The organism is Halodesulfovibrio marinisediminis DSM 17456 (assembly GCF_900129975.1).
Lineage (GTDB): Bacteria > Desulfobacterota > Desulfovibrionia > Desulfovibrionales > Desulfovibrionaceae > Halodesulfovibrio > Halodesulfovibrio marinisediminis.
Genome location: NZ_FSRG01000003.1, coordinates 825,981 through 883,651 on the forward strand (window position 1 = coordinate 825,981; position 57,671 = coordinate 883,651).

50 protein-coding genes (2 of these 50 cut by a window edge) are annotated in these 57,671 nt (G+C 42.6%); 16 read left to right on the forward strand and 34 right to left on the reverse strand.

Translation table 11 applies throughout. The features are described 5' to 3' along the window. The 5 genes from BUR09_RS03980 to BUR09_RS04000 all read left to right on the forward strand — a co-directional run. On the forward strand, positions 1–571 hold the end of the coding sequence (locus BUR09_RS03980) for a PP2C family protein-serine/threonine phosphatase (RefSeq protein WP_074215637.1). The gene continues 1,472 nt to the left of window position 1, outside the view; only the last 571 of its 2,043 coding nucleotides appear in the window; its start codon lies beyond the left edge, outside the window; its stop codon occupies positions 569–571. A 272-nt stretch (positions 572–843) separates the two neighbouring features. Then, positions 844–2,250: a DASS family sodium-coupled anion symporter gene (locus BUR09_RS03985; protein ID WP_074215638.1), complete on the forward strand. Its 1,407-nt coding sequence runs from the start codon at positions 844–846 to the stop codon at positions 2,248–2,250. A gap of 296 nt (positions 2,251–2,546) precedes the next feature. Continuing rightward, positions 2,547–5,930: a response regulator gene (locus BUR09_RS03990; protein ID WP_175565982.1), complete on the forward strand. Its 3,384-nt coding sequence runs from the start codon at positions 2,547–2,549 to the stop codon at positions 5,928–5,930. Beyond that, entirely contained in the window at positions 5,923–6,822 is a 900-nt protein-coding gene (locus BUR09_RS03995; protein ID WP_074215640.1) for a diguanylate cyclase, read from the forward strand. The genes BUR09_RS03990 and BUR09_RS03995 overlap by 8 nt, the downstream gene beginning before the upstream one ends. Positions 6,823–6,871: 49 nt before the next feature. Next, positions 6,872–7,657 carry a PhzF family phenazine biosynthesis protein gene (locus BUR09_RS04000; RefSeq protein WP_074215641.1) on the forward strand — a complete coding sequence of 262 codons (786 nt, stop codon included), beginning with the start codon at positions 6,872–6,874 and terminating at the stop codon, positions 7,655–7,657. A 131-nt stretch (positions 7,658–7,788) separates the two neighbouring features. Here BUR09_RS04000 and BUR09_RS04005 read toward each other — a convergent pair whose 3' ends face one another. Together BUR09_RS04005 and BUR09_RS04010 are read right to left on the reverse strand one after the other, a co-directional pair. Then, positions 7,789–10,866, reverse strand: coding sequence for an efflux RND transporter permease subunit (locus BUR09_RS04005; RefSeq protein ID WP_074215642.1), 3,078 nt, complete (start codon positions 10,864–10,866; stop codon positions 7,789–7,791). Between the two features lie 12 nt (positions 10,867–10,878). Beyond that, positions 10,879–11,967 (reverse strand): efflux RND transporter periplasmic adaptor subunit, encoded by a 1,089-nt coding sequence (locus BUR09_RS04010; RefSeq protein WP_074215643.1) that lies wholly within the window; start codon positions 11,965–11,967, stop codon positions 10,879–10,881. A gap of 243 nt (positions 11,968–12,210) precedes the next feature. Here BUR09_RS04010 and BUR09_RS04015 point away from each other — a divergent pair, with 243 nt between their 5' ends. Continuing rightward, the gene (locus BUR09_RS04015; RefSeq protein ID WP_074215644.1) at positions 12,211–13,866 is read left to right on the forward strand and encodes a cation:proton antiporter family protein; all 1,656 of its coding nucleotides are present in this window, start codon (positions 12,211–12,213) and stop codon (positions 13,864–13,866) included. 125 nt (positions 13,867–13,991) lie between these two features. On the opposite strand, the gene BUR09_RS04020 is transcribed toward BUR09_RS04015, so the two are convergent. Both BUR09_RS04020 and BUR09_RS04025 read right to left on the reverse strand, forming a co-directional pair. Continuing rightward, positions 13,992–15,809, reverse strand: coding sequence for a methyl-accepting chemotaxis protein (locus tag BUR09_RS04020; protein ID WP_175565983.1), 1,818 nt, complete (start codon positions 15,807–15,809; stop codon positions 13,992–13,994). A gap of 593 nt (positions 15,810–16,402) precedes the next feature. Beyond that, on the reverse strand, positions 16,403–16,852 hold the full coding sequence (locus BUR09_RS04025; protein ID WP_074215646.1) for a methylglyoxal synthase: 450 nt from the start codon (positions 16,850–16,852) through the stop codon (positions 16,403–16,405). A 452-nt stretch (positions 16,853–17,304) separates the two neighbouring features. Here BUR09_RS04025 and BUR09_RS04030 point away from each other — a divergent pair, with 452 nt between their 5' ends. Genes BUR09_RS04030 through BUR09_RS04040 form a run of 3 tightly spaced genes read left to right on the forward strand, consistent with a single transcriptional unit; the run spans position 17,305 to position 19,201 of the window. Next, positions 17,305–18,351, forward strand: coding sequence for an AI-2E family transporter (locus tag BUR09_RS04030; RefSeq protein ID WP_074215647.1), 1,047 nt, complete (start codon positions 17,305–17,307; stop codon positions 18,349–18,351). Between the two features lie 35 nt (positions 18,352–18,386). Further along, positions 18,387–18,692, forward strand: coding sequence for a hypothetical protein (locus BUR09_RS04035; RefSeq protein WP_074215648.1), 306 nt, complete (start codon positions 18,387–18,389; stop codon positions 18,690–18,692). Between the two features lie 8 nt (positions 18,693–18,700). After that, the gene (locus tag BUR09_RS04040) at positions 18,701–19,201 is read left to right on the forward strand and encodes a phage holin family protein (RefSeq protein WP_074215649.1); all 501 of its coding nucleotides are present in this window, start codon (positions 18,701–18,703) and stop codon (positions 19,199–19,201) included. 131 nt (positions 19,202–19,332) lie between these two features. Here the strand turns inward: BUR09_RS04040 and BUR09_RS04045 are convergent, their stop codons facing one another. The 8 genes from BUR09_RS04045 to BUR09_RS04080 form a co-directional block, all read right to left on the reverse strand. After that, positions 19,333–19,596 carry a hypothetical protein gene (locus BUR09_RS04045; protein ID WP_074215650.1) on the reverse strand — a complete coding sequence of 88 codons (264 nt, stop codon included), beginning with the start codon at positions 19,594–19,596 and terminating at the stop codon, positions 19,333–19,335. Between the two features lie 245 nt (positions 19,597–19,841). After that, positions 19,842–20,363 (reverse strand): YgjV family protein, encoded by a 522-nt coding sequence (locus tag BUR09_RS04050; RefSeq protein WP_074215651.1) that lies wholly within the window; start codon positions 20,361–20,363, stop codon positions 19,842–19,844. 413 nt (positions 20,364–20,776) lie between these two features. After that, positions 20,777–21,790 carry an FAD:protein FMN transferase gene (locus BUR09_RS04055; RefSeq protein ID WP_074215652.1) on the reverse strand — a complete coding sequence of 338 codons (1,014 nt, stop codon included), beginning with the start codon at positions 21,788–21,790 and terminating at the stop codon, positions 20,777–20,779. Further along, a complete protein-coding gene (locus BUR09_RS04060; protein ID WP_074215653.1) occupies positions 21,783–21,995 on the reverse strand; it encodes a hypothetical protein in 213 nt (70 codons plus the stop codon). The genes BUR09_RS04055 and BUR09_RS04060 overlap by 8 nt, the downstream gene beginning before the upstream one ends. 2 nt (positions 21,996–21,997) lie before the next feature. Then, a complete protein-coding gene (locus tag BUR09_RS04065; protein ID WP_074215654.1) occupies positions 21,998–23,140 on the reverse strand; it encodes a 4Fe-4S binding protein in 1,143 nt (380 codons plus the stop codon). A gap of 62 nt (positions 23,141–23,202) precedes the next feature. Further along, positions 23,203–23,523 (reverse strand): hypothetical protein, encoded by a 321-nt coding sequence (locus tag BUR09_RS04070; protein ID WP_074215655.1) that lies wholly within the window; start codon positions 23,521–23,523, stop codon positions 23,203–23,205. A gap of 48 nt (positions 23,524–23,571) precedes the next feature. Beyond that, positions 23,572–25,248, reverse strand: a complete 1,677-nt coding sequence (locus tag BUR09_RS04075) for a 4Fe-4S dicluster domain-containing protein (protein WP_217694165.1) — start codon at positions 25,246–25,248, stop codon at positions 23,572–23,574. Between the two features lie 31 nt (positions 25,249–25,279). Further along, positions 25,280–26,188 (reverse strand): tetratricopeptide repeat protein, encoded by a 909-nt coding sequence (locus BUR09_RS04080; protein ID WP_074215656.1) that lies wholly within the window; start codon positions 26,186–26,188, stop codon positions 25,280–25,282. 178 nt (positions 26,189–26,366) lie between these two features. Here BUR09_RS04080 and BUR09_RS04085 point away from each other — a divergent pair, with 178 nt between their 5' ends. Continuing rightward, positions 26,367–28,055, forward strand: a complete 1,689-nt coding sequence (locus BUR09_RS04085) for a sigma-54 interaction domain-containing protein (protein ID WP_084539319.1) — start codon at positions 26,367–26,369, stop codon at positions 28,053–28,055. A 293-nt stretch (positions 28,056–28,348) separates the two neighbouring features. Next, positions 28,349–28,720, forward strand: coding sequence for a hypothetical protein (locus BUR09_RS04090; protein ID WP_074215658.1), 372 nt, complete (start codon positions 28,349–28,351; stop codon positions 28,718–28,720). Positions 28,721–28,910: 190 nt separating this feature from the next. On the opposite strand, the gene BUR09_RS04095 is transcribed toward BUR09_RS04090, so the two are convergent. The 19 genes from BUR09_RS04095 to BUR09_RS04185 all read right to left on the reverse strand — a co-directional run bounded on the left by BUR09_RS04095 (position 28,911) and on the right by BUR09_RS04185 (position 45,485). Next, positions 28,911–29,567 carry a nitroreductase family protein gene (locus BUR09_RS04095; protein ID WP_074215659.1) on the reverse strand — a complete coding sequence of 219 codons (657 nt, stop codon included), beginning with the start codon at positions 29,565–29,567 and terminating at the stop codon, positions 28,911–28,913. Between the two features lie 91 nt (positions 29,568–29,658). Then, positions 29,659–30,234, reverse strand: a complete 576-nt coding sequence (locus BUR09_RS04100) for a TetR/AcrR family transcriptional regulator (RefSeq protein WP_074215660.1) — start codon at positions 30,232–30,234, stop codon at positions 29,659–29,661. 115 nt (positions 30,235–30,349) lie between these two features. After that, positions 30,350–31,450 carry an NADH:flavin oxidoreductase gene (locus tag BUR09_RS04105; protein ID WP_074215661.1) on the reverse strand — a complete coding sequence of 367 codons (1,101 nt, stop codon included), beginning with the start codon at positions 31,448–31,450 and terminating at the stop codon, positions 30,350–30,352. Between the two features lie 143 nt (positions 31,451–31,593). Next, complete coding sequence (locus tag BUR09_RS04110) at positions 31,594–32,097, reverse strand: nuclear transport factor 2 family protein (RefSeq protein WP_217694171.1); 504 nt, start codon at positions 32,095–32,097, stop codon at positions 31,594–31,596. A gap of 447 nt (positions 32,098–32,544) precedes the next feature. Beyond that, on the reverse strand, positions 32,545–33,540 hold the full coding sequence (locus BUR09_RS04115; RefSeq protein WP_074215662.1) for a tetratricopeptide repeat protein: 996 nt from the start codon (positions 33,538–33,540) through the stop codon (positions 32,545–32,547). Between the two features lie 21 nt (positions 33,541–33,561). Next, positions 33,562–34,452 (reverse strand): type II secretion system F family protein, encoded by an 891-nt coding sequence (locus BUR09_RS04120; protein ID WP_074215663.1) that lies wholly within the window; start codon positions 34,450–34,452, stop codon positions 33,562–33,564. Between the two features lie 3 nt (positions 34,453–34,455). Next, entirely contained in the window at positions 34,456–35,427 is a 972-nt protein-coding gene (locus BUR09_RS04125) for a type II secretion system F family protein (RefSeq protein WP_074215664.1), read from the reverse strand. Next, positions 35,424–36,818 (reverse strand): CpaF family protein, encoded by a 1,395-nt coding sequence (locus BUR09_RS04130; protein WP_074215665.1) that lies wholly within the window; start codon positions 36,816–36,818, stop codon positions 35,424–35,426. Before BUR09_RS04130 ends, BUR09_RS04125 begins: the two co-directional genes overlap by 4 nt. A gap of 18 nt (positions 36,819–36,836) precedes the next feature. After that, positions 36,837–37,982: an AAA family ATPase gene (locus BUR09_RS04135; protein WP_074215666.1), complete on the reverse strand. Its 1,146-nt coding sequence runs from the start codon at positions 37,980–37,982 to the stop codon at positions 36,837–36,839. 13 nt (positions 37,983–37,995) lie between these two features. Then, the gene (locus BUR09_RS04140; RefSeq protein ID WP_074215667.1) at positions 37,996–39,147 is read right to left on the reverse strand and encodes a TadE/TadG family type IV pilus assembly protein; all 1,152 of its coding nucleotides are present in this window, start codon (positions 39,145–39,147) and stop codon (positions 37,996–37,998) included. Positions 39,148–39,154: 7 nt separating this feature from the next. After that, a complete protein-coding gene (locus BUR09_RS04145) occupies positions 39,155–39,514 on the reverse strand; it encodes a TadE/TadG family type IV pilus assembly protein (protein WP_074215668.1) in 360 nt (119 codons plus the stop codon). A 31-nt stretch (positions 39,515–39,545) separates the two neighbouring features. Continuing rightward, a complete protein-coding gene (locus tag BUR09_RS04150; protein WP_074215669.1) occupies positions 39,546–39,953 on the reverse strand; it encodes a TadE/TadG family type IV pilus assembly protein in 408 nt (135 codons plus the stop codon). A 12-nt stretch (positions 39,954–39,965) separates the two neighbouring features. Further along, the gene (locus tag BUR09_RS04155) at positions 39,966–40,253 is read right to left on the reverse strand and encodes a hypothetical protein (protein WP_074215670.1); all 288 of its coding nucleotides are present in this window, start codon (positions 40,251–40,253) and stop codon (positions 39,966–39,968) included. 12 nt (positions 40,254–40,265) lie between these two features. Then, positions 40,266–41,693 carry a type II and III secretion system protein family protein gene (locus tag BUR09_RS04160; RefSeq protein WP_074215671.1) on the reverse strand — a complete coding sequence of 476 codons (1,428 nt, stop codon included), beginning with the start codon at positions 41,691–41,693 and terminating at the stop codon, positions 40,266–40,268. Positions 41,694–41,715: 22 nt separating this feature from the next. After that, positions 41,716–42,543, reverse strand: coding sequence for a Flp pilus assembly protein CpaB (cpaB, locus tag BUR09_RS04165; protein ID WP_074215672.1), 828 nt, complete (start codon positions 42,541–42,543; stop codon positions 41,716–41,718). Beyond that, entirely contained in the window at positions 42,540–43,088 is a 549-nt protein-coding gene (locus BUR09_RS04170; RefSeq protein WP_074215673.1) for an A24 family peptidase, read from the reverse strand. Before BUR09_RS04170 ends, cpaB begins: the two co-directional genes overlap by 4 nt. An 82-nt stretch (positions 43,089–43,170) precedes the next feature. Next, entirely contained in the window at positions 43,171–43,341 is a 171-nt protein-coding gene (locus tag BUR09_RS04175) for a Flp family type IVb pilin (protein ID WP_074215674.1), read from the reverse strand. Positions 43,342–43,910: 569 nt separating this feature from the next. Further along, positions 43,911–44,081: a Flp family type IVb pilin gene (locus BUR09_RS04180; RefSeq protein WP_074215675.1), complete on the reverse strand. Its 171-nt coding sequence runs from the start codon at positions 44,079–44,081 to the stop codon at positions 43,911–43,913. A 459-nt stretch (positions 44,082–44,540) separates the two neighbouring features. Next, positions 44,541–45,485, reverse strand: a complete 945-nt coding sequence (locus BUR09_RS04185; RefSeq protein ID WP_074215676.1) for a bifunctional helix-turn-helix transcriptional regulator/GNAT family N-acetyltransferase — start codon at positions 45,483–45,485, stop codon at positions 44,541–44,543. Positions 45,486–45,798: 313 nt separating this feature from the next. Here BUR09_RS04185 and BUR09_RS04190 point away from each other — a divergent pair, with 313 nt between their 5' ends. Together BUR09_RS04190 and BUR09_RS04195 are read left to right on the forward strand one after the other, a co-directional pair. Further along, a complete protein-coding gene (locus BUR09_RS04190) occupies positions 45,799–50,103 on the forward strand; it encodes an acyl-CoA dehydratase activase (protein ID WP_074215677.1) in 4,305 nt (1,434 codons plus the stop codon). Between the two features lie 75 nt (positions 50,104–50,178). Then, complete coding sequence (locus tag BUR09_RS04195) at positions 50,179–50,550, forward strand: hypothetical protein (RefSeq protein WP_074215678.1); 372 nt, start codon at positions 50,179–50,181, stop codon at positions 50,548–50,550. A gap of 258 nt (positions 50,551–50,808) precedes the next feature. On the opposite strand, the gene thpR is transcribed toward BUR09_RS04195, so the two are convergent. Further along, the gene (thpR, locus tag BUR09_RS04200; protein ID WP_074215679.1) at positions 50,809–51,387 is read right to left on the reverse strand and encodes an RNA 2',3'-cyclic phosphodiesterase; all 579 of its coding nucleotides are present in this window, start codon (positions 51,385–51,387) and stop codon (positions 50,809–50,811) included. Positions 51,388–51,783: 396 nt separating this feature from the next. Between thpR and BUR09_RS04205 the strand changes: the two genes are divergently transcribed. The 3 genes from BUR09_RS04205 to BUR09_RS04215 all read left to right on the forward strand — a co-directional run bounded on the left by BUR09_RS04205 (position 51,784) and on the right by BUR09_RS04215 (position 56,229). Beyond that, entirely contained in the window at positions 51,784–52,107 is a 324-nt protein-coding gene (locus tag BUR09_RS04205; RefSeq protein WP_074215680.1) for a hypothetical protein, read from the forward strand. Positions 52,108–52,460: 353 nt separating this feature from the next. After that, positions 52,461–54,335: a CHASE4 domain-containing protein gene (locus tag BUR09_RS04210; protein ID WP_074215681.1), complete on the forward strand. Its 1,875-nt coding sequence runs from the start codon at positions 52,461–52,463 to the stop codon at positions 54,333–54,335. Between the two features lie 37 nt (positions 54,336–54,372). Further along, positions 54,373–56,229: an EAL domain-containing protein gene (locus BUR09_RS04215; RefSeq protein ID WP_074215682.1), complete on the forward strand. Its 1,857-nt coding sequence runs from the start codon at positions 54,373–54,375 to the stop codon at positions 56,227–56,229. A gap of 184 nt (positions 56,230–56,413) precedes the next feature. On the opposite strand, the gene BUR09_RS04220 is transcribed toward BUR09_RS04215, so the two are convergent. Beyond that, on the reverse strand, positions 56,414–56,755 hold the full coding sequence (locus BUR09_RS04220; protein ID WP_074215683.1) for a hypothetical protein: 342 nt from the start codon (positions 56,753–56,755) through the stop codon (positions 56,414–56,416). 306 nt (positions 56,756–57,061) lie between these two features. Beyond that, positions 57,062–57,671, reverse strand: partial view of a catalase/peroxidase HPI gene (gene katG, locus BUR09_RS04225; RefSeq protein WP_074215684.1) — the 3' portion only. Its footprint extends 1,586 nt past the window's final position; 610 of the gene's 2,196 nt are visible here — the last part of the coding sequence; its start codon lies beyond the right edge, outside the window; the stop codon is at positions 57,062–57,064.

The window sequence follows — 57,671 nt, forward strand, 5'->3', positions numbered from 1 at the left end:
TGGCGATGTGGTCGGTCACGGCGTTCCGGCGGCATTGCTTATGGCTACTGCTCGCGCCTACTTGCGCTCCTGTACTAGAAATGATTTTGCCCTGTCTGAAATAACACGTAAAGCAAACGAACTGGTTGCTTATGACACATTTGGAACCGGTCAGTTTATGACATTATATCTCGCTTCATTAGATACTCTTACAAACACATTAACATGGACACGGGCAGGACATGATGCAGCGATGGTGTATCGTCGTTCAGAATCTCAATTTGTTGAATTTAAAGGAATGGGCGGGACGGCTCTTGGTGTTACAACAGATGTGACCTATCCTGAAAATTCAGAAAAGTTGCTGCCCGGTGATATCGTGGTCATGGCGACTGATGGTATATGGGAAGCCCGGTCACCAGAGGGTACTATGTTTGGAAAAGAGCTTATGAAGACAATCATTCGTGATAACAGCGAGCTTTCTTCTCAGGATCTTATCGATAAACTTTATTCCAGCGCGTTGGATTATGCCCAACAGCCCTCACTGGAAGATGATTTTACATGCATCGTCATTAAGTGCCTTAGTAAAAAATAAATATAATCCCCTCGCAGCGAGTGGCTCTTTGTCTTTCTTTCTTATTATCGGGCACCGTGCCAGAAAACCAAGCTCAACCCATCTAAGTTTTTAAAAAATTTTCAATAAATACTGGATGATTAGTAATGAAGGCTTACAATGAGTCAGTTTCCCCCACGGCTCTATGTATCAACATAGCTTTTATATAACAGCGTAATAGCTGACAGCACTGACTCTCGGAAATGGATGCAATTCAGAATTCTTCATCTGTTACGTAAACCACGGAGAGATCCATGCGTGAATATTTATTGAAATTTTCCCCTGTTATCATCACCGTTGGTATGGCTTTGTGCCCTATGCCTGAAGGGCTTACGCCAGAAGGTTGGTACTTTCTAAGTATATTTATTGGAGTGATAGTCGGGTTGATCATTGAGCCTGTGCCCGCTGCCCTTGTAGGGCTTGTGGGGGTATCTGTAGTTGCTGTTCTTGGTTTGGTTGACTCAAATCCAACAGCTAGTAGAAATTGGGCTCTTTCAGGTTTTTCCAATGGTGTTATCTGGCTCGTATTCTCAGCATTTATGTTTGCTCTTGGGTATAAGAAAACCGGACTTGGAAGACGAATCAGCTTGATCCTCATTAAATATTTAGGACGAAATACCCTTGGAGTTGGCTATGCCATTGCTTTTTCCGATGCATTGCTAGCTCCTTTTATGCCTTCAAATACAGCACGTAGTGCAGGTACAATCTATCCGATCGTTAGTAACATTCCTCTTATGTTCAACTCTACTCCGGATCACGAACCACGAAAGATAGGCTCGTATCTGACATGGGTCGGTATAGCCTCAACATGTGTGACCAGTTCTATGTTCCTGACCGCATTAGCACCAAATTTGCTAGCAGTAGATCTTATTGCACAAAGTAGCGGGGTTCAAATAAGCTGGGGACAATGGGGGAAAATCATGATTCCAGCCATGTTGCCTCTATTTCTCCTTACCCCATGGCTTGCATATGTAATCTATCCGCCTACTCAAAAAAACTCTCCTGAAGCTCCAGCGTGGGCTGCAAAGGAACTTGAAAAATTAGGTTCTGTAAGCCGAAAAGAACTTATGATGCTTGGATACGCTATCCTGGCTCTTTTTCTTTGGATATTTGGCAAAGATCTAGGGATAAACAGCACTATTGCTGCGGTGCTTGTTTTGTCTTTGATGGTCCTTAGTGGCGTAATTTCGTGGGACGACGTTATAAGTAATAAGAGCGCCTGGAACGTATTAGTTTGGTTCGCGACACTCGTTGCGATGGCTTCTGGACTCAATAAAACTGGTGTTCTTCCATGGATTGGCACTCTTTCCGCAGAATACCTTCAGAGCATGCCACCGGCTTCAGTTGCACTATTCCTTGTTCTTATGTTTTTTGTATTCCACTACTTCTTTGCAAGTACCACAGCGCATACGACTGCGCTTATGCCATTGTTTATGGTGACAGCAACCGGTCTGCTTCCAGCTGAAATGATCCCCAAAGTAGCTCTCATGCTGGCAGGCAGCCTTGGGTTGATGGGGATAATTACTCCATATGCGACCGGTCCATCCCCTATTTGGTACGGTTCCGGCTTTATCAGTCAGGCTCGATGGTGGTTCTTAGGTCTTGTCTTTGGCGGCATTTATTTAGGTTCGATGCTCATCCTCACGTTATTTTATGTCTAACCTCTATTTAAAGTAAAACGAAAGGCTTGCAATAAGTTGCAAGCCTTTTTTGTGATGCATTAAGTGTATGTTGCGCATAACCAACGTGTCTTTATTTAAAGCCAATTAAAAAGGTTGTCATAACATCAAGACGCTACTCGCCTTTATCCGTGCAATAAAAGTGATAACTTTTACATAGTTGTATACCTGAACTTCCTCCATAGAGTATAGTAAACAAACATGCGTTCAAATTTTGAAAGACTATATTCACGGGCATACGGAAGGAAGGCACGATGTATTTCATTAAGAGACTCTCCATGCGAAGCAAGATCTTCATAACCTTTCTGCTTCTGATGCTCATTATGCTGGGCGCGATTACCTTTGCATTGCCACACATCAAAGAAACATTTGAAAATTCGTTAAAAACTCAGCTCGTAGCCAACACCAAACTGGCAAGTATTATGGTTGAAAAGCTTCTTGATGAATCCACCGAACAATACCTTCGTGGAATAACTCAAACAAGCTCTACGATCGCACAGTATTACGAAAACAAGCACAAACTTGGTAAACTCACATTAGCTGAGGCTCAGGAACAAGCTCACAAGGCTCTGACTCCCCTTTTAATTGGTGACTCTGTGTATTCATTTGTCATTACGCCAAAGAACATTTCGAACCTTGATCAGATAGTACAGGACTGCCCTGCCCCGAATGATCTTTCTCCTGAATTTTTAAATAAAATGATGAAGCAAAAAGAGGGGCTCTTACGGATAAGGAAAGGAAAAGGTGTATATCCTGAAGATGATATTGCCTATATGACCTATTTTTCCCCATGGAAATGGATTATCGGTGCGGTAATATATGGTGAAGAAAAACACACTCCTATAGAACTTACATATTTTACGAGGACGTTGGCTAATTCTAATCTTAGCCCTGTAGCGGGTAGTTATGTAACCATCTTAAAGTTAGATGGTCTTATTTTATACCATCCGTTTCTCATAGGAAGTAATGCATTAAATTTTATCGACCCTAAGACTAAGAAGTACTTTTTTAAAGAAGTATTCGAAAGAGTAAAAAAAGAAGGGCTTGAGACTCCACGATCGGGTTGGATGAATTATCACTTCATTAAACGGGAAGAAAAATCGACCTTCGGTGATAAATTACTCTACTATATATACGAACCCAAAAACAAATTGGTTGTTGCCACGATAATTAACAAAGATGATTTATTAAGACCGTATCACCGTCTGGTTCAAGATATAGAGGTGATTGCCTCGTTGATGTTGATCATAGTAATTCTTCTTGCCTTTTTCTCATCCAAACATTTGATCGAACGTATCGAAGCACTCAAGGAGGCAGCAAGAAAGCTTTCAAGAAATGAATACGATCTCAATCTTAAAAAAGTTGCTAGTGATGAAATCGGCGAGCTTGAAGAGGCCTTTGATGACGCAGGTAAAAAAATATCTTCACTGACGAAGAGTCAAAAGGAGATGAACGAAAATCTTGAACGGCTTGTCAAAGAAAGAACAGACGCACTTCACGTTGCGTTGCATGATGCTGAATCTGCTACCGAAGCAAAATCGGAATTTCTTGCAAACATGAGTCATGAAATACGGACACCAATTAATGCTATTACTGGAATTGCATATCTTATGGAGCAACAGGAAACATTACCTCAACAAAAGAAATATATTAAAAAAATTGAAATAGCGGCCCAATCTCTTTTGCAAATTATTAATGATATTTTAGATTTTTCTAAGATTGAAGCTCGGAAACTAGAGTTAGAAAAAACGACGTTTTCGCTACATGATGTTATGGAAAAGGTCACTGCAGTTGTGGGTGTAAGTGCCGCTGATAAAAAATTAGAATTTATTATTAGCTATGACCCAGATGTCCCTATGAATTATGTGGGTGATCCATTGCGCCTTGCCCAAATTATTACCAACTTAATGAGCAACGCCATCAAATTTACTGATGAAGGTGAAGTAGGTATTTATGTTTCCAAGGTTAAAAAGGACGTTTTGCGATTTGAGGTTAGGGACACCGGTATTGGTCTAACTAAAGAAGAAATATCAAAACTTTTTAAGTCATTTACTCAAGCAGATACAAGCGTAACACGCAAGTATGGTGGAACTGGACTTGGTCTTGCTATTTCAAAACAGCTTGTTCAGATGATGGGTGGGCTTATATGGGTTCAAAGTGAGAAAGGAAAAGGCTCATCCTTCTTTTTCACAGTTAATCTTAAGGAGCTTTCATCACCAAAAGACGAACAAGTTCTATTTACAAAACAACGCATCCTTATTGTTGATGATAGTCCATCATGGCAGGCATCTCTTTTGAACACTCTTTCTGTATACAACTTTGATGTAGATGTTGTCAGCTCGGGTAAGGAAGCTCTTAAAAAAGTAAAGACAGGGCCTTCGTATGACCTTGTGTTAGTAGATTGGAACCTACCGGACACCAACGGTGCTAATCTTGTAGAAAAACTAGATTCTATCTTACCTTCATCATCCCATTCTATCATTATGGTTTCAGCGTATGATGAAAATTACTGTAGAGAAGAAGGTCAATGCATCACAACTTTTTTACAAAAGCCAATTAATCCTTCAGAGCTATACAACCTGATACTTTCCTACTTTGGTCAGGAAATAACAGAACATGTTGATTCCAATGTTAAAAAAGCCAACCTTAAAGAAGAACTTACGACAAGGAAAGGCAGTCGTGTATTGCTTGTTGAAGATAGTGACCTGAATCGTGACATAATAAAAGAGATGCTCGCCCATAGTGGAATTTTAATTGATGAGGCCCATAATGGATTAGAAGCCGTAGAAATAGTTAAGCTGCATCCGGACAAGTATGAGTTGATCTTGATGGATGTTCAAATGCCTGTAATGGATGGTTATACTGCCACCAAAGAAATTCGTACCTTCAACTCTAACGTGCATATAGTTGCCCTTACAGCCAACGCCATGGCAGCTGATATTGCCCGCTCAAAAGAAGCAGGCATGGATGGTCACCTTAACAAGCCCATAAACATTGAAGAATTTTTTGCTACACTCTTACGCTACCTAACGCCAAAAGTATCGTTACAACCAGAAGAGATGGAAAAAGAGAAACAGCCAGCTCAACAGCCTGTAACATTTAAATTTTCTACTATTGATGCAGAAGCAGGGCTAAAATACATGAATGGCGACCTCGCGCTTTATCACAAAATTTTACGTAACTTTAAGACAAATTACGAAGACGCCCATAACTCTTTGAAACATCTCCTTAAAGAAAATAAGAAAGAGGCAACGCGCTTATTACATACTTTAAAAGGGTTAAGTGCCAGCATCGGTGCAAAAGAACTGCATAGTATTACTAAAGAACTTGAGGTTAGCTTTGACAGTTCTTTACTGACTAGTTTTGATCAAGAGCTTGAAAAGGTACTTAAAGATATTTCAAGCTGCCAAGATATTAAGCAGGAAGAACAGCCCTCAACCACTCTACCACTTCTTGAAGGCAAAACCCGTAAGAATCTCTGGGGGGCATTATACAAAGCTATAAGAACTAAACGCCCCAAAAACATTAAAGGGGTTCTGGATAAATTTACTCCGTATTCTCTGCATGAAAAAGATGCAAAGAAACTAAAAGATATTCAGGTTCTTTTAGATAAATTCAAATACAGTGAGGCACTGAATCTTTTAGGAGATCAAGATGAGTAATGGTGTAAAACAATCTACAATTCTTGTCGTCGACGATTCAGAAACTAACATTGAGATGGTTCTGGCCATCTTGGACAACTATGATGTTATTCCTGCCACTTGTGGCAAAGATGCTTTAGACATTGCCGCTAATGAACATATTGATCTCATTCTGTTGGATATTCTTATGCCGGAAATGAGTGGCTTTGAAGTCTGTAAGAAATTAAAAGAAAATGAAAAAACCAAATTTATTCCAGTAATTTTCCTGACAGCACAAAAAGATGAAGACAGCATTGAAGCCGCTTACCTTATTGGCGGGGTTGATTATGTTACAAAGCCATTTAAGCCGGTAGAATTGTTAGCTCGAGTAAAAGTGCATCTGAAGCTACAAAATCTTATTCAACGTTTACAATTCCTTGCGACTCGAGACAGTTTAACTGGAATTTATAATCGTAGAAAATTCTTTGAATTAGCAGAGCAGATGTTCGCAACCTATGATGAAAATCTTTATGCCATCATGCTTGATATTGATTTCTTTAAAAGAGTTAATGATAACTACGGACATGATGCCGGCGACATTGTTTTGCAAAAAACGACTGAAATTATATCTGGTCTGCTTCCATTAACTTCTGTTTTTGGTCGATTAGGAGGAGAAGAATTTGGTGTTATCCTAACAGCTCCTTCCTATGAAAAAGTTATACACTTACTTGATAAGATTGTTTCCACTTATGCGAATACAGACATTAAAATTGGTCCAAAACAAAAGGTGCGCTGTACAATAAGCTGTGGAATGTCTCCTAAGTACAAATATACTTCCTCCATTGACGAGCTACTCAAAGAAGCAGACGCAGCTCTTTATGAAGCAAAGAAAACAGGTAGAAACAAACGGATTGTACGTGCTGAAAGAAGGTAATAACATTCTAGAATCTATCCTGCTTGCATCGTAACAAAGGACGTGTTCTATGCGATTACCAATTTTTCAAGTTGATGCTTTTACAGATTCCATATTTGGCGGCAATTCTGCTGTTGTGTGTGAACTCCCCCACTGGTTGCCTGATGACGTTATGCAAAAAATTGCAATAGAAAACGCCGTTGCTGAAACGGCATTTTTTCGTGCTGCAGATAACGGATTTGAAATTAGATGGTTCACACCGGAAATAGAAATAGACCTTTGCGGGCATGCAACACTTGCGACAGCACATGTTATTGCCCGTCATCTTCAGCCGTCACTAACTTCCCTGATTTTTTACTCCCAAAGCGGGCAATTGGCAGTTACCGTTGATGGAGAATTGCTGACATTAAACTTTCCCTCCCGTAAACCAATCCCAAGTTCAGCTCCTCAAATAATTCTCGATTCGATTCAGGTTGAACCGATAGAAGTATTAAAATCGAGAGATTATGTTCTTGTCTTTGAAAATGAAAGAACCATCAGAAATATGACTCCAGACCAAAATCTCCTCAACAGTATCAATCTTGGAACTGGCGGCATTGCAGTGACAGCAAAAGGCGATGAAGTGGATTTTGTTTCTCGATTTTTCACTCCTCAGGCCAGCATTTTTGAAGATCCAGTAACAGGGTCTGCACATTGCTCTCTCATTCCATATTGGAGCGAAAAGCTTTCAAAGGATTCAATGATTGCTGTACAGGCATCACCTAGAACAGGAATCCTTTACTGCAAGAACCTTAATGAGCGAGTTTTAATTTCTGGAAAAGCTGTCACTTATCTTGAAGGGCACATTATGATTTAACCCCTTTGGATGGAACCAAATTCCCCACCTCATTCTGCTGCAATCAACTATTAGTCTTTTGATGCAATAAAAAAATCCCGTTTGCTCTTACGGTGTTGGAGCAAACGGGATTTATACATGTTGTTCTTAGTCTAATCTTTCGCCTTTTCTAAAATTGTCTCGTCCCATGTGTAATCTCTGTAATTAATGCGGAATAGAGTAGAATAAAGAACCGGACACAAAATAAGTGTAAGTCCGCTCGCCACAGCTAGTCCTGAAACCATCAATACAGCCATCGGGCGCCACATACCACCACCGGACACGATCAATGGAACAAGCCCCACAATGGTCGTAATTGTGGTCATAATAATTGGTCTGGAACGCTGTAATCCCGATAGAATAAGGGCATTTTGAATATCTATATCCTTACGCGAAAGTACATCTACCCTATCAATAAGCATGATGGCATTGTTAACAATGATCCCCAGAAGGCTAATAAGACCAAGCAACGGCATGAAGCCAAACGGCTGGCCTGTAAGAATCATACCGGGGACAACGCCAATCATCATAGGAGGCAGTGTTAGCAGAATAATTAGCGGCTTACGCACAGAGTTAAACTGTGCAACCAATACCAAAATAAGAAGCCCCATAGCGAGCGGCATATTTGCCATTAATGCAGCCTGCGCTTTCCGGCTCTCTTCATCTTCACCGCCCACCTCAAGCGTGTAGTTTAACGGCCACTCTTCAGACGTCATCAACGTATCCAATTCCGGCTGAATTTCCTGAAGCACGTCCGAGGCATAGCGACCATAGACATCCGCCATAACAGTCATAGTTCGCACTTCATCACGCCGCCGAACGTTTGACGGCTGCCAAATAAAAAAGGCATTAGCGACCTGCGCCAGTGGAACACTTCTTTTTTCTGTATATGAGTACACGTTCATTCCCGGAATCTTATCCGCCTGATCACGGTAGTCATCATCTGAGCGTAAAACTATCGGGATTACCGTGTCTCCATCGCGGAAGTCGGATACGGGCAATTCCGACATCTGCATCTGCATGGATGATGCGATATCCTCACTGGTAAATCCTGCTCGCCGTGCCCTGTCCTGATTAACCTCAATGACAAGTTCTTTCGTCCACTCGCCCCAGTCATCCCAGACAACACTTACTCCCTCTTTGCTTTCTAGAATTTTACCAATCTTTTCACGCAAGTCATAGAGCTGTTCAACGCTGTCTCCGGCTAAACGCAATTCAATTGAGGCACCTGCAGGAGGTCCAAGCATCATTTTCTTTAATCTGAACCGTGTGTCTGGAAAGTTTTCTATTAATTCTTTCTCAGTCTTATCTAAAAAACTGTCCAAATGTTCAAACGAGTCAATATTAACTATCAATGTTGCTAAGTTTTCATTCTGCTGCTCAAGATCCAGCGGTAAGTACCAACGTGGGCCACCAGTACCGACAAATGTAAGAACAGACTCAAACTCGTCCTGTTTCATTAAAAATTGTTCTAATTTCTCATACCGGCGCTGTGTTGCACGAATATCCGTTCCATAAGGTTGCCAAAAATCAACCATAAACTGCCCACGCTCGTTAGGAGGGAAAAAGATATTCGGAACAGATTTAAAGCCCATTACCGCAATGGCGAACCCTCCAAAAACAATTGCTAGCGCGAGCACTCTGTTTTTCAAAGCAAACAGCAATACCTTACGGTACACAGTGTACACCATGCTGGAAAAGCTCTCTTCTGTAAGCTGTGGTTTCAGCAGGTAGTAGCACATCATTGGAACCATGGTCATTGAAAGCATCCATGACGCTGCAAGCGTCAATGAAATAACAACAAACAATGAAACACAGTATTCACCGGCGGCACTTGGAGCGAGTGGGATAGGAAGAAAAGCAAATATTGTTGTCAGACTAGCAGCCAGCAAAGGAAAAGAGAGTTCTTTGGATGTGCTGGCAACAGCCTGCTTTCGATCCATCCCCTGTCCGAGCTTTACTAGAATATTCTCGCTTACAACCACCCCATTATCTACCAGAATCCCTAATGCAATGATCATTGCGGCAATGGAAATTCGCTCAAGCATCACATCAAACATTGGCATGAAGATAAGTGCGGTCAGCATAGCCATAGGCACAAGGGTTCCGCAAATTAGCCCTACCCGAATTCCGGCAAATAGTAGCATGACAAGGATTACAAAACAGAACGCCTGAACAAGATTTATGAGAAAATCAAAGATAGAGGTTTTAACATATTCCGGAGTGTAAATTGCCATTTCTAAATCTAGACCAGCTGGCAATTCAGTATTTATTTCCTCAACAAGTCCGGTAAGATCCTTACCGAGTTTGATAATATTGTTCCCGACCTTCATGCTTACGGCGAGAAGAACTGCAGGCTTTCCATTATAGCGAACCATAATCGTAGGCGGGTCAACAAAACCACGTTTAATATCTGTTATGTCTGACAACGCTACGCTTTCTTTTCCCCCCGGCGCACGGAGAGAAAGGTTGCGGATATCATCAACAGATAAGAACTCTCCAGTTGAACGAATATTAATCCGTTCAGGGTCATCATACACCTGCCCGCTTGGTTTAATAATGTTCTGTGATTGGATGACGGAAGCAAGAGCAAAGGGACTTAACCCGAGTTCAGCAAAGCGTGCATTCGAAAATTCTATAAAAACACGTTCTTCCTGATTTCCCCAAAACTCCACCTTGGAAACGGCCGGAAACCGCAAAACCCTATTGCGGATAATGTCGGCTTCGTCCTTCATTTCACGATAGGTATAGTCATCACTGGTGAGGGCTATAAGAAATCCGAACACATCGCCAAATTCGTCGTTTACAACAGGAGTTGATGCTTCTTCAGGAAGAAGAGGAAGGGCATCATCAACTTTATTTCGAAGCTTTTGCCATATCGGTGCTACGTCTTTTATGCTTTCATAAATATTAACTTCAATGATGGATAAACCTGTAAGAGATTGAGACTCAAGATAATCTATCTCCCCCATCTCACGAATTTTTTCTTCCAGCTTATCTGTGACAAGCTCTTCTACTTTTTGTGGCGAAGCACCAGGAAACGAGGTGGTGACAACAGCAGTACGCACAATAAAGTCAGGATCTTCTTGTCGTGGGATAATGGCGAGCGTAATGACTCCGGCAACAGCTATAAGAACAAACATTACCAGCGACGTTACATTATTACGTAAGCTCCATTCTGTAATATTCATGCTCACCTGTCCCTACTGTTCCTGAATTCGTACTTTTTGGCCTTCCTGAAGACTATGCACGCCCCTGATTACCACTAGTTCTTCTGGATTGAGACCTGAGCTGACAATGATCCCTCCTTCAGCGGGGAGCAGGATTTCTACCTTACGCATATGCACTGTCTTTTCTTCAGGATTAACGACCCATACATACTTATTATCGTTCGGTAGACCAAAGATAGCGGCAGCAGGAACCACCACATGTCTGTATTTTTCAACTTGCTCAAAACTAAACGTTGTCTCTCCGACCATACCCGAACGAATACGCTTATCTTTTGTATCAATGGAGATTGTTACTGGAAATGTTGATGTTTCATTAGAACGAACTCCAACCTCTTTAACTCTTCCATCCAGTTTCATGTCGCGGAAGACATCAAATCGGATTGTAACGGGTTGTCCTAGTTTCACCATTGCAATCAACCTGTCCGGTACTCCTATATCCATTTCGAGAGATCCTCTTGAGTTAAGCGTTGCAACAGGCTCCCCGATTCCAACATTTGTGTGTACTTCGGCAGGGACAGAACTGATTGTTCCGGCTTCCGGTACATACAAGCGAGTGTATGAAAGATTTCGTTCGGCAATAGCAATTCGTTCACGCTGAGCGTCAGCCTTTGCTCGCATAGAATCTAGATACGATGCAGCCAGATCATATTCACTTAGGCTGATAACATCTTGCTTAACGAGCTTCTTTTTCCGGTCATGATCCAGCTTTGCATTTCTAAGTTCCGCAAGAATATCCTGAAGAGAAGCTTTAGCTTCGCGCAGTTCTAAGAGATAGTCCGTAGGATCAAGCTCTGCTACAAGATCTCCTGCCAATACCTTTTGTCCTACATCCACAGGAAGAGAGATAATCATACCACTTACTCGAAATGAAAGGATGGTCTCAAGAACATCCTTGGCGGTACCTGACGTAGACCAGGTTCTGAATTTAAGGATATTCGGAACTCGATACACAATGACCCTTTTTGAAGGGAGCTCTGCTTCTTCCTTAGAGCCACATCCCCAAAACCCTGCTGTGATCATAACCATCAAGAATAAAAAACTTATCTTCAAGCGTGCCTGCATACTTCACCTTCAAGGATTTAAATAATCACCCTTTTCATAGGACAGAAAAATTCGATTATCTAAAAATAACAAAGCACTATATCTGCAACAACTATATCTTCATGCTTACTCTTAGCGTTTTCTTTTAGTCCGGAACGAAATGAAAAAATTATGGTATGATGTCCGCAACATATTTTAAAATCACTGTAAACAGACTGTAGCGTTTCTCTAACCATAAAATCTGTAAAGTACGTTGGGGCGTGTATGGATCCAGTAATTCTATCCGTCACTTTTATTTTCGGTCTTCTTGCAAACCGTGCTGGCCTTCCAGCTCTTACGGGATTCCTTATTGCCGGTTTCATTCTCAACGCAATGGGGTTCACAGCTTCTGAGACTATTCAACAAGTAGGCGATCTAGGCGTCACACTTCTGCTTTTCACCATTGGGCTTAAGCTGAAAATACGTCAGCTACTGCGACCGGAAATATGGGCAGTTGGTTCAATTCATATGCTTGTTACTGTACTTTTTTTGGGCTTTGGAATTCACCTTGTTGCTGCAACCGTCTTAGGGTTTTTTACTGACTTTAGTCTCGAAGTCTCTCTTCTTGTCGCCTTTGCCTTAAGTTTTTCCAGTACTGTATTTGCAGTAAAAATTTTGGAAGAAAACGGTCTTACAGATTCTCTCAATGGTAGAATTGCTATTGGTATTCTAATTATTCAGGACATACTTGCCGTACTATTTATTACTTTTTCAACGGGTAAGATTCCAAGTTTGTGGGCTTTACTTGTAATTGCCCTGCTTCCGGTAGCAAGAATTGTTTTCAGATATATCCTCGACCATACAGGACACGGGGAGTTACAGGTGCTTTTCGGCATGGCTCTCGCCCTTGCAATCGGTGCAGGCTCATTTGAGTTGGTGGGATTAAAAGCAGACCTAGGTGCATTGATTATGGGCATGCTCCTCGCCACGCACCCAAAAGCAGAGGAACTTGCTGACTCTCTGCTGAGCATTAAAGATTTTATGCTGCTAGGATTTTTCCTAAGCATTGGACTTCGAGGATTCCCAGACATGGCAACACTTGGTATTGCTGCCCTGTTTGTGTTGTTTATTCCGCTTAAGAGTGCCTTATTCTTCTTTTTGTTTACACGTTTCAACCTCAGCGCCCGAACCTCTTTTATCACTGCAGTGAACCTTACCAACTATAGCGAATTCGGACTCATTGTTGGTGCCATAGGGGTTTCGAACGGCTGGCTCGACAGCAGTTGGCTTGTAGTGCTTGCGATTGCTTTATCTCTGTCTTTCATTGTTGCTTCACCATTGAATGTGCAGGTTGAAGAATTGTTTGAAAGATGGAGATACAGACTTACCCAATTTGAAACAGAGAAATCGCATCCTGACGAGGAACATATTACACTGACAGTCCCTTGGCAGGTAGTAATTGTCGGCATGGGACGTGTAGGCACGCAAACATATGATGCCCTCCGAAAACGATTCGGTAATGTCATACTCGGGGTAGATTCTGATCAGGATAAAGTGAAACAGCATAATCTTGATGGACGCGAAGTCATATATGCAGATGTCTCTGATGGTGACTTCTGGCGACGCCTTGTACCCATAAAAACTGTACAGATGGGGGTACTCACTATTCCAGATCTTGACGCAAAATTATACGCGATGACTATGGCGAAAGAAAAAGGCGTAAAGAGTAAAATCGTTGCAATTACAGAATATGACGACGAGATTGAACCTCTATTGAGAGGAGGAGCGGACTATGCTTTCAATATTTATGATGAAATCGGTATTGGACTTGCCTGTGAGATACGGCACTGTCTAAATGAATCCAATATTCTTATTGAAAAGCTGGATGAAATAACGGGAGTTGGGTCAATGAAACCTACTCCACCAAAGCACCCAAGCTAGGGAATGAATGACGTAAATTTATAACAAAGGAAAGGCTTACCCTGCTGACTCAGTAAATAAAAACCCGAGGTTCTACTACGAAAGAACCTCGGGTACTTTTAATTTAAGCCTATATGATCAAACAACTATGATGTGGTGTTTGCATGGAGACGCAACTCTTCAGTAACCGTTGTAATTTGGTTTGTTGTTTCTCCTAGATTTGTAATCACTTGTGTTGCGCCTTCTACCTCTTCTCCTGAAGCGGCTACTATTTTTTCCATCTGTGTTAACGCTATGGATACTTGTGTATATTCGTTCTCTTGCCTGTCTGCAACTTCAGAAATCTGCAATGAACGATCATATGTTGTTTCTGCGCCGATAGCTATTTGTTTAAAACGTTCACCGGATTCTTCTGCAAGTTTGGCTGTATCTGTAATGTCCTGCGCAATACTGTTCATAGACTGTGTATTCATCTGGGTCGCCTGTTGAATACCAGAGATTGTACCGCCTACTTTTCTAGTAGCTTCCATTGTCTTTTCAGCCAGCTTACGCACCTCATCTGCAACTACTGCAAAGCCTTTACCTGCTTCGCCAGCACGAGCAGCTTCAATTGCAGCGTTAAGAGCAAGCAGGTTTGTCTGGTCTGCTATATCAGAAATAACCACCATAACCTGGTTAATAGATTCTGCCTGACGGTCAAGCTGACTCATTTGCTCCTGAAGCAGGTTCGCTTTTTTATGTACATCTTTAATAGAAGAAAGAGACATTTCAATCATTTGAGAACCTTCACGGACAGTCTCAAGCTCATTTTTGCCCTGTGACATTGCCTGATTAGCAAGCTCTTTAATAAGGATAGCAGCTTGGTGCAGGTTCTCCATTGCGTGATCAACTTCACTCATCTGATTAACTTGGTCAAAGGACTTTTCACCAACTGTACTCATGTGACCAGCAAGGGTCTCCATCATTGATTTACTCTCTACAGCGGCCTGTTCAAGCATGTGGGCTGTACGCAGAATTTCATCATAGGATGTCTGAAGGTCATGTCTGTTTTTCTCTGCTTCTTTATGAGCACTTGCTGCGGCCTGAGCTTTTTCTTTTGCTTCAAGGCTGGCTTTGTGCAAATCATTGTGACCGGTTACAAGTTCTTTAGACATAACATTCATTGCTACTGCCAATTCTGAAAGCTCGTCTGTACCGTCTGTGGAGATTTGTAAATCGAGCTGGCCAGCTGCAATATCCTTTGCCCCTTGTGTAACAGAAGTTAGCGGCCTAAGGATACTACGGATAATAAATAGGCAGAGAAACAGTATACCTGCTAAGAAAACACCAAAAAGGCTTGCAACAAAAATAATTCTAGGACGAGCTATGCTCATGAGATTTGTTTTAAATTCTGCCTGATTCTTTCGAATATTAGACAAATAGACACCAGTACCAATCCAGATATCTGTTCCATCAATGAACTGAGCTGAACCAATCTTTGGCTGTAAGCCTTCTCCCGGTTTTTCCCAATCAAATTCAGTAATTCCGCCTCCAGAATTAGCCAGGGTAAATAATTCCTGAATAATATATGTATCGTCAGGCCCTTTAAGCTGGTTAAGGTTTTTACCAATAAGAGACTGGTTAGCACCATGTGCTACACATGTAGTACCTTTATAAGCGTAAAAGTATCCTGACTTATCTTTTTCAAAACGGATTTTGGTAAATGCGTTTTGAATAATTTTCTGCTGTTCTACCGGATCCGATACATTTTCGAGCGAGGCGGCAAGTGCACTTGCAAGAATATTAGTTGCAGCAGTAATTTTATCCTTTTCCTGAATGGTCATTCTTTTGTTAACTTCCAACGAGCTCGTTTCCATGAGCATATTGGATGCTTGCCAATACTCTACGAGCAGTCCACCAAGCGAAAGCAGAAGTAAGGCAAAAAGCAGCTGAATTCTCGTAGCGATTTTGATTTTTCGTAGCATGATAGTTTCACTTGTATATTCTGTTAAAGATTGACCAATTGGTTTGAGAAGCATGACTTTATAACGGCTTGCCGACACAAACATTCGACAATCGTTGTATTTACAGCACGATAAAAAACGTTTCACTTCACATATGTCGTATCAAAAAATTCGACATAAAAAATGACCTCATAATTAATATGAGGCCATTCCTACCTGCATTCATAATGAGTCATTGTAGTTAACAGAGTAAATTCTGAAAAAAACGACCCAAATGTTTGATTTATTTTAACTTTAAAAATAGAAAAATACGGATAAGTATGCTTTGTACATGTGCAGGAAGTAGAAAATGGACCGGTTCACTACGACCTACAGCAAATAAAAATATACTCACATCCCTAGTGCCAACTTACAGCAGCTTAAGAGAATTAGGCAATGATCATGACATTTATCGACAATAATTTTGTAATGTTTAGGCTATTCTTTCCATATTCAAACTTTTTTAGTTTTAGTTCCTACAATATGGACTGTCCTTAAAAAAGGCACAGCATCACCGCAAGAGGTGACGTTGTGCCAATAATAAGCTCTAAATCAATTAGTTGAGTAGCAAAAAGTTATTTTGTGTACCCGCAATCCAGTATTTCGTATTTACTGGAAAAAAATGGTGAAGAAATAAGAAAATCTGCTGACGACCGGTTACTTGCGGTTGGAATATTATAAAGAACAGCAAGACGAAGCAGCGCCTTAACATCTACATCGTGAGGCTGAGGCTCCATCGGGTCCCAAAAGAAGATGAGTACATCAATTTTACCATCTGCAATTAATCCACCTAATTGCTGGTCTCCACCAAGTGGTCCAGATTTCATTTTATGTACGCCCTTAAAATGTACTCCTTCTACATCAGTACATTTTTCTTGAAGCAACTTCTCAACTAGACTGCCGGTTGTTCCAGTAGCAAACAAATTATGGTGAAGTAACACTTCATGATGGGGTTCTACAAACTCAAGCATCGTTTTTTTGCAGTTATCGTGAGCGACAATGGCGATATTCTTGATGAGTTCCATAAGCCCTCAGTCCTCTTCTGTTATATGATAGTAAATTTATGTCACTGTAATTAACATGGTAGCACTGCTCTTTTTTGACAACAACACAATATGCATAGAATGTTACGTTATGGTTAACAAAATGCAGACAACGTGTGTCACAACAACATGAGTATAAAAATTATAGGGGGATCACCCTTTTTCTTTATGACTCTTTGTACCTTCCATGGAAAGCCATACTAATGTAGTGCAGGTAACTACTTTATTAAAAAAAGGATAATCATTATTCCTTAAATCTTATCAAGAAAACGCCTTTCACTCTAACACTGCGTTATGCTTTTATCTTTTTTGCGCTCCTCGCTGAAAGAGAAAATCCCTCTTCCATTATCCACTATCAAGCAATAGTTTTTGCCCCCTCTATCAGATAATCTTTACCGTATTGCGGACTGTAGCGGACAAGAGATGGAGGATGCATGAACCGAAAATCAAGATTACGTGATTCTGTTCTGACAATCGCTGGAATTCTCTTAATCCTGTTTGCTGCTCGCGTAGCTCAAGGCCTTGTAATACCCTTTCTTTTATCTATTTTCATCTCCATCATCATAACAGTGCCTGTCGGTTGGTTAAAGCGATGTGGTTTCTCCAATCTTTTTGCTGTTGGAATTGTAGTGCTGATCACACTTTTTTTTGAAGTTGGGATTGCCTTGTTTTTAGGAAAATCAGCATCGCAATTCAGCAGGTCAATTCCAGAGTATCAAGCACAGCTTGCAGGTCTTATGGGAAAAGTAGACCTCTGGCTTTTAAAGCATAATATTGAATTGCCTGAATCAAGCCTTTCTGAAGTAATAAATCCCAATGTGGTCCTCGGATTTGCAAACTCGTTCATCTCCGGACTTGGAAAGGTGTTGAGTAATGTCGCACTGATTATGTTCACAGTTTTCTTCATGCTGCTTGAAGGACACAGGCTCCCCCAAAAAATCCACGCCATTGATCACGCTCAGGAAGGCGAACTGCTCAAAAAATGTACATTTATTCTTGAAAGTACAAAGCAGTACATTTCCATAAAAGCACTCACAAGCTTAATAACAGGCGTTTTCATCACTATCGGCCTAACTCTGATCGGGCTCAATTTTGCCTCGTTATGGGGCTTCCTGGCTTTTATACTGAATTTTATTCCTACCATTGGCTCTATACTCGCTGCCGCTCCTGCAGTGCTTATGTCCTGTCTGCAACTTGGGTTAATGGAGACATTAAGCGTTTTAGCCCTCTACCTGGCAGTGAATATAGTTATCGGAAATATAGTTGAACCTGCGGTTATGGGGCACAAAGTGGGATTGTCTACATTAGCTGTCTTTTTGTCGTTGGTTTTCTGGGGGTGGTTGCTCGGTCCAGCCGGCATGCTGTTATCGGTTCCGCTGACTATGCTGATTAAATACGGTGCGGAAGCAAATCCTCAAACACGCTGGCTGGCGGTATTGCTAGGCCCTGCTCCTCCGCAGGAAGAGACAATAGAAGAATAACCTGATCGTTGATCAGCGAAAAAGGAATATCAACAATGACACATGAAGAATTACAACACGAAATAGAGTACCTGCGGACACAGTTGGCCATTTGTGAATCAAAAAAAAGTGCAACAGAAAAAGCAAGCCTTTCCCCGAAGGCTTCGGAAGCTTCTGAGTATGAGCAAAAGCAAAAAGCAATGGGTAAAGAGAAATCACAATTGCTGGAAGCAGAAGAAATTGTTCAGGCTGTTGCCGATGTTGCAGTGACAGCAGGCAGGGAAATTCGAAAGGCTAACCCAGTAACACTTGTCGCAACATTTGCCCTTGGATTTTTGATTGGACGTGTATTTTCAAAATAGGAACAGCTATGAATGATTCAATGAATAAAATACAAATTCTTCTAAGGTCAGAAGTTGCCTTGTTCCGCTTGCAAACACGTCGCATGGCTAGAGAAGCTGCTTTTAAAATTGCAGCGTTAATCCTTGCTCTACTGGCACTGGGGATGTTTACGTTTGCTGTATATCTAGGACTGTCCAAGTTGTACGGCTCAACAATCGCAGCACTGCTGGTTGCACTAATTGATGGGCTGCTTGCATTGCTGCTTCTGTTGATATCACAACAGATCAAAAGCAATACCGAGCAGGAAAAGGTAATTAAAGAGGTTCGGGATATTGCCTGCAAAGGCCTGAATGCCGATTTTGAAAAAGTTAAGGCTGAAGTAGGTGAAGTAACAAGTGATGTCAGGCGGATTCATGATAATGTGGCGGGTATCTTAGCTGGTTCTACCTCGTTGATTACCAGCATTACCCCTGTTCTTGGTCTCTTTGCTGCTGCAGTCAAAAAAAGTCGGGAAAAAGGAGCGTCATAACTCAACTCCATAGTTAGTAGATTTAGTGACCGGTTGTGCTTGATTGAAGCATAAGTTTCTATATAGCAGCAGAACAAAATTTTTATGCTCCCTCAAGTTGAGGGAGCATAATCTCGTAGAGATAAAAAAAATTACAGCATCTTACGTATTTTTTCATAGCCAGCTTTTAGTTCATCAGCAGCAACGCCAAGAGCTGCTCCTGTTTTTTCCGCTGTTATTCCTGCTTCTTTTACCATGGGCTTATATTTGGCAACAAAGAGATCCAATTCCTTTTCAAGTCTATCCGCCTCTTCCTTTACTTCTGCTTTTCCCAAATGAGCTTTAAGGGCAACTTCATCACGCAGTTGTTCAAGTTGAGCTTTTTTCTCTTCAAACAATTTTTTTAGATCTTCCATAATTCTCTCCTTACCATCCTCAAGTTGTATGCTGTTACCGACACATAGCCTTGTGGCACTGCAGCAAAAGGGAAAACGAAAAGGCTAATTATCACATAAGATCATAACATGTTGGCATTCGACAGTATTTGTTTATGCTGTGCGATAGGATACGGTATTTAAGGCTAAACAATCTTGTTTTTATTACCACCCATTGCTCATAAAGAAGGCCTTAACGATGAATCGCTAAGGCCTTTTAATTGTTCTTATCCGGAAAAATTCCATCTGAAGAGATTTCTTCCTTTTAGGTAGTGTCGATAGTACCCAACCAAGTTACTGCTCAAAAATAATAGTTCCATAGCAACCGCTACAGGAGACGAGGCAAGGTAATTATGCGGTATCCAGAACAATGTCCCGATGATCATTAAGATTCGAAGTCTTTTGTCATTTTTAGAAAATGCACCTGCTGTATGGAAAGTTGTGCCTACGCAGCTCAAAACACTTAACATTCCCTCAAACGTCAATGCTGTTGCCATGAGTGCCAGACCAATGAATAAAGCCATTGCCCTTGGTGATGTTGTAAACACACTTGTTAGATAACGAAGTGTTGCCACCAACATCAAAAAACCGGCAGTCTGGTGTCCAAGCAAGAAGAAGTGAGTTGAGATCAATGTACCGGAGACAAAGAGGCATTGAACAATTCGTTTTCGATCTTTGAATTGAAAGGACAGGATATCAAATAGGATGGCAATGCCGACAAGAACCTGCGATATGAGATAAAAAGACATGACGAATAGTTCTCCTAAAGAAAATGAATAGTAGAAGGCACGGTTCCTAAGTTGCAAAAGCTCAAAAATTTCTTATGCAGCATTTGGCTGCCTATCACCCTGTTAGACTCAGCGTCAATTCTAATTCCTTAACTTCCATCCACTCAGTATTCATATAAAAAGAACAATGTTCGTTTGTAACAAACTATAAAACACATATAATTTGGCTATGACAACACACTGTATATACAGATTAAAATTAAAAAGTTAAAGAATTGCTTTAACTTTTGCGAAGCTTGAAGTTCAGAGCCCCAATAAGAAAAGCCCCCTTAAAGGGAGCTTTTCTACAGCGTATTGAGGTAACCAACTTACCATTAGATAGCTGCGCTATGCGCGTTGATTTGTCTTTGTCCAAAATCTCCAGCGCAGATAATTTATCCTGTATAACTCCAATTTGTAGAAGTGATGCTACCATTTGAGGTTTGCCACAAACAGGCATAGGCAGGGTGACGATTAATAAATCTTGTACCTCGCTCTACTCCCATGGCGAATAGTGCGGTAGCTAGAGAATCTGCTTCTGTACAGGTTGGCGCCATTACAGATACAGCGGTGCACTCTGGCGTATTGGAAGATAATTTTTGTGAGGTCATCGGCACAATGTGGTTGTAGCCTTTAGAGGCCAGACTCTCATAGTTACCTGATGTCGCCATCGCTCTGTGACGCAACGGAATTGTATACAAGTTTTCAGCCGGAGAACTTGCATTCTGAATACCTATATTCCACTCTTGATTAACTGTCACTGAAGAACCAATGCGGATGTCTCCACCTGCATTCACAAGGAAATTATGAACGCCCTGCTGTTCAAGTTCTTCAGCTACAATATCAACGACATGCCCCTTGGCGATACCGTCCAGACTTATGGACGCTTCCGTACTGGCAAGTCGAACAGTTCGCCCTTTCATAACAACGTGTTCAGGATTAGAAAGTCGCTTCAAATCAGCCTGCAAGGACCTTGGCAGCTCTGTTAATGATCCCACATTGTTTTTTGCAAGAATATGTAAAACAGGCGCTACAGCTGGATTGAACCCTCTATTCGTCTTCTGCGTTAAGACAAGAGATCGCTTCAACAGGTTGGTCACATTAGAAGGAGTATCCTTCAACACACCTTGGGAATTAAGCACACCCAGTGGGCTTTGTGTTTCGTAACGTGTGAATAGACCTTCTGCTTTCGCTGCAGTATTAAACGCTGCTCCAATAGCCTCATCCAACACGGTTTTGCTTTCATGATAGGCTGTAATAGAAAGAAAGGTTCCCATTCGGAATTGCGTTTCCGCACGCTTGTGCAGTTGAGACAAGTCATCAGCTGCCATCACGCGGCTCAAAGGAGCCATGGGTCCAAGTGCCCCCATTGCTCCAAGAGCATAAAGAAACCGTCTTCTGCTAACCATTGACATCGGTCTCCTCCAATATTTTATCAAGATCAAAAGTTGGTTTCTTCACATCCTCTTTTTTGGGACTTTCGAGGCTGCGAACATAACGAACGGATGCGGTATCACGCTGAAAACTGTTTGTTACGTTATTAGCCAACTCGTACCCACACAGCCCCACAAACAACACAAACACTATAAGTGTAACTACAGATCGAAATTTCATGATTACTGCTCCGCCTTGCGCTTTTTGCTTGGCACTAACCAAGTTCGCATAAATGTGAGGTACTCAAATAGACTGCCAATAGGACACAACAAGGTGCACCACGGGCGCTTAATCACGAGTGATGTAACCACAATTAGGACAGTGAGTGCAAAAATAGCTGTAGAGCCAATAAACGAGAATGCCATGCCAAACGGCTCAAATTGAGCATCAGACGGATTCCTGAAATACACAGCTGCACTCATGGCAAACAATGTAAAACCACGTGCGGTCCACTTCATCCATTCCGTCTTTTTAGGAGCAGAACAGCCAGTAATTCGACCAAGTCCCTCTTGAACACCACCAAAAGGACAAAGCATTGCGCAGTATAAATTTTTACGTGTCGCAAGAAAGATAACCAGCGCCAGTACAAGACAGATCAATGCCGTGTACGATGCCATCCCTTTTGTCCAAAGACCGCTCAGGAATAACACAAGGGAAGCGAGAGAGAACTGGGCACCATACATAAAGCCTAAAACTATCGTGCACACACCCAGCAGCCCTAATCGGGCATACTTCTTATTCCACTTGAAAAAGTGGCTTGAAATGACGAACGCCAACAAAAAGAACAAGGTACTCAACGCAGCCTTACTCATCTCCTCATTGGAAAGCTGCACTGTACTTTCCTCAACGGCTGAACCTCGAATGTAGTCAACAGCCTTCTCCACGCCTTTACGCATAGCGTTGGAAGACAATGTTGCACCGGATACAGCATCTACATGAGGAAGGTTAGAGGACGACGCACCAAGAAAAGCATCAAGCACACCGTCTCCCAGCACCCGTGTAATGTATGTGGAAGTATCCGTTGATTGAACTAGCGCAACCCGTTCAATAATTTCGTCGCGGTTTACTACCACTGCAACCTGCAGTGGTCCGCCATAACTTGGGTGTTCAGCTAAGCCGATATAAAGTTTGTCATCAGGCTCACCTGTACGATGCCCTTCATACACTGAAGGACGAACCTGCTTCACCCCTTCAATATCAGCTGAGATATTCTTTATCCGTTCAAGTCCGGCTTCATCAGAGCGCACCCCGCCAGCTACCCACGCCGCTATCAGGATACACAGTGAAAGTACTGCCAGTATGCGTTCAATAGATTTTCGAGACACAGTCACTCTCCAGAGAGCTCTACGGCGAACCGTTACGTTTTCGGTTCGCCGCAGATATTGTGTTAGTTAGATTGAGTAGAGTCAGCTGGCTTTTTCATAATAAAGAGCCTGAGGCCTATAGCACTGCAAATAACAACAGGCAGACCAAGAACACCTATGAAGTACCATCCAGCGATGGATTCGTATTCACCCATAAGTGTAAAACCACCGGCAACAACTGAGCAAAACGAAGCAAATGCCATGTAAATAAGTGCCACGTGCCACCAGACGATTTTTTTACCATAAGACTTCAGCCATTCGCCTATCCCCATAACAACCAGGACTTGTAGCGCGCCCATGGTCATCCAAAACAGGTAATCAAGCATTGTAGTTCCGGGAAACATTGTATTTCTCCAATATTACTGAAAGATTGATTGTAACTGGAAAGGCATCTATTCCATGCCGTGGTAGTCCCACGTCTTCTCAACTTTGAGGAAGTTTTCTGTGCGTAGCCACCAAGGCGGATTATGGTAGTTTGCTTCCTTGCCACCGTTCCAGTCAGAGCGGTAGTCTTCTGCTTCATGGAATTTGAAGAAGTTTTTCTGCATAGCAAGCAAGCCTGTGGCAACAAGACCTGTAGGGTCACGAGGCTCCAGCTCTCGGGAGATAGTATGGATCCATGTGTTCTTACGGGAATATGGACAAACACCAATGCAGACACGACAACCAAGACCAAACTGTGTGGTACCGCTAGCCCACTGCTGGTAGCATTTCTCTTCGTTAAGCTTCCAACGCTTAAAGCCACGAACTACAGTCTTTGGTTCATCATCAAACGTGATGGCACCGGATGGACAGTTTTCTGCGCAGATTTTGCACTTCTTACAGAAGTCAGCCATCTTAACGTCGATTGGCTTGTCGTATTCAAACTCAATGTTGGTAATAACTGCTGCCGGACGGAAGTTTGCTCCAAGCTCTGGAACCATAACCATACCCGCACGGCTGTACTGGCCAAGACCAGCCAGCTGCACATAAGGACTCATCATAATTTCATAGTTATGACCCGGGAACTGTGCACGTGCCGGGTAACCCAATTCCTTGATGAATCGCTCCATAAGGCTGGCTGCACAACGGGAACGGAAATACGCGTCAAAGGAAGTTGAGTATCCAACTGCGGAATAGGTGCCGTCCCAGTTCATTGGTACACCGAAAACAATGATGGACTTCCAGTGCTCAGGAACCTTGTCTCCCCAGCTGTCATGCCCTTTGTTAGGCATACCGCGCATGAGTCCTTTGAACATGAAACGTGGGTCAAATTTAGCAATACCAACCAAAGACATGCCGAACTGATGCGCCATCCGCTTAATTAACTGGGATGCATGCTTAGGTGATTTGAACTCCATAGGCTTATCACGCCAAATGCCGCGATAGTCCCAATCCTCAGGCGGAACTGGCTTACCTGAACGCATATGTTCATCATGCGGATCTTCAGGAAGACGGTTGGTATGATCTGCGTGTTCCATGCCACCGAAACGAAGCGCACCAGTATATGCACCTGCAAGTGCATAGCGTTTATGCTTTTCCTTCTCCCATGCTTCGGCGCGTTTGATGTTACGCTGCAAGGATTCAAGCATGATCTCTAAATCGCCAGGACGAGCTCGGTAGTGATCCCCCACAGGACCAGGCAACTTGTCCACGCCCATATCAGGAGTCCATTCACCACTCTTAATGATTTTCACCAAAGCTGCTAAACGCAGGAAGAGGTATTCAGTCCACTCAGGACGCTCTACTTTACCTACCGGTGTCATCATCGCAGGAACATCTGTTCTAAATGGCTCGCGGTTAAAGAACATATCTCCGCCCTGATATGTTCGCCCATAACCGGTATACGCATCATCGGAACGACCGATAGCAAAACCGGCTCCGCCCGCACCAGCTACTGTAGCAGCCGCCGCGGTTGCACCGCCGTACTTGAGGAAGTTACGGCGCGATACCCCTTTCTTTTTCTTTTGAGATGGTTCTGGCTCGTTACTTTCAACAGACTCCTCTAATGTCTCTTCCTCTCCATATGGTGTGGAAGTAAAGTTTTTAGGGTCGTTGATAATGTCCATTGGATTTTGCTCATTCGACATTGTATGCCTCCTCTTTACTGAAAAGTTATGTCTACTGTTGCTGTTCTGATTGGCATTCGAACGCACTGCCATCGAAAGCACGTTCTAGGTCAGGCATCCCGCTAAGAAGAAAAGCAACATACTCTTCAACACACTCTGGGTGCTGCTTTTCCAGTTTTCGAGAGCGCATAACGAGATAATCTCGAGCATCAAAATCGAGATACGCCAACTCAAGATGGCACATTGCAGCGGCTTCGATATTTCCCTGCTCAATCAGGGCATCACCTTTTATCTGGAAAGCAAGATATTCAGCTCCACCACCGGATTCGATGAGTTCATCACACTGCGTTATGCAATCGTCATATTTGCCAAGTTCAAACTGACAGATTGCAACACCACGACGCGATTCTCGATGGTCTGGAGTTATGGATACTGCCTGTAAAAAATACGGCAGTGCGGATTCGTATTGCTTCATGGCCAGCAACGTTTCGCCCGACCAAAAGTTTGGCCCCATAGCTTCGGGCGCTGCCGTTGCACTGGTTTCGAAATACGTAAGGGCCTCCTGTTGTTGGCCTGTCATGGCGCAACACAGTCCAGCATGGTAGGTTGCACCAGCATGCCCTGCATCTACCGTTAATATTTCCCGGTACAGTTCAAGCGCTAATGCGTACTGCTGAGCAAACAAAGCAATATTGGCTCTGTTGAATTTTGGATTTATGCTTTTTGGTGAACGCTCAATGGCAGAAAGAAATGCTTTCTCTGCTTCCATAGGCTCATCTAACTGTAAGTGAGCCAATCCCAGTTCATTGTAAGCCTTGGCTTGCAAATCTGACGGCATTCCACCGGCAGATATTTGTCCAATTAAATAATCAACCAGTTCTTGATACGCCTGCTGGTTCTTCAGCTCGCAAATACGTTCTCCCAGTTGAGAATCAGTAATACTGCTTTGCACTTGGTTCATAGCGTTACTCCTTGGCTGCTTATTACCAAGATGCATGCCAAGAAATTTACAATCGCAATATCAGACAGTTAAAGAACGGTAGTGATTCTCAAGCACTTGCTTATGCGAAATATGACAAGAAAAATCGCTGCATATCACTTTAATTGCGATATATAGCGATTCGGGATACAGATAAGAAATGAGCAACATGGTTAACAAAGCAACACGAGAAGACGATTTGGCGTTTTTAATGGGAGCAATGACTCGTATTACGGGCAGTCTGGACATGCAGACTGCGCTTATCGAGACATTTGACTTCCTTTCCGAGCATTTTCCAATTGAGGCAATCTCCCTGCACCAATACTCTCCTCAATTGCGAAGCTTAAAACTTCTGTTCCTTGTCCAGAAAGGTCGTTTCGACTTTGTAGAAACAGTAGTCCCCATACCAGAGGAAGAAGCTGGTAATTTGCTTATGCACCATAAGGGAGTTACCAGACTCACTAGAACTTCCCAAATTAGTAATGAACCTGTTGTCGAAGCACATGGCAGAGCTCTTGCTCACCTTATCCCCTACAAGAAACGTTCATACCTCGTTGGCACTCTCCGCTCAGAAATAGAAACTATAGGTCATCTCTGCTTCATGGGTACACACGAGAACTGCTTTACCGAAGAGCATGAACGGAAGTTAAAACACTTGCTAACGCCTTTCGCACTCACCATGACCAACTTGTTGCAATACAAAAGAACCATAGAGTTTCAAAGGAAACTTAATGAAGAGAATAAAGAGCTTCAACGAGATCTGGACTTCCTGAGAGGAAAGAGAATTGTAGGTGAGCAAAACGGTCTTCGAAAAACAATGGAGATTGTCCAGCAACTCAAGGGAAGAGAAGTTCCTGCATTGATTTTGGGTGAAACAGGCACAGGTAAAGAGCTTATTGCTGATGTCATTCAAAGCATTTCACCACGAAAGGACAAACCATTTATTAAGGTAAACTGTGGAGCTATCCCAGATTCCTTAGTAGACAGCGAACTGTTCGGGTACGAAAAGGGAGCATTTACCGGTGCTACTACAAGTAAACCCGGTCGATTTGAGCAGGCGCACGGCGGCACACTCTTTCTTGACGAGATCGGGGAACTCCCGCTTCAAGCACAAGTCCGTCTGTTACGGGTGTTGCAAAACAACGTTGTTGAAAGATTGGGAAGTACTAAATCTATTGAAGTTGATGTCCGCGTTATAGCAGCCACCAATAGAAATCTTGAATTAATGCTGCAGGAAGGGACATTCCGTGAAGATCTGTATTATCGCCTGTACGTTTTTCCTATCCATTTACCGCCATTACGAAATAGGACGGGCGACATTCCGGAACTCATATATCATTTCTTAAAAAGTGCCTGTGACGAGCTGGAAATATCCCCTCTTCCAGAAATACCAAAAGCAACCACAGAACGGCTGCTTAAATACTCGTGGCCAGGTAACGTCCGCGAGCTGGAAAATTTGGTTAAACGAGGTGTAACTCTCTCCCCGCAGGGTCCCCTTCTTTTGGAAGAACTTCTGCCGCAAGACGAGGGATGGTACATCGAACCAGAAGAAAGTCAGAGCTATTTTGAAAAGTCTATTGATGCGCGAGTTGAAGCGGTCTTAGAAGCACATCTTGCGAAACTTAATCTTCCAATTCCTATAGCTCAAAACGCACTGCCACCAGCTGCTGAGTCCACTCCTGTTGTTCAGACATTAGAAGAAGCAAATCGGACGGCTATTATGAATGCCCTATCTGCAACCAGCGGCAAAATTCATGGCCCTGGTGGAGCTGCTGAGCTTCTTGATATCAATGCAAGCACGTTACGCAGTAAAATACGCAAGCTAGGGATTACTACAGAGAAAAAATAGCTCCATTACAAGATGATAAGGTCCCTCCAAGTTTTTAATTGGGGGGCTTCTTTATTCTTAACTGGCGAATCTGATATGCGTGTTTGTTACCAAAGAGAAAATAAAAAACGAGTAATCCAATCACATTTAAGTCGTCTCATCGCCCTGTAGTCCCGAACAATTTATCCTGATTTGTTCTAACAGGCAGTTAGGGATGTATGGGAGACAGTAAAAAAGCGAACTTTCATTTGACAAGTAAAGCCAAGAAATAACAGTATTCCCTTTTGAAATAATTATGTTTTAGGACTTGCTCAATGAAAGAAAAATGCTCTTTGCTCCTGCTCTTATTGTTCGTTGTCACGCCGCTTGCCACTATTGCTCTTATCCCTATACATTTGTGGGTGTTATTAAATATTGTGCTATTTACAATAATTATTACTGTAACCTACAATATGGAGCACAAAAAAAATGCTCCTGGCCCACTTGCACAATGTGGCCTTGTGGCAGGTATTATCTGTTTTGAAACTGTGCTTTGGGGATGTGCTAATTTCATTTTAACAAACACAGCGATTTCAAATACAGATACGTGGCAAACGATAGGTGCTCTGGCTGCCAGCGGCGTAACAGGTATTGCAGCTTTTGCAGCTTTTGGAATGCTCCTGCATCATATTCGAGAAAAAAACTAAACTGCCTCATCACACTGCTCGCTCCAACCCTCAATATTCGTCATGGTCAGCATATAGTTACGCTCCCCCTATTAAGCCTTAAAATTACTATGTGGGATAATTGAGGGGACAAAGGTTTAAATGCAACCGCATAACCACTAAATCAATAAGTCAGAGCGAGCAGCAGGTTTATGTTTTGTTGAACAGAAAACTACTCAGCTTTAGTTTTCCTTTCTTTTTTACCAAAAAATGCTTCAATCTCTTTCAACGAGCGGAATTTGATTGCCTCGCCTTTAGCCTCATGCATCATTGATTCAAGAGAGCGTAATTTCTTTTCAGGTGGCGTATGGTTTGGATAGCCAATAGCAAGCATTTCGAATGGAGAAAGGTAATCTGGAAGATTAAGTAATTCCTTAATTGCTTCACTCGCCTCACTGAAACGTGATGCCGTTACCCACATAGCACCAAGACCAAGGCTTGTTGCTGCCAGATGCATATGTTCAAAGCCAGCTGCCAGAGATGCTTCAAAAACATACTGCCAAATCTCTTCATTTTCACGCACTGGTTTCGGAGCCCAATTGCGTACACGCAAGTCACCATAGAAAAGAATATAGGCAGGCGCGACGGCAAAACTTGTACGCGAAATATCTGCCACATCATCTTTGCCCTGAAGTATTTGGGTTACCTTATCCTTAAGTTCCGGATCAGTCACAATTACAGCCTCCCAAGGCTGGCTGTTAAATCCAGAAGGTGCCCAACGTGCTGCTTCCACTATTTTTCCTACATCTTCTGAGGATACAGGATCAGGAAGAAACTTTCTGATAGTACGTCGATTTTTAACCAATTCAAGAAATATATTGTAGTCCATGTTTTTCTCCTTAGAGACTTTTTTGTAACGATCGTTACAAAAAAGTCTAAAAATATTATATGCATCTCTACTAAGAGGCAGAGACGACGAGCTAATTAAGTAATGATGTTGCTAAGGATACGATGCGATCTAAGGACGCACGATCCGGTGCACATTTGGCTGAAACACGAAGACCAAGTAACGTGTTATAAAAGAACTCGGCTGCTGCTTTTGGGTTAAGATCAGGCGATGCACCTGCTTCTTGCGCTTTCATGACAGCCTTTTCAAAAACTTTGACGACATCGGCACGATGGCTCGCCAAAATTTCAGCTACCTCAGAATCACGGGATGCAATTTCGGCTGTCATATTCACATAAAAACAACCACGCCGAAGCGGATCAGCAATAGTCTCTTCCACTATTTTATTAAAGAAAGAGGGAATAGCCTCGCGCGGAGGTACGCTTTCCAAGTCTCTTTTAATTCGTGCAAGACCATTGTCTAAATACCGATTCAACGCCATAAGAAAGAGCGTGTGTTTATCACCAAACGCATTGTACAAACTGCCACGACCGATGCCGAGACGTTCGACTAAATCCTGAATGGATGTAAATTCGTAGCCCAGCTCCCAAAAGAGATCGAGAGCACGGTCAAGAATGACATCCTGATCAAATTCTTTTTTTCTTGCCATAGTTAGAAAATAGCCGTTTGTAACGATCAGTCAATATTTTTATATATGACCGCCCAAATACAACTTTATCGGCATTGCCTTAACCTTTGGGATAAGGTCGCTTGAAACTGACTCACTAAGTCGTACCGTTTTTCTTCTCGAGAGCACGCTTAACAGAACAAACTACTGCGTCCCCAGTCATCAGCGGTTTAAAACAGCCATTACATGACTTACAAAACGCCTTTTCAGTACTACCTGACTTCCAGCGATTAATAAGGTCAGGCTCTGCAATCAGAGGACGAGAAAGTGAGATAAAATCAGCTACACCGTCTTTCAACATAATTTCAGCCACATCTAGAGAGCGAAGACCGCCCACAAGCATCACAGGAACTGACAAATTCTCTTTAAAATAGGCCGCTTGCTTTCTATTATATGCTTCTTTTGCAAAAGAATTAATTCCAAGTCTTGCGATATCACCTGCTAAACCGCTTGAAGTTTCTACAGCATCAATCCCAGCTGCAACGAATTGTTTCGTTGCTTCCAGAGCGTCTTCAAGGGTAACGCCACCTTCGATGAAGTCTTCACTACTGATTTTCAGCAATAGTGGGTAGTCAGGGCCCACAGCTTTACGGGTTGCAGCAATGCTTTCTGCAATAAAGCGAATACGTTTTTCAAGGGTTCCACCGTATTCATCAGTACGGCGATTATCCATAGGAGACAGAACTTGATGCAAGAAATAACCGTGGGCAACATGGAACTGCACTGCATCATATCCAGCCTTCTTAGCACGTACTGTTGCCTGAACAAACGCTTCACCAATGCGTTTAAAGTCGGCAGCATCCATTTCCTTAACATCGTCGCCCATGTCATTATCTTTTGATACTGCCAGCACTGTTAAGCCTGTAGCGGCCTTACTAGTCATTTTTCCGTTATGAAAGATTTGCAGAGCAATTTTGCCACCACCGGCATGAACTGCGTCTGTCGTTCGACGATGGCCTTCAATCTGAGAATCAGCGTAGATACCAGCAATACCTGGTGCACCACCTTCAGGAGACACAGAAGCAGAACCGGCAATAATCAGCCCTACTCCACCCTTTGCTAATGCAGCAAGGGTAGCTGTATGATGCTTAGATACTTCATCGTTAGGTAATGAAGCCCCTTCCGCTGTAGCTGAGCGTACAAAGCTGTTAGCTAACTCAAGTCCGTTGATTCGTTTTTTCTCAAATACTTTCATCATAATTATTTCTTTTGTTTACCCGATTGCCTGAGTGAACTCAGGACAACTTGTTTATTTAGTTCAGGTTACAGCCAAACTCATTAAGACACTTAAGAATGAATAACCTGTACATTCTTAAGAGCTTTTTCGGGCTTCTTTTTTAATTACGCTTTTTTTGCCCGTTCAATGTAGTTATAACTGTCGTCGGAGGTGTCGCGCTTCCCCTTGTATTTATCTGAATAGTTAGCACTCCAAATTGCACTTGCATTCTGATTCTGGTTCCAATCAAAAACGGTAGAACGATGCTTAATCCGCCATTCATCATTTCTTTTTTCAAAGATGAAATGGTGTCTGCCACCAAGAATACCTTCTTTATCCACACCGTCTTCTTCAGCAACATGATATGCCCAGATGTAGCACTCAGCTGTTGCAGTATCGCCATCCAGTTCAATCAACATATTGCTGACTCGGTGCTGGGTTGCCTTCAGAGCCTTAAAGCCTTCCATTCCCTGTGGAACAAACTCCCATGCATTACCGTTGTAGAAAAACAATTCTGGAAAAATTGGATCTTGATGTTCTTCGATAGCGTCATCCCAGTAACATGCTTTCATCAATTCACCATCTACTCGATCAAGAGAACGAGCAAATTTGTACGCTACCTCAGTAATTTCTTATTTATCCCAAAGAACTTGAATTTTTTGTGATTCGGTCATCATATGCTCCTCTAGATTGTTTTTCTTTATTTAGGATAGTTAGCAAACGATGAAAGGCAGCCTTTTAGCTTTTGCTTTCTATTGTCGGCAACTATACTGTAACGATCGTTATAGAAAAGTTTAAAAAAAATCGGATGTAAAAAGTTCTCGCTGAACATGGAGAACTCGTCCTTGACCTCTAACTAAGTATTCTGGAACGATTGGTCAAGTATGAAAGGCAAAATATTTCATCATCCAACTTCCTCTACTTTTTTTATGAAAGATTAAGGTCGTAAGTGACCTTTATAGAACCAAAAAAACGCCCCGCTTACTAGGCGGGACGTTTTTCATACTGCAATTGCAAAACAAGTGTCATAGAAAGCAATGCGAGAGGAATAGTAATTCTATTATACAACCTGAGGGTTATTCAAATAAGTTCGTTTCTTGCAAAGCCGAATCGGTAGAAATAATATTCGTTGAATAAGCTTGGTGCTGTTCAAACTCAGGCTGACTATTATCGATTTTCTTTGAAAATAGCGCAGCCTTAGCGCGTTTTAGGTTTTCATCAGCTTCTGCATAATATGCAGAATGCATGGATATGGCTTTTTCAAAGCACTTAACGGCCTTGTCATAGTTTTGCAGCAGATAATATATGTATCCGATATTATTATACGCTACCGCTTCAGATGCTGACATTCTAAATGCTTCAAAGGCTTCCTGGTAGCGTTCGGTTTTAACCAGAGCTATGCCCAAGTTATTATAGACTCTTTTTTTAGTATTCCCTGCTTTAATAGCATTAATAAAAGCATCTACCGCTTCAGCATGTTTTCCTTGCAACAAATAGCAGGTGCCAAGGTTATTGAGGACATCACCATTATTCGGTTCACATCGTAACGCCTCAAGGAAAAAGTTCTCGCCTTCTAGTGGATCACCATTGTAGTCACTTATAATGCCCATAATTGCATCTGCTTCCCAGTACATACAACCGCCACCGCTGGCTTTTTCCAGATGTTCAGCTGCCTTGTCGTGGTCATTAACAGCAAAATAAACTTTGCCTACCCCTAAGTTGGCATCATGACGATCTGCTTCCTTCTCCAACACAGCAGTGTATTCAACCAAGGCTTTTTCCATAAGCTTTTTACGGAACAGAATATCGCCACGCTTAACACGCAACTCTAAATTTTCTGGCTGGAGATGCAATGCTTTGCTGTACTGCATATAGGCTTGTTCTAAGTTCTCTTGTGCAGCGTATTGATCGCCTTCTCGAACATATGCTTGCCAGGTCATTTCTTCTTTGGGATCATGCTCTTCAAGCCATTCCTGCATACTCGCACTAGATTCAATGTTCTTTTTACAACCGGTGAGTAACAGCCCAAAACACAACAAGATAACACTAAAAACACCCCAAGCAGTTCTCATTACACCCTCTCTTGCGTTATGTTAGTAGATAAACATCTTGGAAATACGAATTACTGCCGGTCCCATGAGAATGAGCATTAACATTGGAAAAATGAACAAGATAAGCGGAATTAAAAGTTTTACAGGGAGTTTGCCTGCCACTTCTTCGGCTCGCTGCATACGCTTTGTTCTTAACGAATCAGAATAGATACGAAGAGTTTGTGATATACTTGTACCAAAGGTTTCAGCTTGGACAAGCATTGCTATAAGGCTATTTAAATCATCACAGTCAGCTCTAACAGCAAGTCGTCTCAGAGCTTCTGTTCTACCTTTACCTGCAAGCAGCTCAAGTGACATCTGTCTAAATTCAGAATGCAGGATTGGACAACTTGTAGCAATTTCGTCTGATACGCGTGCAATGCCTTGCTCCAGTCCCATTCCTGCTTCAATACAAACAACAAGTAAGTCGAGTACCTCTGGAAGCTCCCAGGATATCTCCTGTTTTCTTTTATTGATTCGGTAGGATAACAAAAAAGTAGGGAGAAAAAAGCCCACTCCAGCGGCAACAAATTGTAATACAAATACTTGCATAAGCAGAAGTTGCTCGGGATAGCGACGACCCAACCACCAGACAAAAGCTATTCCAACTAACGCTAATCCTATGCGTACAGCCCAGTATGCCTTTGGTGCCCAAGGCGCACGTAAACCAGCTTTAAATAATTTCAGGCCAAGAGCACTAGTTTTCTCATCATACTTATATGCCGTCGTTTTATTATTATTAGGTTGTGATGGCTCGGGACCACCAACTATCTTTTCAACGCGTTTTTGAACAACCTTTTTGGGATCTTTGCGCATGAAGTAATTCAACAAAAAATATGAAACAACCAAAATAGTTATTCCAACTAAGGCTGGGATTAAAATAAGATAATTCATATGCTATACCTTAATCTTAACCATACGGTACATAACAATTATGCCAAAAAACATTAACCCGCCTACAACCTTTAACAACGAAATCCCTTCTGGGTTAGTATAAAGTAAGCTCATGTATTCAGGATTGAGGTAGAAGATCACCAAACCAATTCCCACAGGAAGAATTGAGAGAATAATGGCGGAAATTCTGGCTTCTGCAGAAAGAACCCTAACTCGACCAAGAAACTTATAATGTTCACGAATAAGGTGAGCGATTGTCTCTACCAGCTCCGCAAGGTTGCCGCCTACTTCGCGTTGGATAATTACTGAGATCGCGAAAAAACGAAGGGACGGTAAATCGACGCGTTCCATTAAATTTTTTAATGCCTTTTCTAATCCGATACCATAATTTATTTCTTGAAGGGTCTTTTCAAACTCTTGCCCCAAAGGCTTATCATATTCTTCTGCAAGAAGGTTAAAACCAGAAGATATCCCATGTCCTGCTCGTAACGCACGCGCCAATCCATCTAATGCATCGGGAAGTTGTTTAAGAAATTTCGCCATCCTGAGTTTCTTTTTTATTTTAACCCATAACCATGGAAGCACCCCCACACCTATAACAAAAATAGAGGTTGCCATAAACGGCGCATGAATAACTCCATGCAAGATCAGATAAGTAATAACGGGTGCACCAATGCATAATGAAAGAAAGACCGCGGGATTCAACTGAATATCAGCTTGCAATAAAAGCCTCTGAATCGAAAAACCTATTGGCACTTTTTTAAGAAAAGTATCCAACCATTCAATGCTGGAAAATTCAGCCTGCCGGAACAAACTCTTTTGAGTAACGTCCTTCCTTTCTCCAGCCCTTCGAACGCGGGCTCCAATCTTGCCGAACTGGCGTTTACTGTATGTCAATACTCCAATTATGAAGAGAGCTCCAAAAAAAGCTGTCAAACTTGCAGCAATAACAACAGGAGAAATTTCCCATATCATGGCTGCCTCTCTTCCATAATAGTAAGACCAAAAACTTCAGGATTAATTTCGATACCATGGGCCTCAAGTTTATCCAGAAAGTAAGGTCTAATGCCCATCATTTTAAAGTGGCCAAGAACCTTTCCTGACTTATCAATCCCTTCTTGTTTGAACTGGAAAATTTCTTGCATCGTAATCGTTTCTTGTTCCATGCCAGTGATTTCTTGCATGCTCACAATTTTACGAGTTCCGTCAGAAAGACGGGAAATTTGAATAATCACATCAATTGCAGAACTGATAAAACGTCTAATGGATTGCACATCGATCAATACACCGGACATGGATACCATTGTTTCAAGTCGCATTAGAGCATCACGCGGGCTGTTTGCGTGAATAGTGGTCAACGAACCATCATGGCCTGTGTTCATAGCCTGCAACATATCGAGTGCTTCCCCACCACGAACCTCACCTACAATGATCCTGTCTGGTCGCATACGAAGAGTGTTTTTTACAAGGTCCCTTTGAGTAACCTCACCTTTTCCCTCAATATTCGCAGGGCGGGTTTCTAAGCGTACTAAATGTGTCTGTTTTAACTGAAGCTCCGCGGCATCTTCAATTGTTACTATACGTTCTTGCTCAGGGATAAAACGCGATAACACATTCAAAAGGGTTGTCTTACCACTACCTGTTCCGCCCGAAATAAGTACATTAAGTCTTGCCTTAACAAGACCTTGAAGTAGCTTGGGGATACCTTCAGTTGGTAATGTACGGAAATTTATGAGGTCTTCAAGCTCAAGAGGGTCAACCGAGAACTTTCGAATAGATAATGCGCTTCCATCAAGGGCAAGAGGAGGAATAATGGCATTAACACGGCTGCCATCCTCAAGCCTTGCATCAACCATAGGGTTAGCTTCATCAATCCTGCGCCCTACCCGGTTAACAATTCGATCAATAATTTTACGTAGATGCTCTTCATCCTTAAATCGACTTGGTGTGAGCTCAAGCAATCCAGCGCGTTCAACAAATACTTGTTTAAACGAGTTTACCAGAACATCGTTGACAGTTGGATCCTTCAAATAAGGCTCCAACGGACCAAGTCCTAAAATCTCATCCTTTACTTCTTTGAGTAGGAGTTTTCTCTCAAGCGCATTTAACGGCACATCAGCAAATTGTTCAGAAAGTATTATCTGAATATGACGCGTAAGCTGATCTGCCAACACTTCTTGCGGCATTCTCTCAAGCGCTTTAAGATCAAAGGCTTCGATCAACGCATCGTGCAATTGCAGTTTTATCTCATGATAACTGTTGCTATAATCTTTGGAATAATCAGCAGTTTGAAGGCGATCTAATGGTTGCTTCTTAGCTGCAGACTTTTTTTCCAGAATTTTGTTAATTCTGTTACTAAGCGTCATTCGAAGCCCCTTATTGTATTATATTCTTGAGAAAAATCTTGATTTTTTAGCTCGTGGTTCACTCTTGGTTATTTTCTGTGCTACTGCACGAATCCCTTTAGCGGATGGAGAATGAGGGTACGCCTCAAGCAGCGGAATACCACGGTTAATTGCCGACAGCGGTTTTTCGTTGTCTTCTGCTATTTCTGCAAAAATATCTTTATGAGTTATCTGCTCAATTTCATTCTTTTCAATAATCACTCTCGATGTATAACGATTAACAATAAGCTTAATCATTTCACCTAGCATCGGTGAGACCTGTTTGCACAATTCGACAACATACTTAGCACTTGAAAGGCATGCTAGCCCCATCTGAGTGATCATTAACGGAGAATCAACGCGTTCTAAAATAGTTAATGCTGCATTGTCCTGTACTGAACCTGCATCAACAATGACCATGTCGAAACTGCTTGTTGCAGCAAATAGTAAATCCTGAATACTATCGGAAGATAGTGTGAGACGATCGTGATGTTGTGCAGGCGCTGGCAGCACATAAAGATTGTCACTGTATTTATAGAGGATACTTTTGAGGAAGGTAGAATCAATCCGCGATTGGTTGGTCATTGCATCCACCCAACTATAATCATGCTCAAAATCCAAAAAGAGACTTACATCTCCATATGGTCTTGAAAGATCGAGCAAAACAACTTTGCGTCCTTTCTCGGCAAAGTAGGTAGCCATTCCGACAGCAATGGTGGTTGTTCCCACCCCTCCTCTGGCTCCCAAAATAGCAATCGATGTTCCTGCGGAGAGTCCTTCTTGAGTAGCTAAGAATTTTTCTCTGTAACGGCGAAGAGATGCAATAAAGTCGTCTGGCGCTAATGGTGATGGAAGGAACTCGTCTACTCCCATTTGAATACAGCGTAAAAGTAAATCTTGGTGATAGTTACTAGCGGTCATCAATATACCACCAGAATACCCTTGCTGTTTCATTCCAAAAACCTCTTTCAACGTAGTTTCTGGTTCTCCACTTACTTCGATAAGCATTAAAGCATTCTGTGCTTCCAAAGGATCATCAACAAGTTCAAACCCAGGAGTACGCTTTACCGCCTCATTCAGTTGCTGAGAAAGCTGATTATCAGAAATAAGAATTGAAACTCCGATTACTGTATCGTTTGCACACATAGCGTCCCCTTTCTCACTGTCTGCTGGAGTCTTTCACAAATTTCAAAGTGTATATTAAACAGTCTCCACTACCATTGCCGGGAACTGGTTGCGCAGCCATTCCACGTATAAAGCGACCGGTAACATCATTCCCTGTCAGTCCTTCAATAAAAACTGCTCCGAGGTAGTTTACAAATACTGTGTTTCTTCCTGATGCTGGAGGAAGCAACGGATTGTAGAAAGCAATAATAACCACTCTAGGACTTTCTAACGGAGTTGGGAATATACTGTTAATTACTGTATTCTCAGTATCACTCCACACTGCATTAGCATCTAGAGCAATAAGGTCATCTATTCCTTGCTTAGTTGGGCCAATCATCATTCCCGGTTCCAAAAGTAATTCATCGCCAATTTCAACAGCATAGAGACTATTACTTCCTTCACAACCCGCGATATTATCACGGTATGCAGAAGCACCCGAAACAGGATCCCCTTTGTTTACAGGAGGTAAGTCAATTGCACTAGCTTGCCCGGGAACAAGTGTATCCTGCGGATTGCCGAATTTTAATATTATTTGCGTTCCAAGATCACTTTCTGAGTACCCTTGAACAACTACAGTCTGCATTTCTAAAGGGTCATCAACATCAAGCTCACCGTCACCGTCTAAATCCGTGAAGGTAAACTTATCTGGTGCAGAAAACGGCTTAAGGCACTTAGATGAACAAACACTGGCTATTTGCACGCGCGAAGCTGCAGTAACATCAAATTCATCAACATCAAGTACAGAACCAAAGATGGTTGATAATGAGTTACCTCGATCTGTCGTACGAGAAATCTGAACCTCTATTTCATTAGGTGATGTGGTATCAGGGGTACCGTCAAGATAGTACGTTACGTCACTATCCTGCAGCGCTGTTGTCGGCACATCATTAGTGTCCAGATTAGCTCGACCATATTCAACAGCTTCCGCCGTTGGTTCATCTAAGTCTGAGCCGCTCACAAGTAGGCTACGCCCACCAGCAAGTGCTGCTATATCTGCAGCTTTTTGCAAATGAGCGCGTTTTTCCCGCAAGAGACCTACGTCGACACCAAATGCAACAAAGCCCAAAACAACTACAAGCAATATTGCCATGATGACGCCTACCGCGCCGCGTTCATTTTGAATAAGTTGGTATAGTCGTTTCATACCATCCTCACGGTATTTCGTACGTTACATATGAAGTAACATCCCCTGGAATTACCCATCTGGTAAAATTACCAAACAAAGGTACCATTGGAAGTGTAAGCTTCAGCTCCCCAGCGTTTGGTGACGTAATTTGAAGTCCACTCGCATCTATGTTTGCATTAGTCAGAACATTTTTGATTGGGTCAACATGGGGATCTCCTCGCATTATACAGACCGCACCCTCGCGAGCCGCGCGATCAAGCACAACTTGTGCATTAATTATTCTAGCTGTCTCAACGAGGCCGATAAAAATCGGGATCAGTATAAAAAACAGTACAATTATGAATTCGATAGCGATTGCACCCTTTTCATCATGTACCAACTTCATATGTAATCTCCTGCCAGTTAGGATACACTCCCTATTTCTCCGAACGCATTGTTACCGAGTGACTAATTGCCTGAACTCCAAAAGCCCCAGTGATAAAATTAGGCAGAATTATGAAAGAGAAAGGGATCGAAACTGTTACCTTTATAGCCGCAGGGGCATTAGCAGTAGCTGGGATTGGTGTAACGGTCGGTACAACCGTAGGATCCCAATCACTTAAGTAGAATGCCACAACTTCATCTATTTCTTGTTGTGTGACATCTGGTAACACAGCCAACCGTGCCCCTTCATTAGCTGCATGCACTACGGCGTGTTTTGCCCAATAGAATCGCCCAATCTCAATCGTGCCGAATACTAGCAGCAACAGAATAGGAAGCATCAGCGCCATTTCTATAGCTGCTGCACCTCGTTCAGAGCAAAATTGCCTCCGGCTGCTAAGCATAGTTTTCTCCTATTAGTCTCTTGACACTTTAAACGCGTCTGTCGATGTTGTACTTGATTTTACAGAAAGCTTTTTATCGTTATCTTGTATGTAGCTGTTATTGATGAGTAGTTGTTTATCACCATTCATCATTTCTTCTCCTATTACAGGAGGGCATTCAACTTTTTGCATGTCAGTAGCAAGATGCACGGAGTCACCCATCGGTGCCATACTGTGCCGTTCCCAAGCTTCCATTTGTTTGCAACCGCTTGCCAAAATGGCCAAACACACCGCCAACATTATATGACATAGAGTTTTCATAGGATTCCCTCACTAGTCTGCTGTTATGGTGTGACCAACTTCACCATCAAAGCCGCTGCTATTACTGAAATTAATAGGTGTAACAATTCTAGTTTTCGGTTTCTTGCCTTGCATCTTGCCTAACACGTAAAACTCAATGTCATTAGGTTCGATAATTTTGTCTGTAGGCAACGTAAGCTTAGAACCGTCAACAGGTTCAACTAAGTGTGGAGTAACAATTACGACCAGTTCTGAAAGATTTTTTCTAAATTCTGAGCTTCGGAACAACATACCAAGGATAGGAACATCACCTAAGAGAGGAAATTTATCTATAGTTTCACGCATGGAGTCGCTAATAAGTCCGCCAATAGCAAAGCTCTGTCCATTTCCAAGCTCTACACTGGTCTCTACTCTACGGGTAGTAATGGCGGGAACTCGAGTACCGGACACAGAAATAGCGTTGGTATAGTCAAGTTCAGAAACTTCAGGGCGTACAGCAATGTTGATTCTGCCGTTACCCAGAACGGTCGGTTTAAAATCAAGGCTTACACCAAAATCTCTATACTCAATACCTACAGTACCAAGTCCCTGTGGAACTGGGATAGGGATTTCACCACCAGCAAGGAAGCTGCCGTTCTTACCGCTCTGGCAGACGACGTTAGGTTCTGCGAGAACTTTCAACAGACCATTTTGTTTGAGGGCGTCTACAAAACCACTCCAGTTAGCTCCGCCAGCACGGAAAGAAAAAGCAGAATCGATGTTTTCAGAAAGTCTGAAGTTGCCGGAATCATCAAATCCTGTAAGGGAGTTCAGGAAGGTATAGAATACTTCACCATCCAACAATTGACCGGACTTAATGTAAGCAATGTTAATGCCTATGCGTTTAAGAACACTTTTCGAAACTTCGGCGATACGTACTTCAAGCATAACCTGCTGTACTCCACCTACTTTCAAAAGATTTACTACTTTATCAGGGGCATATGCTTGAGCTAAAGAAACAGCTGTAGTTACACTCTCCGGGCTTTTAACTACACCAGACAGTGTGAGTGAACCGTTAGCCCCATCAACTTTAATGTCAGACTCATCCGGTAGTACCTTTCTGATAAGCCGTTTGAGACTAGTGACATCTCGACTTATTACTACATCAAATACATGTACTAAGACCCCGTTTTGGTTCCATAAAGAAAGGGTCGTTGTGCCAACAGATTTCCCATTCAGATACACTTGATGTAGAGATAGCAGATTTACGTCTGCAATATTAGGGTCAGCAATGCTGATGCGGCTGATGTTACGATCGCTGTATAAAATTTGAGACTTACCAACCGCTGCTTCAATCCTGTCAATTTTTCTTAGCTCTAAGTACTTTTTCTTTTTTGCTAAAGCTTGAGAGCTCAGCGCCACTCCCAAAAAAAGTACAGCCAAGACCACTACGAATTTTCGAATCGTTATCTGACTTGTCACAGGAGATTCCTTTGTCTTGTGGTTACTGGATACGAATAATATTAACTTTATTCCCCCGAAGCACCTCTACTTCATACTCATGCCCCGCACTAGGCATCTCTTCTTGCTTCTGGCCAACCTTGCCGCCTCTGAAAGATGACAAAGCCTTTCTTGAATCAGCTCCACTGGTAAATACAGTGGCCTCATCAGAACTATGACGCAGAGCAAAATGTAAGGAGCCGCTGGAAGCAGCAAGAGCTAACACTTCGCCTTCCTCTGGGGTAACCTCAAGTGTGTACACATCTACTGGAGCAGCTTCTTTGCCATCAGCAGCTGGGCTCAGCTTTTGACCTGTGGCAAGAACTTTAAGGTTTTCAAGAACCACTTTAGTTATTGTGTTGTTATCAACCCTTAAAGTGGCTAACACATCAACAGTGTCACCAGGATGGATAAGACCTGACAACCCTAGAACCTTATTGCCTTTTACAGCCATGGCTCTTTTCCCCGGGGCTATCAATGCACCAACGCCGCTTTTGTCAATGTCGGTGGATGCAAGTCTGACATCAGTTATTGGCTCACTGTAATAAATAGTGAATCTACTAACACGTCCTACAACTTCTTTCTTTGTAGCAAATGAATGTTCAGGTTTGTTATCAGGTAGGTATTCTTTAACTGTAAGCATGTTGTGATCAATCAAAGTACCAGGTGGTATTGTTACTGCTGCAACAATGACAGGAACAGTATTGATATCTTGCTTAACAGTAACCTTTCCCTTCTCTGGATAAGACTGCATCCAGCTAATGGTAAGGTAGCCTGCAATAATAGCAAACAAGGCCGCTATAGAAAGTTGCACAATTAACCGTTTGTTCATAATACTACCTTTTGCAGATTTACTATGGCGAGGTTTGGGAAATAGTATGACAACAATAACGTTGCCACTGTACCACCAGCTATCGCTACACCATAACAAAGCATGGGCATTGGCTGCTCTTCTTCAGGGAAAAGCGCAAACCTGCGTAAGCCGATTGATACCAGGATCCAATCTCTCGTTTTTCTAAGAAAATTCAATAACGCCCCCTTATGTGTAAGAAGTACAAACAGGGCATAGATGCCACCTGCCAACGCAGTGAGTAAAAAGGCAGTGATCGTGTAATTAGGTCCAAGGCATGCTCCTACAGCCATAAACAGCTTGACATCCCCAGCACCAATCACACCGATCGCGTAAGGTAGTAAAAATAGTAGAAAGGCTAGTCCGGTGCCCATGGCGGCTGAACTAAAATCAGGCCAGCCACCCCAAACACCATGTGCTGCCCAGAAGAACAGAATTGCTGGAAGCACAAGTGCATTTGGAATAATTTGCAACCGAATATCGTAATACGCAGATAGAACAACAAGTCCGATAAGAACTATTTCCATGGCTCCTTCTGTTTGGTTAAGGTGGCCCTAAAATGGGCCACCATTGTTTCATATTTCGAACTTCTTCATTCAATCCTACGAGCTAGCCTGTTGGAAGCTCCTTATCTACTTTGTCAAAACCTAACTTAACCTTTGTACCCACTGATGCGACGATCGCTACAATTACTGCTGCAATAAGTGCTACCAACAGTCCATATTCAACAGCACTTGCGCCACGTTCGTCCGTAATAAACTGTTTAATTCTGTTAATCATAAGGCCCTCCAATTACTAAAAGTAAGTGTGTTTCTTTTTGGAACTATTGAAAATAATTCTATACTGTAGAATATAGATGGCTTTACCCATGTTGGGAATATTTATTTAAAGTATATTCGGTATAATATTTTGGAATGTCAGCCCGTTGGGGTATTTTACAACTGCCATATCCTGCACGTATTCAAGACAAAACATGGCATCAAAGTTAAGCCATAAATTGCATCGATCATCACTGCACTCTCGTGCATCAGCTATTAATGGGGACTTGGGGACGACTAAGAAGTTACCGCCTAATATGACTAAATAAATTCTACCTGCCTTGATGTCGGATTTTGACTCTCCAGCTCAGGATGAATCATTTTTTGATGAGTTAGGAAGGATTGTAGCAATAGAGCTATGTTGGCTAATCAATTTCAAACGCATGATTTGGAGCCACGAAGTCTTCGTAGGTGAGATCTTCCCTAACTTTCAGCACTTGTTTGCTGCATCTTACTTTGAACAGATTAAGGCTGGTTACGAGGCCCACTATTTTTAAGAAATCAGAGAAAACGGATTAACGTTTCAAGAGCTCATTCGTCGGGATAGACATCGTCAATTACCTGAAAATTTTGCTCTACCTTTAGCCCCACAAGTGTGACAGTAGCTACAATTACAGCTGCAATTAGAGAAGCTAACAGCACGTATTCTATAGCACTTGCAGCACGCTCATCCCTAAAAAATTGTTCAATGCTTTTGATCATAACCACCTCTAATTAATAAACTAAACACCCCTAAGCTTTTAGAGCTAGTGAACATAACCCCATGGTTAAATATAGTCTGATATACGTAAGCTGTGAACGTGTATTTCATTATACCCTATATAATCTTTGTTTTGCTTATTAGTTAAAAGCCACCTTGGACTAAGGGGGACACCTCGTAACTACTGATAATGATAAACAACCAATTACTGTAATGTGGTAACAAAACAATAAGGAAGGGTTCGGATTGGAATTTCCAATCTGCACTCGTTATTCGCTAACAAAGTGATGGCAGGCTTATGTACTCTCTATGAATTCTTTGCTGTGTTTTGTTTTAAAACGAAAAAAGCCCTTACGTTTTTGCGTAAGGGCTTTTAGTAATGTTTTGTATTTATTGCTTTATTTGACTTTGATTCAAGTATCTGCAGAAAAAACGACATAGTCACAGATAACGATGGGTCTTTATCCTTCATCCTCACCTGAGCCATCAAAACGATAAAGATACCGAAGCTCACATATTCCATGTCCGGTATCTCCGAGAGTACAATTCTGTCGCGTAAAGCCTAGAGCTTCATATAATGATGTGGCTTCTCGTAATTTATGTGTTGTTTCCAGATAACAAGCATCATATCCATACTCACGGGCAAACTTCATGGCCATCAAAACTAGCCGACGCCCCAAGCCTCTTCCACGGCATTCAGGCATAAAATACATCTTTTGCAGTTCGCAAAGATTGCCGCAGGCCCCCTGAAGTGGTCCAACACCGCCTCCACCGAAGATTTGCCCCTCTCTTTCGACAACCCAGTAACTACTTCCCGCAGCTGTATAAGCCTCACTCATGCTATCGACCACAGGATCGCCTACGGCGTATCCTTCTTCAGCCTTTAGTCCAAATTCATTAGAAACGTTTCGGATTACATCCGCCACAGCGGAATTATCCTCCGGCATAATTGGGCGAATGGAAAAGTCTTTCTGCAAGCGGCGATATTGCAAAGCCTTGGCATATGTTTTCAGCCCTTTCATCACAATCTCCTGCTCTTGCGGACTGAGAAGCTCAAGAGCACCTGCCACAAGTTCATCAGCCTCGGCATGGACCTGCTCAACGCGCTTACGACCTTCATCAGTGATAGAAACATCTTTTGCACGTCTATCTTCTTTATTAGGAGAAAACACAACTAGTCCAAGCTTACCTAAGGATGCTAACGTCCTGCTAGCATTCGATTTATCAATAAGCAGCATGTCCGCTATAGCCTGAACAGACAAAATCTTATTTGAGGATAATTCCAGAAGCGCATGTGCCTCCGGTACTGTTAGCCCCTGTTGATCAGCACGGTTAGCGACCAGTCTCCACTCTCGGGCAAGACTTCGAGAATATTTGCGAATGCCCCGAACTTGAGTAACGTTCATGATATCTCTCTTTTTCATATAGTTGCGTTACGCAACTAATAAAAGCTGGATAATTATTTTTGTCAACTACCCATTGCCGAAACAGACCGATTTCCGCTGACTTCACATGGACACACGAAATTTACTCCCTCGTGATTTAAGAATTTCATGGCTAAAAATCAAATTTATATCGCAAAGCACGTGCTATCCTGCAGAAATGAGTAATAAACTTTGCCCCCACAAGATGGCGTGAGCTAACAGATTCAGGCTCACGTCAAACCAATGTGTGGCAGCTTGGGGACTATTTCTACAGTCGTTAACAGCAGGTGTAATTATGGAATCACTAGGAATTTGTATTGGTGCTTCTTCTATTGGTATGGTCAGACTCCGCAGAGAAAACGGTTGTACTGAAGTCATCGAACATGATGTGGTTTGCCATGAAGGAAATTCACGTCAGGCTCTATTGTCCATGCTTTCCCGTGTTGAGGACCTCAAAGATTTACGAGTTGCAGCCACTGGGCGAAAGTTTCGCCACTTGCTCGCACTCCCCACCATTTCTGAACCCGAAGCTGTCGAGCTTGCAACAGCCTATTCACTACCTGAAGATCATTCGTATCGTACCGTGATCAGTGCCGGAGGAGAAACTTTTCTGGTCTATAGCTTACGTAATACGGGCGAAGTCGAAATGGTGCATACAGGGAACAAATGTGCCTCCGGTACAGGCGAATTCTTGTTACAACAACTCGGTCGCATGGCTTTGAGCCTAGATGAGTTAGCAGAGATGGATTTCACTGACGAACCACACAAGGTTTCGGGTCGTTGCTCAGTTTTTTGCAAAAGTGACTGTACCCATGCTTTAAACAAGGGCGTTGAAAAAGGCCGTGTCGTGTCCGGTTTATCCAAAATGATGGCAGGCAAGTGCCTTGAGCTTTTGAAGAAGCTCCCTAAAGATAAAGCCGTACTTGTGGGTGGCTGCTCGGACAATGAGTTCATGGTTCGCTTCCTGCGTGATGAAATACCAGATCTACATATTCCAGAAGAAGCCCGATGGTTCGAAGCTCTAGGAGCTGGGCTTTGGGCTTTAGACAACGCTCCTGATAACACTGTCGTAAATGTTATGGGAACAGGGAATGACCTTACTGCTATTTTCAAAGAAAAAAGCACTAGCTTTGCTTTTCATTCCCCGCTTTCCGAATTTAGTGAGCTCGTGGAATTCAAAACACACCCACGCGGACAAGCTCAGCTCGGCGATGAGTGTATTCTCGGGTTAGATGTAGGCTCTACTACCACCAAAGGGGTGGTCATGCGTACTTCGGATTTAGCCGTAATCGCAGATGAATATTTGCGCACAGACGGTGATCCGGTTGGAGCTTCGCGTCGAGTATATTCAAGCTTGGCCGATCAAATTGACGTTCCTATTTCTATTGTCGGCCTAGGCGTCACGGGTTCAGGTCGAGCCATTAGTGGACTGCACGCCCAGACTGACGGGGTAATCAATGAGATCATAGCCCACGCAACAGCTTCTGTGCACTTTGATCCAGAAGTTGACACTATTTTTGAGATCGGCGGACAGGACGCCAAATATACATACATTACTGCTGGAGTTCCATCCGACTATGCCATGAACGAGGCTTGTAGCGCTGGAACGGGATCATTTTTAGAAGAATCTGCCAAGGAGTCACTGGGCGTCGAGACAACCGAGATCGGCGAAATAGCACTTCAGGCAAACCGTCCACCGAACTTCAATGACCAGTGTGCAGCATTCATTAGCTCGGATATAAAAATTGCTATTCAAGAAGGAATGCCCCTGAAGGATATTGTGGCAGGACTCGTTTACTCTGTCTGCATGAACTACGACAATCGCGTAAAAGGTAACCGGCCTGTTGGAAAAAAAGTCTTCATGCAGGGGGGAGTCTGTTATAATGAGGCCGTCCCAGTAGCCATGGCTGCCTTGACCGGCAAACACATTGTCGTGCCACCTGAACCCGGCTTGATGGGAGCCTTTGGCGTAGCTCTTGAAGTAAAAAAACGTATTGGTCAAGGTCTGCTGACGCCTTCTTCCTTTGATTTAAATGAACTTGCAGCCCGTGAAGTAAGCTATAAAAAAACCTTCACTTGTACAGGCGGAAGCGAAAAATGCGACTTGGGTTGCGAAATCGCTCGCATAGTTATCGACGGCTCGACTTATCCGTTTGGTGGAATCTGTAACCGCTGGGAAAATCTTCGTAAAAAACGTGGCGTTGATACTGCGTCCAGAGATCTGGTCGCATGGCGTGAACGACGCTGTTTTCGAGATGCCGAATCTGCGTCTTCCAAGCCGGACATTTCAGATAACCGTCCTGTTATCGGCATAAACCGTTCCTATCTGGTCAATACATATTACCCGCTATTTTCTACTTTCTTCCAAGAGCTCGGTTATCGAGTCGTCCTACCCCAAAATGCAGACACTGAAGCTATGGGGCAACGCGGTGCGGCATTCTGTTTCCCTGGCGAAATAGCTCATGGCTTTATGGGTGATCTTCTTGCCATGGAACCGGACTACTTGTTCCTTCCTCATGTGCGCGGCATCCCGACCGATTCAAATTTTGAAACATCCTGTACCTGCGTTTTGGTTCAAGGCGAACCATACTACTTACGTACCGCTTTCCCTCAAATTGAAGCTATGGGTGACCGTGCGGTTTTTCCAGTGCTGGACTTTTCTAAAGGGCTTGAAGCAGCTCGAAAAGAGTTTTTAGACATTGGCGTACATTTCGGAGCCTCAAAACAGAATGCTGAACAGGCTTACAAGAAAGCCTTGACAGCTCAGCGTCAATTCCATGCCGATCTTCAGAAAAAAGGGAAAGAAGTTCTGAATGAATTGGAACAAGGAGATGATCCTTTTGCCGTGGTTCTTATCGGCAGGCCTTACAACGCCTTTGCTGGAGTTGCTAATAAAGGTATCCCTGCTAAGTTTGCTTCCACGGGAGTAACTATCATCCCCTTTGATATGTTACCGTTAGAAGAAGCAGACCTGGAACAAGATATGAACATGTACTGGGGCATGGGAAGGCTGTTGCTTAAAGCGTCTAGACTGATAAAAGACCATCCGAAACTCTTCGGTTCCTTTATCACCAATTTTTCCTGTGGACCGGACTCATTCCTTCTGAGCTATTTCCGCGAAATTATGGGACGCAAGCCTTCTCTAACGCTGGAACTGGACAACCATACGGCAGACGCAGGCATTGAAACTCGAGTCGAAGCTTTTCTGGACATCATCCGCTATTACCAGCGAATGAACGAACAGTCTGCGATGCAAAGCAAGCCAATACAAAAGAATAAAACCTTTAAGCCCGCCGTGTTTGAAAAACGAAATGGAGATTACGGTGTAGTCACGTCGGACGACGTGTGGTTGCCGTTAACCCACGAGCGGGTAAAGGTAGTATTTCCAAGCATGGGAGAGTACTCCACGAGAATGCTGGCAGCCTCGTTGCGAAGCCAAGGTATTCGAGCTGAAGCCCTGCCTCCAGCAGATGAGGAACGGCTGAAAATTGGACGCGGTAATTCTACCTGTAAGGAATGCTTGCCTCTGCAGCTGACCGTGGGATCCATTCTCCATTACCTGCAACACCGTGATCCAGAAGAAGTCACGGTCTACTTCATGCCTAGTGCTGACGGTCCTTGCCGATTCGGTCAGTATCACGTCTACACTCAACGATTGTTCAACCGCAAGGCAATCCCAAATGCACCAATTTTAACCCCGACATGTACGGACGGCTACGGCGGGTTAAACGAAGGCGCGTTGCTCAGCATGTGGCGCAGTGTCGTTATTAGTGACGTGTTTGAAGAAATGAAGTCTACGGTTTTAGCTGGAGCACGAGACAGAGAAACTGCCCTTGCCCTCTTTAATACCGAATTCATGGCTGTAACTGATGCCTGCTCTCAGGGATGGAAGCAGGGGCTTGCACAACTTAAACGCACAGCATCAACATTGTCCGAAATTGAATTGCGCATGCCATACGAGGAACTGCCTAAAATATCTCTGATAGGCGAAATATTCGTGCGTCACGACGTGATCTCACGACAGGGCCTCATTGAACGCATGGCGGACCGCGGTATCGTGGTCAGAACCGCCCAAGGTACGGAATGGATTAAATATACAGACTGGCTCATTATGAATGGCATTGAAGGCGATACTTCTTTAGCCTTCTGGATGCGTCTCCTGTTCAAGAAATACTATGACACTAAGATCCGGAATATTCTATCTGAGTCAGGGCTGTTCTATCACCACAAACAGGACATCCCCCGAACCATTGAGATTGGTTCCAATTATGTTTCACCGAAATTAGCTGGAGAAGCCATCCTGACCGTTGGAGCAGCTTTCCACGAAATATTCCACCCGTCTTGCGGTATTATTTCCATTGGTCCTTTCGGGTGTATGCCTTCTCGTGTGGCTGAAGCAATTCTTTCAGAGAAATTCACGACACAGAATACTCTTAAGGTGTCGGGGAACAACTCCGTACCCGCATCCCTCTCATCAGAGGATCGCAAGCTTCCTTTCCTTGCTATTGAGACAGACGGTAACCCCTTCCCTCAAATTGTTGAGGCACGGTTAGAGGCTTTTGCACTTCAAGCCAGACGGCTCCATAAGCAAATGATGTAAGTGCGAACTCCGACAATATCATTGTTAGAAGTTAAACCTATCATGATAAAATCCTCCTGAGATGAGGAGGAGCTTATGAATAAAAGAGAAAAACATAGCAGAAATCGTAAAAGGCACCATAGAAAAGCCCGCACACAAGGCAAAGAGAGTATTGTTGAATCGGAAGCCTCAATGATCAAAGACGAGGTTGAACATTCTTTAATGGATACCCATTTACAGGAATCCTTCTTTGATCCCCATAGCTTTAAAGATAAGGATTGGCTTGGACTTGGACCGCTTGGGCCAAAATCTCGCACTACTCATTCATTGATTGATATCGTGCGTGAACAAAAGCTTCGCCGTCATGATGTAAAAATATATTGGAAAGCAGTTAAATATGAGGAAGGACACCTGCACCCAGGTGAAGTAATCCGCAAAAAAGATATTATTCCACCGGACCGTGAATGATAAAACAAACACAATGTTCTTGCCACGGTGTCACCTTCTGGGGTTATTAACAAAAAAAGCTCTTACGATTTCTCGTAAGAGCTTTTTTACTTTCGTTATTACAAAAGGCTAATTTATCCAGCCTCATTGCGGTCTACTCTACTATTTCTAACGCTATCAGCTATTATTGCATCAGGTTATCTTAGCCAACGTTAATTGTTTTCTCTTAAGTATATAGGATCAAACATATTCATTTACGGAGTGTAACCGAATCGTCTTCTAACGGATGGGAATTAGCCCAGAGTCCATCCACAAAGGAAATTCTTCTACAACCGTATAAATGTGTCCCTCAGCCGTCTGTTCACTCTTGTACAAACAAAAGCTTTCCACCTGAAGCACAGGCCAAGCCTGCAAAAGTCCGGCACATGCAACTCCAAAGTCATCACCACCCTCTATTTGTTTCACGCGTCCAAGCGTCAGGTGCGGTTTAAAATTCTCGTTCTGCTTGAAGTCAAAGGCGGCCATAACCTCTTCCACGGCTTCGGCCAGTTCGATACAAGTCTCGGCTCCCTCTTTTATATCCATCCACAATATCCGAGGGCCGTGCACATTCGGAATATATTCCAGAGAACCTGCCCGCATTGGAAAGTCTAGAAACTCAATCAACCGGAGTGCATCTCGAATTTCATCAACCTTCTCTTCATCAACTTTCCCGAGAAACTGGAGCGTCACATGCCACTTTCCCGGCTTGGTCCAGCTTACTCTTGAGCGCAACCGCCCTCTAAGTGTCTCGACCATTGAATTAAGCCGTGCTTCATACTCCTCAGAAACAGGTATACCGACAAATAATTTAGGCATGGATTCAATTTCCTTTCTTAAAAACGATGCCGTTCATTCATTTAAGAAATCTTACCTATTTATTCCCAGCTAACACCAACTAAATCAATGAAAAGAGAAGAAAGCGCCCTTTTTATCATGACTTCTTTGAAGTCCTCCTTAAATTGCCAACAACTTCAAGCGGCTTCATATACCAAATTTAGGCGCAGTTGTTGGTTCCCCGCAGGTCTACAGACCAATCATCTATCAATGCGTCCTGCATACTCTCTGACAACAATATTAGCCCCCACTTTCTACCTTTCAAAATATTCAGGAAGATAATTCTGACTCATTATACCCTGATTCATCCCAGATAATATAATTGGTGAGGGTGAAACCAATCATGATAAACTGCTTCTTACAAATGGAGGCTGTTTTATGCAAAAAAAGAATAAACTCAAAATAATCCGCAGCAAACGACAACGTAAAGCGACACCTGATCATCAGCTGAGAACTCGGCCAGGTCAAACTCTTGAACTTGATCCAACAAGGGTTCGAAAAGATCTGGATATTGTTTCTGATGAAGCTGGTACTCACCCATCCATTTTCGCGCCTCATCAACCCGGCTGTGTGTTTAGTGATACGGATCCTTCTGGGACAACATGTTCAATTGAAGGAGTCGAGACTATGAAGCCAGTACCTAGCGTTGCAACCTCATTAAAGGATGTCATGCAAGAACAAAAGGCTCCCAGAAAGCGTTAAAAAAGTATTACCTCGCTGACTGCGAATGATTTCACGTAAATGCGGAGAGCAATGCCTCCATAAGGGTGAGTGTCGCTGTTGAAATAGGCTATAATAATTAGGTTAATAGCCTTAAACAGCTAAGATTGAACCAAGCTGTTTTCAACAGCTAACATTATCGCACTCTACTCATTTCTTATTGGTGTTGCTCTCCTCATTCTTTTTATTACCGGCTCTTGCATCAAAAAGTTTGGTGCATCGTTACTCATTCTCCGCTTAAGAGAATTCTCTACAAAAGCACTAAGAAGGTCTTCATCGCTGACTAATAATTAATTGATTAAGAATAAACGTCGGAGACTCATCAGAGGGAATTCATGCAGTTATCGCGTAAAGTAAATCTATTTATAGCGTTAGTCTTTGTAGCGCTCATCTTACTTTATATTCAAGTTCAACAGCTTATTATTATGCCAAGCTTTGTCTCTTTAGAAAAAGAGATGGCAGTTGATAATACTGAACGTGTTCTTGAGGCTATAGATAATGAATTCAACCAGCTGGCACCGATAGCATCAGATTGGGCCTATTGGACGACAACTTACGACTATGTGCTAACAAAAGATGAAACCTATGAAAAAGAAGTACTTGTTGGGAGTAAAGCGCTCATCGATTTAAAGATGAACTACATAGGAATTTATGATGTAAATGGTAATGCCGTTTGGAATCGAGCCATCGACTTATCAACTGGCAAAGTGCTCGACATTGGGCTGCTTTCAGGAAAAAAGCTTCCAGCAAAAAATCCGCTGCTGCAATTACATGGTTTGACTGATGAAGTATGTGGCATAATCCCCACTCCGCACGCCCCTATGTTGGTTGTGGCAAAGTCCATTTTAACAAATGAAAATAAGGGGCCAACTGCTGGCACATTTATTTTAGGAAAGTTTTTGGATGAAGCTTGCATTCACTCAATAAGTCAGCAAACAAAATTTCTCATTTTGGCCTCACAGCCTACTTCCAATGCAGCGCCTGCCTTGATTCATACACACACAGCACATGAAAGTATTCCCCACACACAGTATCGGCTAGTGACCACACAGGATTATTGGAAAGTTTATACTACATTGCTCGACTTGCATAAAAAACCAATCTTGACGTTACAAGTGGACACCGCCCGAGATATCTCCACTTATGGGGCAATGGCAGTCAAGCATTCCTTATGGCTTTTGATTACAGCAGGCCTAGCAGTGATGTTTGTTCTTTGGAAGTTTCTTCAACTTGCTGTCATAGCGCCAATAACAACACTAACAAATCACACCATAAAAATTGGTAACAACAACATGCTAGATGAGCATGTTGAAATTAAAGGGAAAGATGAGATAGGAGTTTTAAGCAAAACCTTTAATCAAATGATCGACCGTCTTGCAGAGAGCAGAAAGCAATTAATTGAACAATCGTATCGCTCAGGAGCTAACGACCTGGCAAGCGGAACTCTCCATAATATTAGAAATACAATAACACCATTAAGTGTAAGGCTGTCCACCTTGCAGCAGGCTCTAAAGACGGCTCCACTGTCAGAAATAAGGAAAGCGGCAGAGGAGCTTATAGATCCAACAACACCACAAGAGCGCCTCAACGATTTACTTCAGTTCTTAAAACTAGCCACAGAAGATTTAGAAAGATTATTAGAAAAAAGCTATGATGAACTGACACTGTCGATTCAACAAATTGGCCGAGTGGAAAAATGCTTAGTTGATAAACGTCTGTTGCCCCACTCTGACCAACTTATTGAACCGATATGCATGTTGGATGTTATTAATGAAGTTAAAAAGAGATTAGGGCCTGAAGTTAGGGATACAATAAATATCGAAATTGAAGATAGTGTTGAAAAATGTAGCAATATTGTTGGAACACAAGCCGCATTACAACTTGTTGTAGAAAATATATTAATCAATGCTGCAGAATCAATTGCAACAATTGATCGCAATAAAGGTTGCGTAATAATTTCAGCAAAGAAAAAAGTAACTCCAGAGCAATCAATGGTTGAATACCTTTTTACCGACAACGGGGCGGGGGTGGACCATAATCACATTGATCACTTATTTGAACGCGACTTTAGTACCAAGAATAGAAATGGTGCTGGGTTTGGCCTTCATTGGAGTTCAAATACGATACAGGCTCTGGGGGGGCAGATGTTTATAGAAAGCCCTGGCATCGGGCATGGTGCAACCGTTCATATACTCCTGCCCCTTGCTTAAGAAGTAAGTTGCGCTAACTTTGAAAGAGGAAAAAGCTGTGTATAGTGTGAACTATAGCTCCATCAAAATATTAGTTGCTGATGATGAACCTGATATTCTTGATTCGTATCGGTTAATTCTCGCCCCCAATACTCACTCAACCAGTAGCGCTGTTAATAACCTAAAAAATAAATTGTTTGGCTCAAGCAGTGGCACTCCCTCCTGTCAGCCAGAGCCTAGCTTTGATGTAGTATACACACCAAGTGCGAAAAAGGCAGTACAAGCAGTACAAGAAAGTATTGAAGTTAATGCCCCCTTTGCTATTGCATTTATTGACATGCGCATGCCCCCCGGTCCCAATGGAGCTTGGGCAGCATCACAAATTCGCGCTCTTGATCCCCAAATAGAGATTGTCATTTCTACTGCGTACACAGATTTTACTCCAGAGGAACTCTCTACCCTTGTACCGCCTGCAGGGAAGATGTTCTATCTTCAAAAACCATTTCATCCCTACGAAGTCCGTCAACTTGCGCTAGCCTTAGGACATAAATGGCAAGCAGAAAAAGAAATTACTCAGGTTGCGTACCATGACAACCTGACAGGATTACCCAATCGTGCTTATTTCCTCAGTGAGATAAAAAAAGCTGTTTCTTTTGCGAGAATGCATAAAGAAATGTTGGCACTTTTATTTATAGATCTTGATAAATTTAAACGCATTAACGATGCCCTGGGGCACGATGCTGGTGACGAGTTACTCTGTTCTGTTGCAGAAAAAATTAAAAACTGCTTACGGAGTTCTGATACAGTTTCAAGGTTTGGAGAAGAAGGGGTCGCGAGCACAACTATAGCAAGACTTGGTGGAGATGAATTTACAGTACTCCTTACCAATTTGAAGCACCAAGATAATGCTTTTTCTGTAGCGAGACGGATTCAAGAAGAACTGGCAAAGCCAATAGACATAGCAAATCATCAACTCATTATAACACCAAGCATAGGAATTAGCTTATATCCTAAAGACAGTAGAGATAATCTTGCGTTGTTAAAGCATGCTGATTTGGCAATGTATTTCGCAAAAAATAAAGGCCGTAATAACATACAATTCTATGAAAACTCTATGGATGAAAAAGCTATGCTACGCCTTGACTTAGAGAGTGAATTACGTCTTGCCATTGATAGAAATGAACTATCGCTTAATTTCCAGCCACAAATTAGTTTAACAACTAGAGAGGTTACCGGTCTTGAAGCTTTGCTTTATTGGGAAAGTTCATCATTAGGTATTATCCCTTCGAATGAGTTTATTCCCGTTGCTGAAGAAAGCGGACTCATTATCCCTATTGGAGAATGGGGACTTCAGACAGCATGCCAACAGGTTAAAAACTGGATAGACGCTGGAATAAACATTGAACGCATTTCTATTCCGATTTCAGACATGCAATTCACTAAGACAAATTTCTCACGCACTGTGTCTACCATTCTTGCAGAAACCCAGCTCTCCCCATCAGTTTTGGAGCTGGAAATTTTAGAATCCAGCCTTGCTAAGGACATTGATATGACCAGTAACACCCTTAATGAATTGAAAGCTCTTGGCTTAAAAATTGCGGTTAACAATTTCGGCACAGGGTATTCTCTTCTTAACTACTTAGAGCAATTCCCTATTGACCGACTAAAGATAAACAAAACTTATGTTAAAGCCCTTACTCGGAACCCTGAAGATCAAATCATAATAACTGCAATCCTCGAAATGGGGAAAAGAAAGAACATAAAGGTTACGGCAAAAGGGGTCGAGACAAGTGAGCAACTTCAATTATTGCAAAGAAAAGAATGCTCGGAAGGACAAGGGCGTTACTTCCATCAACCAATGAACGTTGAAGAAACCGAAAAATTCATGCTTGAACAAAAAGAAACGCAAACATAACGTGGCAAACACGTTCAACAAACCATCCCACCTGGCATATTAAGCATGTCTTGTAATTTCATTGCAGTAATAGCCTGCATTTTTACATTAATCATAAAAAAGCCCTTGTAAGACAAGGGCATTATAGCTTCTCTTCTTTTCAAAAATGGGAGAGATTAAAACGTGCAGAGGCTTCAACTCATTTTTACTGTTCCTCTTCATCTAACCCATTAAGGGCTAATTTTTCAGATCGGCAAATATCCTTATCTACCTCAGAATATGCCCATTCTTGCCAGCATTGAACCGGAGTGACCGCTTTAACATGGGGGCACTTACTACACCCTTTGCACCGTTCAGGTTCATTTTTAGGAATCCATCCGTACAGTTCATGAGGACATGCTTCTTTTGCTCTCTCTGCGGATAAAATTTGAAATGCCCTGTGCAACTTCCAGTAACGACGCTCCTCTGACGTTGCGTTGGTCAAAAAAGAAATACGGGCTCTAGCATCTTCGATTAATTCAGGGAAAAAACATCCATTGTCACTCATGCTGACTCCCATTAACACGCTGGTATTACATTTGGGTCAAGATTCCTAATCACGTAATCATACAATACAACGACGTTATCACCATACCACAACACAAAGAATCCTCAAAGAGTGTCTGCTACACTAGGTTATTCAATAAGCAAAAAAAGCGTCATCTGTAGCACCGTATGAACTCTACTCTACGATACTCCCTCTCCTTGAAGAAAGCGCGACGCTTCAGATTATATTGAAACGCCGCGCTCATATATTGCAAATAACTTCATGAGAGCGTTCTAGCGGACGCCCTCGAAGAGGGTTTAGCTACCATCATGTCAGGTCGAAGCGGTCAAGATTCATTACCTTGTTCCACGCAGAGACAAAATCATTCAGGAACTTCTCTTGAGAATCATCACATCCATAAACTTCAGCAATGGCTCGAAGCTGCGAATTTGAACCGAAGATGAGATCAACTCGAGTTCCGGTCCACTTAAGCTCTCCTGTAGCGCGATCACGCCCTTCATATACTTCATCGTCTTTCGAATTAGGTTTCCACGTTGTATTCATGTCGAGAAGATTGACGAAGAAGTCGTTTGTAAGTCTTTCTGGATGGTTGGTGAACGCGCCATGCTGAGACGCTCCGACGTTGGTGTTCAAAACGCGCATCCCACCAACAAGAACAGTCATTTCAGGTGCAGTCAGCGTTAGTAATTGCGCCCGATCAACCAGCAAGTGTTCCGCCGATACCGAGTACTTAGCCTTGAGGTAATTTCGGAACCCGTCTGCTGCTGGTTCGAGCACGGCAAATGAATCTTGGTCCGTTTGCTCTTGTAATGCATCCGTCCGCCCCGGTGTAAATGGAACAGTCACTTCGTAACCAGCATTTATCGCTGCTTGCTCAATAGCTGCGCATCCGCCCATAACGATCAAGTCTGCGAGA

Coding starts and splice junctions, on each gene's coding strand:
- BUR09_RS03985 (WP_074215638.1), top strand. CDS start 844: ATGCGTGAATATTTATTGAAATTTTCCCCTGTTATCATCACCGTTGGT.
- BUR09_RS03990 (WP_175565982.1), top strand. CDS start 2,547: ATGCGAAGCAAGATCTTCATAACCTTTCTGCTTCTGATGCTCATTATG.
- BUR09_RS03995 (WP_074215640.1), top strand. CDS start 5,923: ATGAGTAATGGTGTAAAACAATCTACAATTCTTGTCGTCGACGATTCA.
- BUR09_RS04000 (WP_074215641.1), top strand. CDS start 6,872: ATGCGATTACCAATTTTTCAAGTTGATGCTTTTACAGATTCCATATTT.
- BUR09_RS04005 (WP_074215642.1), bottom strand. CDS start 10,866: ATGAATATTACAGAATGGAGCTTACGTAATAATGTAACGTCGCTGGTA.
- BUR09_RS04010 (WP_074215643.1), bottom strand. CDS start 11,967: ATGCAGGCACGCTTGAAGATAAGTTTTTTATTCTTGATGGTTATGATC.
- BUR09_RS04015 (WP_074215644.1), top strand. CDS start 12,211: ATGGATCCAGTAATTCTATCCGTCACTTTTATTTTCGGTCTTCTTGCA.
- BUR09_RS04020 (WP_175565983.1), bottom strand. CDS start 15,809: ATGCTACGAAAAATCAAAATCGCTACGAGAATTCAGCTGCTTTTTGCC.
- BUR09_RS04025 (WP_074215646.1), bottom strand. CDS start 16,852: ATGGAACTCATCAAGAATATCGCCATTGTCGCTCACGATAACTGCAAA.
- BUR09_RS04030 (WP_074215647.1), top strand. CDS start 17,305: ATGAACCGAAAATCAAGATTACGTGATTCTGTTCTGACAATCGCTGGA.
- BUR09_RS04035 (WP_074215648.1), top strand. CDS start 18,387: ATGACACATGAAGAATTACAACACGAAATAGAGTACCTGCGGACACAG.
- BUR09_RS04040 (WP_074215649.1), top strand. CDS start 18,701: ATGAATGATTCAATGAATAAAATACAAATTCTTCTAAGGTCAGAAGTT.
- BUR09_RS04045 (WP_074215650.1), bottom strand. CDS start 19,596: ATGGAAGATCTAAAAAAATTGTTTGAAGAGAAAAAAGCTCAACTTGAA.
- BUR09_RS04050 (WP_074215651.1), bottom strand. CDS start 20,363: ATGTCTTTTTATCTCATATCGCAGGTTCTTGTCGGCATTGCCATCCTA.
- BUR09_RS04055 (WP_074215652.1), bottom strand. CDS start 21,790: ATGGTTAGCAGAAGACGGTTTCTTTATGCTCTTGGAGCAATGGGGGCA.
- BUR09_RS04060 (WP_074215653.1), bottom strand. CDS start 21,995: ATGAAATTTCGATCTGTAGTTACACTTATAGTGTTTGTGTTGTTTGTG.
- BUR09_RS04070 (WP_074215655.1), bottom strand. CDS start 23,523: ATGTTTCCCGGAACTACAATGCTTGATTACCTGTTTTGGATGACCATG.
- BUR09_RS04075 (WP_217694165.1), bottom strand. CDS start 25,248: ATGTCGAATGAGCAAAATCCAATGGACATTATCAACGACCCTAAAAAC.
- BUR09_RS04080 (WP_074215656.1), bottom strand. CDS start 26,188: ATGAACCAAGTGCAAAGCAGTATTACTGATTCTCAACTGGGAGAACGT.
- BUR09_RS04085 (WP_084539319.1), top strand. CDS start 26,367: ATGAGCAACATGGTTAACAAAGCAACACGAGAAGACGATTTGGCGTTT.
- BUR09_RS04090 (WP_074215658.1), top strand. CDS start 28,349: ATGAAAGAAAAATGCTCTTTGCTCCTGCTCTTATTGTTCGTTGTCACG.
- BUR09_RS04095 (WP_074215659.1), bottom strand. CDS start 29,567: ATGGACTACAATATATTTCTTGAATTGGTTAAAAATCGACGTACTATC.
- BUR09_RS04100 (WP_074215660.1), bottom strand. CDS start 30,234: ATGGCAAGAAAAAAAGAATTTGATCAGGATGTCATTCTTGACCGTGCT.
- BUR09_RS04105 (WP_074215661.1), bottom strand. CDS start 31,450: ATGATGAAAGTATTTGAGAAAAAACGAATCAACGGACTTGAGTTAGCT.
- BUR09_RS04115 (WP_074215662.1), bottom strand. CDS start 33,540: ATGAGAACTGCTTGGGGTGTTTTTAGTGTTATCTTGTTGTGTTTTGGG.
- BUR09_RS04120 (WP_074215663.1), bottom strand. CDS start 34,452: ATGAATTATCTTATTTTAATCCCAGCCTTAGTTGGAATAACTATTTTG.
- BUR09_RS04125 (WP_074215664.1), bottom strand. CDS start 35,427: ATGATATGGGAAATTTCTCCTGTTGTTATTGCTGCAAGTTTGACAGCT.
- BUR09_RS04130 (WP_074215665.1), bottom strand. CDS start 36,818: ATGACGCTTAGTAACAGAATTAACAAAATTCTGGAAAAAAAGTCTGCA.
- BUR09_RS04135 (WP_074215666.1), bottom strand. CDS start 37,982: ATGTGTGCAAACGATACAGTAATCGGAGTTTCAATTCTTATTTCTGAT.
- BUR09_RS04140 (WP_074215667.1), bottom strand. CDS start 39,147: ATGAAACGACTATACCAACTTATTCAAAATGAACGCGGCGCGGTAGGC.
- BUR09_RS04145 (WP_074215668.1), bottom strand. CDS start 39,514: ATGAAGTTGGTACATGATGAAAAGGGTGCAATCGCTATCGAATTCATA.
- BUR09_RS04150 (WP_074215669.1), bottom strand. CDS start 39,953: ATGCTTAGCAGCCGGAGGCAATTTTGCTCTGAACGAGGTGCAGCAGCT.
- BUR09_RS04155 (WP_074215670.1), bottom strand. CDS start 40,253: ATGAAAACTCTATGTCATATAATGTTGGCGGTGTGTTTGGCCATTTTG.
- cpaB (WP_074215672.1), bottom strand. CDS start 42,543: ATGAACAAACGGTTAATTGTGCAACTTTCTATAGCGGCCTTGTTTGCT.
- BUR09_RS04170 (WP_074215673.1), bottom strand. CDS start 43,088: ATGGAAATAGTTCTTATCGGACTTGTTGTTCTATCTGCGTATTACGAT.
- BUR09_RS04175 (WP_074215674.1), bottom strand. CDS start 43,341: ATGATTAACAGAATTAAACAGTTTATTACGGACGAACGTGGCGCAAGT.
- BUR09_RS04180 (WP_074215675.1), bottom strand. CDS start 44,081: ATGATCAAAAGCATTGAACAATTTTTTAGGGATGAGCGTGCTGCAAGT.
- BUR09_RS04185 (WP_074215676.1), bottom strand. CDS start 45,485: ATGAACGTTACTCAAGTTCGGGGCATTCGCAAATATTCTCGAAGTCTT.
- BUR09_RS04190 (WP_074215677.1), top strand. CDS start 45,799: ATGGAATCACTAGGAATTTGTATTGGTGCTTCTTCTATTGGTATGGTC.
- BUR09_RS04195 (WP_074215678.1), top strand. CDS start 50,179: ATGAATAAAAGAGAAAAACATAGCAGAAATCGTAAAAGGCACCATAGA.
- thpR (WP_074215679.1), bottom strand. CDS start 51,387: ATGCCTAAATTATTTGTCGGTATACCTGTTTCTGAGGAGTATGAAGCA.
- BUR09_RS04205 (WP_074215680.1), top strand. CDS start 51,784: ATGCAAAAAAAGAATAAACTCAAAATAATCCGCAGCAAACGACAACGT.
- BUR09_RS04210 (WP_074215681.1), top strand. CDS start 52,461: ATGCAGTTATCGCGTAAAGTAAATCTATTTATAGCGTTAGTCTTTGTA.
- BUR09_RS04220 (WP_074215683.1), bottom strand. CDS start 56,755: ATGAGTGACAATGGATGTTTTTTCCCTGAATTAATCGAAGATGCTAGA.